The 55706-nt window shown below is 71.0% G+C and carries 53 protein-coding genes and 2 tRNA genes (1 of these 55 cut by a window edge); 23 read left to right on the top strand and 32 right to left on the bottom strand.

What is annotated here, in order from left to right; all coding sequences use genetic code 11:
• The 4 genes in view from ACGFYQ_RS01370 to ACGFYQ_RS01355 are tightly spaced (at most 47 nt apart) and all read left to right on the top strand, a layout consistent with a single transcriptional unit that may run on beyond the window.
• Positions 1-13, top strand: the end of a protein-coding gene (locus ACGFYQ_RS01370) for a tetratricopeptide repeat protein (RefSeq protein ID WP_393738704.1). 2861 nt of this gene lie to the left of the window's left edge; 13 of the gene's 2874 nt are visible here — the last part of the coding sequence; the start codon falls outside the window, past its left edge; the stop codon is at positions 11-13.
• A 3-nt stretch (positions 14-16) separates the two neighbouring features.
• Positions 17-1474 carry a protein phosphatase 2C domain-containing protein gene (locus tag ACGFYQ_RS01365; RefSeq protein ID WP_393738702.1) on the top strand — a complete coding sequence of 486 codons (1458 nt, stop codon included), beginning with the start codon at positions 17-19 and terminating at the stop codon, positions 1472-1474.
• A gap of 36 nt (positions 1475-1510) precedes the next feature.
• Positions 1511-2836, top strand: coding sequence for a VWA domain-containing protein (locus ACGFYQ_RS01360; protein WP_393738700.1), 1326 nt, complete (start codon positions 1511-1513; stop codon positions 2834-2836).
• A 47-nt stretch (positions 2837-2883) separates the two neighbouring features.
• Positions 2884-3936, top strand: coding sequence for an FHA domain-containing protein (locus ACGFYQ_RS01355; RefSeq protein ID WP_393739682.1), 1053 nt, complete (start codon positions 2884-2886; stop codon positions 3934-3936).
• A gap of 1 nt (position 3937) precedes the next feature.
• Here the strand turns inward: ACGFYQ_RS01355 and ACGFYQ_RS01350 are convergent, their stop codons facing one another.
• Positions 3938-4927 (bottom strand): methyltransferase domain-containing protein, encoded by a 990-nt coding sequence (locus ACGFYQ_RS01350; RefSeq protein WP_393738698.1) that lies wholly within the window; start codon positions 4925-4927, stop codon positions 3938-3940.
• Between the two features lie 114 nt (positions 4928-5041).
• Here ACGFYQ_RS01350 and ACGFYQ_RS01345 point away from each other — a divergent pair, with 114 nt between their 5' ends.
• The gene (locus ACGFYQ_RS01345; RefSeq protein ID WP_362391801.1) at positions 5042-5446 is read left to right on the top strand and encodes a globin; all 405 of its coding nucleotides are present in this window, start codon (positions 5042-5044) and stop codon (positions 5444-5446) included.
• Between the two features lie 13 nt (positions 5447-5459).
• Here the strand turns inward: ACGFYQ_RS01345 and ACGFYQ_RS01340 are convergent, their stop codons facing one another.
• The 5 genes from ACGFYQ_RS01340 to ACGFYQ_RS01320 all read right to left on the bottom strand — a co-directional run bounded on the left by ACGFYQ_RS01340 (position 5460) and on the right by ACGFYQ_RS01320 (position 10187).
• The gene (locus tag ACGFYQ_RS01340) at positions 5460-6188 is read right to left on the bottom strand and encodes a hypothetical protein (protein WP_393738696.1); all 729 of its coding nucleotides are present in this window, start codon (positions 6186-6188) and stop codon (positions 5460-5462) included.
• Complete coding sequence (locus tag ACGFYQ_RS01335; protein ID WP_393738694.1) at positions 6185-6640, bottom strand: acyl-CoA thioesterase; 456 nt, start codon at positions 6638-6640, stop codon at positions 6185-6187. Before ACGFYQ_RS01335 ends, ACGFYQ_RS01340 begins: the two co-directional genes overlap by 4 nt.
• 10 nt (positions 6641-6650) lie before the next feature.
• A complete protein-coding gene (ettA, locus tag ACGFYQ_RS01330; protein WP_393738692.1) occupies positions 6651-8315 on the bottom strand; it encodes an energy-dependent translational throttle protein EttA in 1665 nt (554 codons plus the stop codon).
• Positions 8316-8712: 397 nt separating this feature from the next.
• The gene (locus ACGFYQ_RS01325) at positions 8713-9474 is read right to left on the bottom strand and encodes an HU family DNA-binding protein (protein WP_393739680.1); all 762 of its coding nucleotides are present in this window, start codon (positions 9472-9474) and stop codon (positions 8713-8715) included.
• 209 nt (positions 9475-9683) lie between these two features.
• A complete protein-coding gene (locus ACGFYQ_RS01320; protein WP_393738690.1) occupies positions 9684-10187 on the bottom strand; it encodes a hypothetical protein in 504 nt (167 codons plus the stop codon).
• Between the two features lie 362 nt (positions 10188-10549).
• Here ACGFYQ_RS01320 and ACGFYQ_RS01315 point away from each other — a divergent pair, with 362 nt between their 5' ends.
• A complete protein-coding gene (locus ACGFYQ_RS01315) occupies positions 10550-11122 on the top strand; it encodes a hypothetical protein (RefSeq protein WP_393738688.1) in 573 nt (190 codons plus the stop codon).
• 251 nt (positions 11123-11373) lie between these two features.
• Here ACGFYQ_RS01315 and ACGFYQ_RS01310 read toward each other — a convergent pair whose 3' ends face one another.
• From ACGFYQ_RS01310 to ACGFYQ_RS01290, 5 genes are all read right to left on the bottom strand, one after another.
• Positions 11374-12852: a bifunctional phosphatase PAP2/diacylglycerol kinase family protein gene (locus tag ACGFYQ_RS01310; protein WP_393738686.1), complete on the bottom strand. Its 1479-nt coding sequence runs from the start codon at positions 12850-12852 to the stop codon at positions 11374-11376.
• 33 nt (positions 12853-12885) lie between these two features.
• Complete coding sequence (locus ACGFYQ_RS01305; RefSeq protein ID WP_393739678.1) at positions 12886-14040, bottom strand: thioester domain-containing protein; 1155 nt, start codon at positions 14038-14040, stop codon at positions 12886-12888.
• A 266-nt stretch (positions 14041-14306) separates the two neighbouring features.
• Complete coding sequence (locus ACGFYQ_RS01300; RefSeq protein ID WP_393738684.1) at positions 14307-14714, bottom strand: single-stranded DNA-binding protein; 408 nt, start codon at positions 14712-14714, stop codon at positions 14307-14309.
• A gap of 98 nt (positions 14715-14812) precedes the next feature.
• Entirely contained in the window at positions 14813-16645 is a 1833-nt protein-coding gene (locus ACGFYQ_RS01295) for a GTPase (protein ID WP_393738682.1), read from the bottom strand.
• Positions 16646-16649: 4 nt separating this feature from the next.
• Entirely contained in the window at positions 16650-18302 is a 1653-nt protein-coding gene (locus ACGFYQ_RS01290; protein ID WP_393738680.1) for a dynamin family protein, read from the bottom strand.
• A gap of 332 nt (positions 18303-18634) precedes the next feature.
• On the opposite strand from ACGFYQ_RS01290, the gene ACGFYQ_RS01285 reads away from it, so the two are divergent.
• Positions 18635-18707 (top strand) — tRNA-Arg (locus ACGFYQ_RS01285).
• Between the two features lie 187 nt (positions 18708-18894).
• Here the strand turns inward: ACGFYQ_RS01285 and ACGFYQ_RS01280 are convergent.
• The 5 genes from ACGFYQ_RS01280 to ACGFYQ_RS01260 all read right to left on the bottom strand — a co-directional run bounded on the left by ACGFYQ_RS01280 (position 18895) and on the right by ACGFYQ_RS01260 (position 24554).
• Positions 18895-19242 (bottom strand): hypothetical protein, encoded by a 348-nt coding sequence (locus tag ACGFYQ_RS01280; protein ID WP_393738678.1) that lies wholly within the window; start codon positions 19240-19242, stop codon positions 18895-18897.
• Positions 19239-19454, bottom strand: a complete 216-nt coding sequence (locus tag ACGFYQ_RS01275; RefSeq protein ID WP_393738676.1) for a hypothetical protein — start codon at positions 19452-19454, stop codon at positions 19239-19241. Before ACGFYQ_RS01275 ends, ACGFYQ_RS01280 begins: the two co-directional genes overlap by 4 nt.
• Positions 19455-19957: 503 nt before the next feature.
• Positions 19958-20590: an SLATT domain-containing protein gene (locus ACGFYQ_RS01270; protein WP_393739676.1), complete on the bottom strand. Its 633-nt coding sequence runs from the start codon at positions 20588-20590 to the stop codon at positions 19958-19960.
• Positions 20577-23675: an ATP-binding protein gene (locus ACGFYQ_RS01265; RefSeq protein ID WP_393738674.1), complete on the bottom strand. Its 3099-nt coding sequence runs from the start codon at positions 23673-23675 to the stop codon at positions 20577-20579. Before ACGFYQ_RS01265 ends, ACGFYQ_RS01270 begins: the two co-directional genes overlap by 14 nt.
• Before the next feature lie 426 nt (positions 23676-24101).
• A complete protein-coding gene (locus tag ACGFYQ_RS01260) occupies positions 24102-24554 on the bottom strand; it encodes a phospholipase (protein WP_393738672.1) in 453 nt (150 codons plus the stop codon).
• Positions 24555-24785: 231 nt separating this feature from the next.
• Between ACGFYQ_RS01260 and ACGFYQ_RS01255 the strand changes: the two genes are divergently transcribed.
• Positions 24786-26330, top strand: coding sequence for a protein kinase (locus tag ACGFYQ_RS01255; protein WP_393738670.1), 1545 nt, complete (start codon positions 24786-24788; stop codon positions 26328-26330).
• A complete protein-coding gene (locus ACGFYQ_RS01250) occupies positions 26305-26514 on the top strand; it encodes a hypothetical protein (protein ID WP_393738668.1) in 210 nt (69 codons plus the stop codon). The genes ACGFYQ_RS01255 and ACGFYQ_RS01250 overlap by 26 nt, the downstream gene beginning before the upstream one ends.
• 9 nt (positions 26515-26523) lie before the next feature.
• Here ACGFYQ_RS01250 and ACGFYQ_RS01245 read toward each other — a convergent pair whose 3' ends face one another.
• Complete coding sequence (locus tag ACGFYQ_RS01245) at positions 26524-27330, bottom strand: alpha/beta fold hydrolase (RefSeq protein WP_393738666.1); 807 nt, start codon at positions 27328-27330, stop codon at positions 26524-26526.
• A gap of 115 nt (positions 27331-27445) precedes the next feature.
• Here ACGFYQ_RS01245 and ACGFYQ_RS01240 point away from each other — a divergent pair, with 115 nt between their 5' ends.
• From ACGFYQ_RS01240 to ACGFYQ_RS01215, 6 genes are all read left to right on the top strand, one after another.
• Positions 27446-28144, top strand: a complete 699-nt coding sequence (locus ACGFYQ_RS01240; RefSeq protein WP_393738664.1) for a 4'-phosphopantetheinyl transferase family protein — start codon at positions 27446-27448, stop codon at positions 28142-28144.
• 153 nt (positions 28145-28297) lie between these two features.
• Positions 28298-28714: a GNAT family N-acetyltransferase gene (locus ACGFYQ_RS01235; RefSeq protein ID WP_393738662.1), complete on the top strand. Its 417-nt coding sequence runs from the start codon at positions 28298-28300 to the stop codon at positions 28712-28714.
• A 78-nt stretch (positions 28715-28792) separates the two neighbouring features.
• Positions 28793-29992, top strand: a complete 1200-nt coding sequence (locus ACGFYQ_RS01230) for a S8 family peptidase (RefSeq protein WP_393738660.1) — start codon at positions 28793-28795, stop codon at positions 29990-29992.
• A 199-nt stretch (positions 29993-30191) separates the two neighbouring features.
• A complete protein-coding gene (locus ACGFYQ_RS01225) occupies positions 30192-31487 on the top strand; it encodes a hypothetical protein (RefSeq protein ID WP_393738658.1) in 1296 nt (431 codons plus the stop codon).
• Between the two features lie 113 nt (positions 31488-31600).
• The gene (locus tag ACGFYQ_RS01220) at positions 31601-32734 is read left to right on the top strand and encodes a chaplin family protein (RefSeq protein WP_393738656.1); all 1134 of its coding nucleotides are present in this window, start codon (positions 31601-31603) and stop codon (positions 32732-32734) included.
• A 175-nt stretch (positions 32735-32909) separates the two neighbouring features.
• Entirely contained in the window at positions 32910-33254 is a 345-nt protein-coding gene (locus tag ACGFYQ_RS01215) for a hypothetical protein (RefSeq protein WP_393738654.1), read from the top strand.
• Positions 33255-33325: 71 nt separating this feature from the next.
• Here the strand turns inward: ACGFYQ_RS01215 and ACGFYQ_RS01210 are convergent, their stop codons facing one another.
• Both ACGFYQ_RS01210 and ACGFYQ_RS01205 read right to left on the bottom strand, forming a co-directional pair.
• The gene (locus ACGFYQ_RS01210; protein ID WP_393738652.1) at positions 33326-33565 is read right to left on the bottom strand and encodes a chaplin; all 240 of its coding nucleotides are present in this window, start codon (positions 33563-33565) and stop codon (positions 33326-33328) included.
• 144 nt (positions 33566-33709) lie between these two features.
• On the bottom strand, positions 33710-34147 hold the full coding sequence (locus ACGFYQ_RS01205) for a hypothetical protein (protein ID WP_393738650.1): 438 nt from the start codon (positions 34145-34147) through the stop codon (positions 33710-33712).
• A 272-nt stretch (positions 34148-34419) separates the two neighbouring features.
• On the opposite strand from ACGFYQ_RS01205, the gene ACGFYQ_RS01200 reads away from it, so the two are divergent.
• Positions 34420-34830: a rodlin gene (locus tag ACGFYQ_RS01200; protein ID WP_393738648.1), complete on the top strand. Its 411-nt coding sequence runs from the start codon at positions 34420-34422 to the stop codon at positions 34828-34830.
• Between the two features lie 87 nt (positions 34831-34917).
• Here ACGFYQ_RS01200 and ACGFYQ_RS01195 read toward each other — a convergent pair whose 3' ends face one another.
• Positions 34918-35559 carry a vitamin K epoxide reductase family protein gene (locus tag ACGFYQ_RS01195; RefSeq protein ID WP_393738646.1) on the bottom strand — a complete coding sequence of 214 codons (642 nt, stop codon included), beginning with the start codon at positions 35557-35559 and terminating at the stop codon, positions 34918-34920.
• 192 nt (positions 35560-35751) lie between these two features.
• On the opposite strand from ACGFYQ_RS01195, the gene ACGFYQ_RS01190 reads away from it, so the two are divergent.
• Complete coding sequence (locus ACGFYQ_RS01190; RefSeq protein WP_393738644.1) at positions 35752-36522, top strand: DUF6227 family protein; 771 nt, start codon at positions 35752-35754, stop codon at positions 36520-36522.
• Between the two features lie 13 nt (positions 36523-36535).
• On the opposite strand, the gene pfkB is transcribed toward ACGFYQ_RS01190, so the two are convergent.
• The 3 genes from pfkB to ACGFYQ_RS01175 all read right to left on the bottom strand — a co-directional run bounded on the left by pfkB (position 36536) and on the right by ACGFYQ_RS01175 (position 40006).
• Positions 36536-37489: a 1-phosphofructokinase gene (gene pfkB / locus ACGFYQ_RS01185; protein WP_393738642.1), complete on the bottom strand. Its 954-nt coding sequence runs from the start codon at positions 37487-37489 to the stop codon at positions 36536-36538.
• Complete coding sequence (locus ACGFYQ_RS01180; protein ID WP_393738640.1) at positions 37486-38247, bottom strand: DeoR/GlpR family DNA-binding transcription regulator; 762 nt, start codon at positions 38245-38247, stop codon at positions 37486-37488. The genes pfkB and ACGFYQ_RS01180 overlap by 4 nt, the downstream gene beginning before the upstream one ends.
• 136 nt (positions 38248-38383) lie before the next feature.
• Positions 38384-40006 (bottom strand): MFS transporter, encoded by a 1623-nt coding sequence (locus tag ACGFYQ_RS01175; RefSeq protein WP_393738638.1) that lies wholly within the window; start codon positions 40004-40006, stop codon positions 38384-38386.
• Positions 40007-40069: 63 nt separating this feature from the next.
• On the opposite strand from ACGFYQ_RS01175, the gene ACGFYQ_RS01170 reads away from it, so the two are divergent.
• Positions 40070-41158, top strand: coding sequence for a helix-turn-helix transcriptional regulator (locus tag ACGFYQ_RS01170; protein WP_393738636.1), 1089 nt, complete (start codon positions 40070-40072; stop codon positions 41156-41158).
• Positions 41159-41482: 324 nt separating this feature from the next.
• Here ACGFYQ_RS01170 and ACGFYQ_RS01165 read toward each other — a convergent pair whose 3' ends face one another.
• Complete coding sequence (locus ACGFYQ_RS01165) at positions 41483-42460, bottom strand: RNA polymerase sigma factor RpoD/SigA (RefSeq protein ID WP_393738634.1); 978 nt, start codon at positions 42458-42460, stop codon at positions 41483-41485.
• 216 nt (positions 42461-42676) lie between these two features.
• On the opposite strand from ACGFYQ_RS01165, the gene ACGFYQ_RS01160 reads away from it, so the two are divergent.
• Entirely contained in the window at positions 42677-43186 is a 510-nt protein-coding gene (locus tag ACGFYQ_RS01160) for a GNAT family N-acetyltransferase (RefSeq protein ID WP_393738632.1), read from the top strand.
• Between the two features lie 40 nt (positions 43187-43226).
• On the opposite strand, the gene ACGFYQ_RS01155 is transcribed toward ACGFYQ_RS01160, so the two are convergent.
• The 3 genes from ACGFYQ_RS01155 to ACGFYQ_RS01145 all read right to left on the bottom strand — a co-directional run bounded on the left by ACGFYQ_RS01155 (position 43227) and on the right by ACGFYQ_RS01145 (position 46528).
• Complete coding sequence (locus tag ACGFYQ_RS01155) at positions 43227-43994, bottom strand: dioxygenase (RefSeq protein WP_393739674.1); 768 nt, start codon at positions 43992-43994, stop codon at positions 43227-43229.
• Positions 43995-44123: 129 nt separating this feature from the next.
• A complete protein-coding gene (locus ACGFYQ_RS01150; RefSeq protein WP_393738630.1) occupies positions 44124-45668 on the bottom strand; it encodes an MFS transporter in 1545 nt (514 codons plus the stop codon).
• 80 nt (positions 45669-45748) lie between these two features.
• Entirely contained in the window at positions 45749-46528 is a 780-nt protein-coding gene (locus tag ACGFYQ_RS01145; protein WP_393738628.1) for a TetR family transcriptional regulator, read from the bottom strand.
• Positions 46529-46775: 247 nt separating this feature from the next.
• On the opposite strand from ACGFYQ_RS01145, the gene ACGFYQ_RS01140 reads away from it, so the two are divergent.
• The 4 genes from ACGFYQ_RS01140 (at position 46776) to ACGFYQ_RS01125 (ending at position 49143) form a co-directional block, all read left to right on the top strand.
• Positions 46776-48053: a M6 family metalloprotease domain-containing protein gene (locus ACGFYQ_RS01140; RefSeq protein ID WP_393738626.1), complete on the top strand. Its 1278-nt coding sequence runs from the start codon at positions 46776-46778 to the stop codon at positions 48051-48053.
• A 31-nt stretch (positions 48054-48084) separates the two neighbouring features.
• The gene (locus ACGFYQ_RS01135; RefSeq protein WP_393738624.1) at positions 48085-48477 is read left to right on the top strand and encodes a molybdopterin-binding protein; all 393 of its coding nucleotides are present in this window, start codon (positions 48085-48087) and stop codon (positions 48475-48477) included.
• Between the two features lie 128 nt (positions 48478-48605).
• Entirely contained in the window at positions 48606-48884 is a 279-nt protein-coding gene (locus ACGFYQ_RS01130; RefSeq protein ID WP_393738622.1) for a hypothetical protein, read from the top strand.
• A 186-nt stretch (positions 48885-49070) separates the two neighbouring features.
• A tRNA-Arg gene (locus ACGFYQ_RS01125) sits at positions 49071-49143 on the top strand.
• 76 nt (positions 49144-49219) lie between these two features.
• On the opposite strand, the gene ACGFYQ_RS01120 is transcribed toward ACGFYQ_RS01125, so the two are convergent.
• The 5 genes from ACGFYQ_RS01120 to ACGFYQ_RS01100 all read right to left on the bottom strand — a co-directional run.
• Entirely contained in the window at positions 49220-50488 is a 1269-nt protein-coding gene (locus ACGFYQ_RS01120; protein WP_393738620.1) for an ATP-binding protein, read from the bottom strand.
• 178 nt (positions 50489-50666) lie between these two features.
• Positions 50667-51311 carry a sortase domain-bontaining protein gene (locus ACGFYQ_RS01115; RefSeq protein ID WP_393738618.1) on the bottom strand — a complete coding sequence of 215 codons (645 nt, stop codon included), beginning with the start codon at positions 51309-51311 and terminating at the stop codon, positions 50667-50669.
• Between the two features lie 228 nt (positions 51312-51539).
• Positions 51540-51740, bottom strand: coding sequence for a hypothetical protein (locus tag ACGFYQ_RS01110; RefSeq protein ID WP_393738616.1), 201 nt, complete (start codon positions 51738-51740; stop codon positions 51540-51542).
• Between the two features lie 99 nt (positions 51741-51839).
• Positions 51840-53714 (bottom strand): MFS transporter, encoded by a 1875-nt coding sequence (locus ACGFYQ_RS01105; protein ID WP_393738614.1) that lies wholly within the window; start codon positions 53712-53714, stop codon positions 51840-51842.
• A 142-nt stretch (positions 53715-53856) separates the two neighbouring features.
• On the bottom strand, positions 53857-55706 hold a 1850-nt coding region (locus ACGFYQ_RS01100), incomplete at its 5' end, for a D-alanyl-D-alanine carboxypeptidase family protein (RefSeq protein WP_393738612.1).

Below are 55706 nucleotides of genomic sequence, written 5' to 3'. Positions count from 1 at the left end.
GACGTGGGTGTGATTGATGTCGATGCATCGGCTGTCGGGCTGCCCCAGCTGCGCGGAACCGCTGGAGGAGGGTGACCGCTTCTGCGGTGTCTGCGGCTACGCGGTCACCGCCCCTCCCCCGGCCGCGTCCGTGGACCATCCGACGATCCCCCTGCCGACGGCGCCACCGGCCGCCGCCGTGCCCGCGCCCGCGCCGGCGCCCGGGTGGGGCAGCGTGGCCGCGGCCGCGCCGACCCTGGTCGACGGTCCGGCCGACTGGACCACGCCCGCACCGGAACCGCAGCCGGAGCCGCGCCCGGCCGAAGCCTCGTACGGCATCGGCACCCCGCCGGAGGGCACCCCGTGGGGCTCGCCGGAGCACGCGCACGGCGGCGGGCCGGACGGCCCGCAGGCCCGGTACGACCTGCCCGGCGGCGCCGCCACGCCCCCGGAGGGGACCCCGCGAGGCGGCGCCGCCCCCGAGCACGAGGCCCCGTACGGAGCCCCGCAGGGACAGGCGGAGGGCGGCAAGACCTGCGTCGCCTGCCGGTCGGGTTACGTGGACACCGACGGGTACTGCGAGCACTGCGGGCACGCCCAGCCCCGGGAGCGGGACCACCTCGAAGAGGAGCTCGGGAGCGTCGCGGCCGTCAGCGACCGCGGGCTGCGCCACCACCGCAACGAGGACTCGTTCGCGGTCGCGGCCACGGCCCTGCCCGACGGCTCCGCCGCCACCGTGGCCATCGTCTGCGACGGCGTCTCCTCCGCGAGCCGCCCCGACGAGGCATCGGCGGCCGCGGCCGCCGCCGCCAACGAGGCCCTGCTGGACGCGCTCCCGCGCGGCGCCCACCCCCAGGAGGCCATGCACGAGGCGATCCTGGCCGCGGCGGCCGCGGTCAACGCCCTGGCCCCGGAGACCCCCGGCGCGCAGAACGCCCCCGCCTGCACCCTGGTCGGCGCCGTCGTCAGCGGCGGGCTGCTGACCATCGGCTGGGTGGGCGACAGCCGTGCCTACTGGGTCCCCGACGACCGTGCCGCCCTGCCCCGCCGGCTCACCGAGGACGACTCCTGGGCCGCCCAGATGGTCGCGGCCGGGCTGATGGGCGAGGCCGAGGCCTACGCCGACGTCCGCGCCCATGCCATCACCGGCTGGCTCGGGGCCGATGCGTACGACCTCGAACCGCACACCGCCATCTTCAAGCCGGACCACCCCGGTGTGGTCGTCGTCTGCACCGACGGCCTGTGGAACTACGCGGAGTCCGCCCGGGAGATGGCGCAGGTGCTGCCCGCGGACGCCGCCGTCAGACCCCTGCACAGCGCGCAGGTCCTGGTGGGGCACGCCCTCGACGGCGGCGGACACGACAACGTCACCGTGGCCGTCGTGCCGTTCGCCGCCGCGCCCGACACGGAGACCGCACCGGAACCGGAACCGGGCACGGAACCGGAACCGGGCCCGGGGAGACAAACGGAACCGGAAGCGCGCCCTCAGGCCTGACCCGCCTGCCCGAGCCAGCCCCTAGGAGTCCAACCGATGGCGAACTTCGCCAAGCCCAGCGCCCCGCGCTTCAGCGTGGAGGTGTACCAGAACGAGTTCCTCCCGCAGGGCGGGCGGGACGTCCACGCCATCGTCACGGTCACCTCCACCGGCGGTGCCACCGCCACCCGCGCGACGGCCGCCCAGGGCACGGCGGCTGTCGTGATCATGGTCGACTGCTCCGGCTCCATGGAGTACCCGCCGGAGAAGATGCGCGGCGCCCGCGAGGCCACGGCCGCGGCCGTCGACACCCTGCGCGACGGCACCTCCTTCGCCGTGATCGCCGGTACGCACGTGGCCAAGGAGGTCTACCCGGGCCAGGGCCGCCTCGCCGTCGCCGACCCGGTCACCCGCGCCCAGGCCAAGGAGGCGCTGCGCGGCCTCAGCTCCGGCGGCGGCACCGCCATCGGCACCTGGCTGCGCCTCGCCGACGGACTGCTGCGCCAGTCCCCCGCCGCCATACGGCACGGGATCCTGCTCACCGACGGCCGCAACGAGCACGAGGAGCCGGCCGTGCTCCGCGCCACCCTCGACGCGTGCGCGGGCCGCTTCACCTGCGACGCCCGCGGGGTGGGCACCGACTGGGAGGTCAAGGAGGTCACCGGCATCGCGAGCGCGCTGCTCGGCTCCGCCGACATCGTGGCCGATCCGGCCCACCTCACCGAGGACTTCACGCGCATGATGGAGAACGTCATGGGCAAGGAGGTCGCGGACGTCGCGCTGCGCCTGTGGACCCCGGTCGGGGTGGAGATCCAGTACGTCAAGCAGGTCGCGCCCGCCGTCCATGACCTGACCGACCGCCGCACCGAGGCGGGCCCGCGAGCCGGGGACTACCCGACCGGCTCCTGGGGCGACGAGTCCCGTGAGTACCACGTGTGCGTCCGCGTCCCGAGTGCGTCCGTGGGCCAGGAGATGCTCGCCGCCCGCGCCACGCTCGTCCTGCCGGGGACGGCTGGCGAGCCGCCCGCCGTGCTCGCACAGGGATTGGTGCGCGCGGTGTGGACGGACGATCTGGCCGCCTCCACCGCCATCAACCCGCAGGTCGCCCACTACACCGGACAGGCGGAGCTCGCGCAGGCCATCCAGCAGGGACTGGAAGCCCGCAAACTGGGCGATGTGGACGGCGCCACGGCCAAACTCGGCCGCGCCGTGCAGCTGGCGAGTGCCTCCGGAAACGCCGACACCGCGAAACTCCTGGCGAAGGTGGTGGATGTCGTGGATGCGGCGGCGGGTACTGTGCGGCTGAAGGCGAAGGTCGCGGATGCCGACGAGATGACCCTCGAAACGCGTTCGACGCAGACCGTCCGAGTGAAGAAGACCTGAGAAGACCTGACGCGATGACGCAGGGAGAAGAAGGGGGAAGCGCCGCCATGCCGACCTGCCCGAACGGGCACCAGTCCGCCTCCGACGACTGGTGCGAGGTCTGCGGCCACCGCATGGCTGCCTCGGAGGGTCCCCCTCCGGCTCCCTCCTACGGCTACGGCTTCCCCCCGACCGCCGGTGAGCCGACGGCCCAGGCGGAGCTCTGCCCGCAGTGCCGGACCCCGCGCGAGGCCATGGCGCCGTTCTGCGAGGAGTGCCGGTACAACTTCCTGACGCGTACGGCGACCTCGTACACCCCGCTCGCCCCGGATTCCGGACCCCAGGGGACCGGCGCCACGCCGCCGTCGATGGCCCCGTCCATGCCCCCGTCCACGCCTCCGTCCACGCCTCCGCCGCCGCCCGTGCAGGCGCCCGGGGCGTACTCCCAGGACCACTTCGAGTACCAGGGCTCGCGGCCGTCCCGGGTCAACCGGCCGGCCGAGCCGCTCCAGCGCGAGGACGACTGGCTGCTGCCGCCTCCCGCGCACGAGCCGCAGCAGGAGTACCAGCAGCCTGCTCAGCCCCAGTACCAGCAGCAGCCCCCGCAGCCGCCTCAGCAGCGGGAGTACCAGCAGGAGTACCAGCAGCACCAGCCGCCGCAGTATCAGCAGCAGCCTCCGGCACAGCAGCAGCACCAGTCCTACCCGCCCCAGAGCGCCTCCTGGACCGCGACGATCGGCCCCGACCGCTCGTACTTCATGGCGATGATGCAGCGCAGCGGCCCCGAGGCGGCCTCGCTCAACCTGCCCGCGTACTCCCCGGAGCAGCATCTGCCGCTCTCCGGCGGCCAGATCACCATCGGCCGCCGCCGTGCCTCCACGGGCGAGTCCCCCGACATCGACCTGTCGGTGCCCCCGGAGGACCCGGGCGTCTCCCACCAGCACGCGGTCCTCGTCCAGCAGCCCGACCTCAGCTGGGCGGTGGTGGACCAGAACTCCACCAACGGCACCACCATCAACGGCGGCGAGGAGCCGATCCAGCCCTACGTCCCGGTCCCGCTCACCGACGGCGACCGCGTCCACGTCGGCGCCTGGACCACGATCACCATCCGCCGCGGCTGATTCACCCCTCTCCCAGGGGCCATGTGTAGGGCCCCTGGGGATCGTCGAGCCACGCCCACTGGCCCTCGTCGGTCACCGTGACCCCGAAGCGCTCGCGGGCCGGACGGTCCTCACTGCGCCACAGGTCCAGGGCCTCGCGGGGGTGCAGGACGCCCGCGGTCAGCACGTGCATGAACTGGAAGCGCTCGTTCTCCACCAGCTCGTACGGGAGCCCGTACGGCACCCCGGCCGGCGGCTGCGGCGCCGCCGTGGCCCCGCGCAGCGGGACGAAGTACGCCGGGTTGTGCAGGAAACGGCCCTCGGCGAAGTCGGCGTCCCGGACGGTGAGCGCGATCAGCCCGGTCGACAGCGGGGCCAGGATCCGCGCCCCGGGCCGGCACTGGGCCGGCCAGGCGTGCGGGACCAGCGGCAACGTGCAGGTCACCATGATCCGGTCGAACGGGGCCCGGGAGGGGCAGCCGCGCGCCCCGTCGCCCGTGACCACCGTCGGGTGGTAGCCGAGCTCGGCCAGGTGTGTCCGCGCGGACTCGGTGATCTCCTCGTCGAGGTCCACGGTGGTGACGAGGTCGTCGCCGAGCCGGTGGCAGAGCAGGGCGGCGTTGTAGCCGGTGCCCGCGCCGATCTCCAGCACGTTGTCGCCGTCGCGCACGTCCAGCGCCCGGAGCATCTTCGCCATCAGCGAGGGCTGGCTGCTGGAGGAGACCAGCTCGCCGTCGCGCAGCCGGGTCGCGAGCGGGGTGTCCTCGTAGACCCCGCGCAGCCAGCGGGCCCGCTGCTCGGGGTCGGGGTCCTCGGCCCACAGCCGTTCGTGGCCGGCGCCGCGGCCGGTCCAGAAATAGGGGACGAACACGTGCCGGGGCACGGCGGCGAACGCCGCCCGCCAGGCCGGGTCGTCCAGCACCCCGGCCGCCGTCAGCTCCCGCACCTGGGCGGCGTGCGCGGTCTCGCGCAGATCCCGTACGCCGGTGGTACGTGAGGTGTGTGCGCCCATGACTCAACTGTCCTGCGGGCGGACCTCGGGTGCGACCTCGCGGAGTCCACACAGCGGAGTCCGCGGGGTCCTAGGACCCCGGTCCTCCGTCCGGGCGTCTGAGACGATGGTCGGGTGAACGAGATTCCGCGGGGCACGCTTCAGGAGCAGACCTTTTACGAGCAGGTGGGCGGCGAGGAGACCTTCCGCCGCCTCGTCCGGCGCTTCTACCAGGGGGTCGCGGAGGACCCGCTGCTGCGCCCGATGTACCCGGAGGAGGACCTGGGCCCGGCCGAGGAGCGGTTCACGCTGTTCCTGATGCAGTACTGGGGCGGCCCGACCACCTACAGCGAGCACCGCGGCCATCCGCGCCTGCGGATGCGGCACGCCCCGTTCCAGGTGGACGCGGCGGCGCACGACGCCTGGCTGAGCCACATGCGGGTCGCGGTGGACGAGCTGGGCCTGGCGCCCGAGCACGAGGCCCAGCTGTGGAAGTACCTCACGTACGCCGCCGCGTCGATGATCAACACGGCGGGTTAGCCGGGCCTGCGGTTCAGCCCGAGGTCCGGACCGGGCGGACCTGGAGGGCGCCCAGGCCGCCGCCCACGCCGGGGCGGCGCATGGCGACGGAGCCGTACGGGGTACGCAGCCGCAGCCAGCTCCCGGCGGCGAGCAGCGCCACCGGGTCGGGCGCGGTCGCCGTACGCGGGGTGGCGGCGGGCACGGTGGACCGTACCGGCCGCAGGAAGCCCAGGGACTGCGCGGCGTGCACGGCGCGCAGCGGGAGTTCGGTGTCGCCCAGCGTCCGGGACCAGATCTCGCGGCCGATGCGGTCGCGTTCGGACCGGGTCCGGTGCTGTGCGGGCAGGGCCTCGTCGCGGGCGCGGAACTCGGCGACGGCGTCCGCGACGGCGGCCCCCATCTCCTCGGGCCCGGGCAGCCCGGGCAGCTGCCGCCAGCCGCCGCGCGGCGGGAGCACCCCGGTCCACGGCGGCCCGGTGACCGGCCCGGGCACCGTGGCCGCGGCCGAGGCCTCGTCCACGGATTCCAGGAGCTCACCGGCGGAGACCGTCAGGTCGAGCGGCGTTTCGACGGGTGCGGCGAGCCGCACCGTACGGATGGCCAGGACCTCGAAGGACGGCGGCCGCCCGAAAACGGCGAGCGCGCCGCCACCCCCCTGGAGGCGGACGGCGGCGGCGCGGTCGTAGTGCACCAGCCGGCCCAGGAAGGCGGCGAGGTCCGCCGCCTCCCCGGAGTCGGCGAAGTGCAGCCGTTCGTTCATGCCGCGAGGCGTCCTTCCGAGCCGACCGGCTCGTCGAGGTACTTCTCCAGGAAGTGCTTCTCCTCGGCCGTGATGCGGCGGGGCCGCCCCTCGGCGAGGTTGTAGGGCACGACCACGGTCGAGGCGCGCACGTAGACCTTCTCGGGCGAGTCCCCGGTCGCCTCGTCCTTGACCTCGTAGCCGATGGTCAGGGACGCGGCGCCTATCCGGGTCACCCAGGACTCGATGAGCACCGGCTCGTGACGGTGCACGAGGGGCAGCTTGTAGTCGATCTCGTGCCGGGCCACGACGGACCCGCCCGTGAAGGACTCGCTGCCCTCCCCCGGCGCCAGCCGGAACATGAAGTCGATCCTCGCCTCCTCCAGGTAACGGAGGAAGACCACGTTGTTCACGTGTCCGAAGGAGTCCATGTCCGACCAGCGCAGGGGGCACCGGTAGTGGTGTCTGGCCATGGTGCGGACCTCAGCCTCGGGTGAGCTTCTTGTACGTGGCGCGGTGCGGACGGGTCGCGTCCGCGCCGAGACGCTCGATCTTGTTCTTCTCGTACGACTCGAAGTTGCCCTCGAACCAGTACCACTTGGACTCGCCCTCGTACGCCAGGATGTGCGTGGCGACCCGGTCCAGGAACCAGCGGTCGTGGGAGATGACCACGGCCGCACCGGGGAATTCGAGGAGCGCGTTCTCGAGCGAGGACAGGGTCTCGACGTCGAGGTCGTTGGTGGGCTCGTCGAGGAGCAGCAGGTTGCCGCCCTCCTTGAGCGTCAGCGCCAGGTTGAGGCGGTTGCGCTCACCACCGGACAGGACGCCGGCCGGCTTCTGCTGGTCCGGGCCCTTGAAGCCGAAGGCGCTGACGTACGCGCGGGACGGCATCTCGACCTGGCCCACGTTGATGTAGTCCAGCTCGTCCGACACGACCGCCCAGAGGGTCTTCTTGGGGTCGATGTTGGCGCGGGACTGGTCGACGTACGAGATCTTGACGGTCTCGCCGATCTTGACGGAGCCGGAGTCCGGCGCCTCCAGGCCCTGGATCATCTTGAAGAGCGTGGTCTTGCCGGCGCCGTTGGGGCCGATGATGCCCACGATGCCGTTGCGCGGCAGGGTGAAGGACAGGTCGTCGATGAGGACCTTGTCGCCGAAGGCCTTCGAGAGGTTGTTGACCTCGACGACGATGGAACCGAGACGCGGGCCCGGCGGGATCTGGATCTCCTCGAAGTCCAGCTTCCGCATCTTGTCCGCCTCGGCCGCCATCTCCTCGTAGCGGGCCAGACGGGCCTTGGACTTGGTCTGGCGGCCCTTGGCGTTGGAGCGGACCCACTCCAGCTCTTCCTTGAGGCGCTTCTGGCGCTTCTCGTCCTTGCGGCCCTCGACCTTGAGACGGGTGGCCTTCTTCTCCAGGTAGGTGGAGTAGTTGCCCTCGTAGGGGTGGGCGCGGCCGCGGTCGAGCTCGAGGATCCACTCGGCGACGTTGTTGAGGAAGTACCGGTCGTGGGTGACGGCCACCACGGCGCCCTTGTACTGCGACAGGTGCTGCTCGAGCCAGTTCACCGACTCGGCGTCGAGGTGGTTGGTGGGCTCGTCGAGGAGGAGCAGGTCCGGGGCCTCGATCAGCAGCTTGCAGAGCGCGACACGGCGCTTCTCGCCACCGGAGAGGTTGGTGACGGGCCAGTCGCCGGGCGGGCAGCCCAGGGCGTCCATGGCCTGCTCCAGCTGGGCGTCGAGGTCCCAGGCGTTGGCGTGGTCCAGGACTTCCTGGAGCTTGCCCATCTCGTCCATGAGCGCGTCGGTGTAGTCGGTCGCCATCTCCTCGGCGACCTCGTTGAAGCGCTTGAGCTTGCCCATGATCTCGGCGGCGCCGTCCTGGACGTTCTCCAGGACGGTCTTCGACTCGTCGAGCTTGGGCTCCTGCATGAGGATGCCGACGGTGAAGCCGGGCGACAGGAAGGCGTCGCCGTTGGACGGCTGCTCCAGGCCCGCCATGATCTTCAGAACGGTGGACTTACCGGCGCCGTTCGGGCCGACCACACCGATCTTCGCGCCGGGCAGGAAGTTCAAGGTGACGTCATCAAGGATCACCTTGTCGCCGTGCGCCTTGCGCGTCTTGCGCATGGTGTAGATGAACTCAGCCAAGAGAAACCGTCCGGCAGATCGAGTGTGGGCAGATACACCCCATCTTGCCTGACGTCCACCCCACGGGGGAAACGCGTATGGTCCCGGAGCCCTGACCTGGGCACTGGCCACAGGTGGCCTGCCGGTCATGGCCGTCATCGGTCGCCGTTGGCCGTCCCCGGGCCCCCTCTGACGGCCCAGGGACGGCCCAGGGACGGCCTCGCTTCAGCCGATCTATCCAGGTCAAGGAGCTACGAGGCCCTTCCCTGATCATGTCGGATCGGCCATGCAGGCGGGGGCAGCGCCGGCCGCCGGCGGCCTTCCGCGCCACCAGGATCTCGTCGTAGGCATCACTGAAGAAGGTACGGCCCGCCCCGAGCGGGCGGGCCGCAAAGATCACGCATCGGGAGGCCAATCGCTACCGCGTGTCTCCCCTGCCGTTGGCCTGCTTCGCCAGCGCCTTCTTGGCCGTGCCCCTCGGCGACGTGGCCTTCTTGGCAGCGGCCGTCTCCCCGGCGACCTTCTTCGCCACGGCCTTCTGTACGGCGGTCTTCTTCGCTGTGGCCTTCTTGGCGGGCGCGGCCTTCTTCACCACCGCCTTCTTGGCGGGCGCGGCCTTCTTCGCCACCGCCTTCTTGGCGGGCGCGGCCTTCTTCGCCACCGCCTTCTTGGCCGGCGTGGCCTTCTTCGCCGGCGCGGCCTTCTTCGCCACCGCCTTCTTGGCCGGCGTGGCCTTCTTCGCCACCGCCTTCTTGGCGGGCGTGGCCTTCTTCGCCACCGCCTTCTTGGCGGGCGTGGTCTTCTTCGCAGGCTCGCCTGCGGCTGTCAGACTGCCCTTCGGAGCCTTCCGCACCGCTACCTCGCCGCGCTTCGGCATCCGTTTCGCGCCGCTGACCAGGTCCTTGAATCCCTGGCCCGGGCGGAAGCGGGGTACCGATGTCTTCCTGACGCGGACGGGCTCGCCGGTTTGCGGGTTACGGGCGTAGCGGGACGGTCGTTCAGCCTTCTCGAACGAGCCGAATCCTGTGATCGATACCCGGTCGCCCGCCACAACCGCGCGAACGATCGCATCCAGGACAGCTTCGACCGCGTCGACCGCAGCCTGGCGGCTGCCAAGCCTTTCTGTAATCACGGCGGCGAGGTCCGCCTTGTTGACTCCCTTGCGGGGCTTTCCATGCACAGGTTCCTTTACCGTGCGGCTTGGCCCTTTGCGTGGATTGCCCGGCTTCGGTGCTGCCGCCCTGAAACTCGTACCCGTACGGGGACTGCCCGGCTCGGGATCCCAGAGGTTCGTTCCCGTAGAGGGCCGCCCGGGCTTGGGCGACTGATCGCCTGGCTGCGCTGCATCATCAGGCATCGGAGGCTGCTCCATGGGGTTTCGCTTTCTCGTTACCTGGAGACCAGGGAGACGATCACCGTATACACGGCTTCGAGGCCAAGCAGGACAACCGCCACACTGTACGCTTTAGCCCTCCGATTAATTTCCTTGTCGTTGTCGGCAACGGAATCGTGCATCCCGAGCGCCTGTGACCACAACAGCTCACTTCCTCCATATTCACTATCGAGGATATCCTTTGCGTCGGGGCCGAACGCCCAATCTTTTTTGGGCATAAGGACGTACATGACGGCCGCGACGATCAGCACGATAAAAATGACCAAACCCACTGCATATTCGGCTGGCAGAGGTTTATCCTTTGTCCCCACGCCGAAGAAGCCCGCGAAGGAAGCGATCACTGTTGCGATCGTGACGAGTCCCGTTGCACGGTTCCGCAGGTTTCCCAGAGTGCCGTCCTGCTGGGACAGCGAATGCATGGCAGCTTCGTAGGCAAGTTTGTACCGATCCGAACCGTCCGGCGCCGACTCGACCTTCCCGGCGTCACCGTTGCTTACCATCCATTGACCCCGTTCAGATTTCCCGACCACCCCGGTACGGACGTATTTGGATGTACCCCGTCGCTCTCGTCATTCGGCCACCGACTTGCCCGCTCACCCTGATGCATGAGCTGAGTAGATGCATGTGGTCCACCTACATCACGCCCACAAGTGAGGCGTCCGATCGCCGGGAGTGGCGAACCAGGAGGGCAGTCGACAGCGTGTTCACAAGGTCAGGCGCCACGACGCCCGGGAGGGACACCGACCTCGCTGCCTGAGAACCGTCCGGAGGCGGTGCCGATGTGCCCGAAAGGCGCCCGCCACCGCCTCACCACGGGGCAGGATGCCGCTGACATGACGGCAGCGGTCAGCCAGGGGGTTCAGTGGGAAGCGCGCTCATCGGGTTAGCAGCCGCGGTAGTGGGAGTCACAGGCACGCTCATAGCATCTGTCCTGTCGCAACGCCTGACGGCTCGCGTGCAGTCGGAACAGTTCACGCGTCAGCAACAGGTAGCCGAAACGCAATGGCTCCGCGAGCAACAGGTGGTCGGGCTGACTCGCCGACGCGAGGGCTACACGAACGTCAACGCGGCTTTCCGCCGCTATCGAACTCACCTGCTGAACTTTCTGTGGATCGTGCACAAGGGAGCAGTGACCGCCGAAGCGAGGGAAGCGGTCGAAGAGGCCCGACGCGATCACCACTCAGTCTTGGCTGAAGCTCAGATGGTGGCGTCCGGACAGGTGTTGGTCGAGCTGAATGACATGACGAAGTCACTGTCGGAGACCTATCGCCGGATCATGTGCCTGGAAGAAGGAGATCCCGATCCGGACGGATCGTTCGACGAGATTCGGGCGGACTTCGCTCGGATCTGGGAGCAGTGGGAGAAGATGCTCAGCGCAATGCGGGCTGATCTTGGTGTGGAAAACAATCCGACCGAGCTAAGGGCTGTCCCGTAATCCCCGGTGGATCAGCGCACGGCGTCAGATGCGGTGCATCGCAAGGCGGAGGGGCGCCCACATACTGGGCGTATTCGGGCGTTCCGACAACGCAGCGAGGTGCCGTAGCTGGCGTCGTGCGCCCGCCGGGGATTACGGGACAGCCCTTAGCTGCGTCCGGCTCCTGAGAGCTGTCCCTCCGCTCCTCACGGCCCACAGACGGCCCAGGCGGACGGTAGCTGTCCGGCCCGGGGTGCCGTCCGCCGGAACGGTCATGTCCGTGGCCGGTAGACGGTGAGGGCGTCGGGGAGTTCGTCGAGGACGAGGGACGTGGGGGCCTCGGCGTACTCGCCGTCGTAGGCGAGGGGGGTGCCCGCCGGGATGTCCCCGATCCGCAGGCTGCGCAGCCGGGTCGCGGTGTGGACCGGGGAACGGGTCAGGGGGCCCGCGAAGGCGGCGGCCAGCAGGCGGGGGCCGGGGCGGCCGCCGCCGTAGACGAGCCGGACGTCGAGCAGGCCTTCGCCGAGGCTGTCGCGGCGCCGGGGGGTGGGGCCGGTCCCGTGGTAGGTGCCGTTGCCCGCGAAGAGCAGCCATACGCTCCGGGGCCGCCCGGCCAGCCGCAGCCGCACGGGCCGCTGGGCGCGCAGCACCTGCCAGGCCGCCAGCAGCGCGGCGGGGCCGCCGCCGATGCGCGGGCCCCAGCGCAGTCGGTGGCGCAGCAGCTCCGGGTAGGCGCCGATGCTGAAGTTGTTCAGGAAATAGCCGGGCCGGCCCTCCGGTCCGGGGGTGAAGCGGCCCACGCCGATGTGGACGGCGTCGCCGGAGGCCAGGGCGCGGCAGGTGTCCTCGGGGCCGCCGAGGCCGAGGTCCATCGCGAAGTGGTTGAGGGTGCCGCCGGGGAACACCGCCAGCGGCAGCCCGGCGCGCAGTGCTGCGGTGGCGGCCGCGTTGACGGTGCCGTCGCCGCCGCAGACCCCGAGGACGGTTGCGCGGGAGGCCGCCTCGTCCAGCCGAGCGGCCAGGTCCGGGCTCCCGCACTCGATCACCTCGGCCTTGGGGAGGCGGGTGCGCAGTACGTCGAGTCCGGCGGTCGTGGCCGTCCCCGATCCGGTGTTGACCACCACGGTGAGCCCCGCCCCGTCGGGCAGCGCGGGCGCGCCGGAGGCGGTCCGCTCGTCGCCCGGCACGATCCTGGCCTCCTGGGCGTCCCGCGCGAGCCGGTCCACGACGAAGCCCGCCGCCACGCCCAGCGCGGCCCCCGCAAGCACGTCGGAGGGGTAGTGCACGCCGGTGTACACCCGGGAGAAGGCCACGGACGCGGCCACCGGAGCCAGCGCGGCGCCCCAGCCCGGGGACTCCAGCGCCAGCCCGGCGGTGAAGGCGAAGGCCGACGCCGAGTGCCCGGACGGGAAGGAGGTGGTCTGCGGCTGCGTCGCCAGCTGCCGCACCGCGGGTACGCCGTCCAGCAGCGGCCGCGGGCGGCGTACGGACCACTTGCCGACGGTGTTGATGGTCGCGGAGGCCAGCGCCAGCGAGGCGGCCCCGCGCACGGCGGCCTTACGGGCCCGGGCCGATCCGAAGGCGGCGAGAGCCGCGGCGGCACCGCCCCACAGCACCCCGTGGTTCGCGGCCCGTCCCAGCCGCGGCAGCACCCGGTCGGCGCCGGGCCAGTGCCGCCGGGCCACCATGTCGAACAGTTGACGGTCCCACCGCACGACCGCGCCCTGCCAGGTCAGTTCTTGATCCGCCATTGCCTGCCCCTACCCCGGGGCAGGGATCCGAAATCAGGCCTGGCCGTCCTCCTCGTCCAGGGGGCGCTTGCGGAGCAGCAGGACCACCAGGCCGCCCAGGACCACCAGGCCGACCGCCAGGGAGGCGATGACCGGGGTGGCCGCCGAGCTGCCGCTGGTGGCCAGCCGCTCCTCGTCCGGGGAGTCCGGCGTGGTCTGGGCGGCGGCGGACTGGATGCCCGGCTGCCCGGCAGGCGTGACCGCATTCCCGCCCTCGGTGGCGGCCGTCCGGACCACCGGGGGCTCCGGCCAGACCGCCGTGGCCGTGGCGGCGGCCGAGGACTCGCTGGAGCCCGCCACGATCTGCGCCTGGGCCGGCACCCCGCTGCTGAACACCCGCCCGACCGGCACCTTGGTCGCGCCCTGGACGGTGACCGAAGCCGTCCCGTCGGATGTGCCCGCGGGTACCTCGAAGTACAGCCGGCTGCCGTTGCCGGCGGACTCCAGCGGCCGCCCCTCGGCGTCCACCACCCGTACCCCCATCGCGACGGCCGCCGCGTCCGGGATGACCGACACGCTCCGGGCCCCGGTCCGCACGGTCACCGGGCCGAGCCGGGTGCCCACCGCCCCGGTCACACCGCCCGGGTCCAGCCCGAGCGAGGCGGGCGGCTCCGGCAGCTGCCCGGCCTGCCGCTGCAGATAGTCGGCCAGCTTCTCCGCCGCCGGGTCCGCAGCCTCGACCTGCACCCCGTCCGCCAGCCGCCAGATCGCCACCTGGGTCCCGGCCGCCGCGCTCTCCGCGGTGAGCGCCCCGGCCCCGGCCGCCTTGGCGAGCCCGGCCAGGTCGTTCAGCTGGGGATAGGAGTGCTCCAGGACCCAGCGGATCCGGCCCGCCTCCCTGTTCCCGGCCAGCGGGCTGCCGGCCCAGCCGCTCTCGGTGTACCGGGCCTGGGGCTGCGCGTTGCCCGCGACGCCGACCCCGTACGTCTGGAGCATCCCCCCGCCGTCGACCCGCATCTCGTAGAGGCCGGCCGGGATCTGCCGGACCGACCCGTCCCCGGAGTGGAGGACCGCCTGCCCGTAGGTCTTCAGCCCGTCCAGCACGGCGCTCGCGCCCTCCGGCGCCCGGGAGACCGCCGGGTCGGAGTCGGCGGCCGCCTGCGCGCCGGGCGCGGCGGCGAGGGCCGCGGCCAGCAGGGCCACCGCCAGCGGTCGGCGCGCGGAGCCCCGTACCGGACCGGAATCGGGAACCGGCTCAGGAACGGAGGAAGGAGAGGGAGAAGCAGAAGAAGGAGCGGAAGAAGGAGCGGAGGAGCCACCGGAGGAGCACCCGGCGGAGCGAGCGGCGGAGCCGGCGGAAACTGGAACGGAAGCAGGAACGGAGGATGCGGGAACGGCAATCGACACAGTCTTCCCCTTCGGGCCAAAGACCCAGGTGCCCGTGAGTACCGGCGAATCCTATCGGGCTCGAACACTCAGACCACCGCCGCCTTCTGAGTGCCCATCAGCGGCGTATCCGTCTTGACGACGCGGCGGAACGCGGCCGTCCCGCGGTTCAGGTCGTGCCCGACGGCCGTCGCGTCGATCTCCACCGAGACCCACCGGTGGCCCGCCCCGTCGGGCGGGTCCTCCCGCACCCGCAGCCGGCCGTGCACCACCAGCGGTTCGCCGACCGACACGGAACCGGCCAGGTTCACCGCGAGGGTGCGCCGCGCCCACACCGTGTAGAAGCTGGTGGACCCGTCCGTCCAGGCCTCCTTGCGCCGGTCGAAGTACCTCGGCGTCACGGCGAACCGGAACCTCGCCGAAGGACCGCCTACCGTCTCCTTGTAGTCGATCTGCGTCGCCACGTACCCCACCAGCGTCACCTGGGTGTCGTTCATCCCGGCCGCCCTCCCCCGTGATTCGCACCCGTACGGACCATCCGCACGAGGTACGACCATGCTGGGGCCGCCCGCCGATCCCCGCTCCGGCCTGTGGACTACTGGCGGGTTGTGGACAACCTCGTCCCCCCTGCGGCAACGGCGGCGTACTGCTCCCGGACCTCCCGGTAGCGCAGCAGCTCCGCCGCCACCGGCTCCAGCACCCGGGCCCGTCCACACCCGGCCGCCGCCTGCCGCAGCCTCCGCTCCGCGTCCTGCCCGTACCTGCGCGCCGGGCCGCGGGCCGCGATCGAGCAGGCCCATTCCACCAGCGGCCCGCCGACGATGCCCGCCACCATCAGCAGCACCGGCGGCATCAGCCGCGGCTCCAGGACCCCGATGATCTGCCCGGCCAGCCACAGCCCGCCGTAGATCTGCAGCAGCGTCATCGCCGCCTGCCCCAGTACCGCCGCCGGCCACCACGTGGGCCGCGGCGGCTTGACGCTCGGCACCGCGACCGCCGCCCCGAGGGTCACCGCCAGCTCGTCCAGCGCCTCCGGGAGCCGATCGGCGCCGCGCACCGCCGTCTCCCGTACCGCCTGCGCCCACGGTTCGGGCAGGCCGGTGACCGCCTCGTCGGCGACCGCCCGTACGGCCTGCTCCACCTTCTGACGTGCGGTCACCTCCTCCTCGACGGGCGGCGCGGCGACCGCCGTGCCCCGCCCGCCGATCGCCGCGAGGGCGGCCAGGCCCGCCAGGGTGCGCGGCGCGCGGCGGCTCTCGTACCACCGCCACAGCCGCAGCCACGGCGTCCCGCACGCCTTTCCGGCGTTGCGCCGCCAGGCCCGCTCGGCCGCGAGCCCGGCCGCGTACGCCCCGACGGCCTCGGCGAGCCGGTCCTCGAACTCGGCGCGCGCTGCCTCCCCGATCTCCGGCCCGGAATGCCCGTCGGCCACGTACAGCGGCCGCAGGCGCACGGCCGCGCGGTCGACGTCCGCGGAGATCCGCCGGGTCGCGGCGCCCTTCTCCTGGGTGAACTGTCCGAGCAGCTCGCGCAGTTCCCCGACGCCCTCCCCGGTCAGCGCGGACAGGCCCAGCACGGTGGCGCCGGGCTCGCCGTGCTCACCGAGCGCGATGCCGTCCTCGTCGAGGAGCCGGCGCAGGTCGTCCAGTACGAGGTCGGCGGATTCCCCGGGCAGCCGGTCCACCTGGTTGAGCACGACGAAGGTCACCTCCGCGTGCCCGGCCAGCGGCCGCAGGTACCGCTCGTGCAGCACCGCGTCCGCGTACTTCTCCGGGTCCACCACCCACACCACCGCGTCGACCAGCGCCAGTACGCGGTCCACGTGGTCGCGGTGCGCGCCGACCGCCGAGTCCAGGTCGGGCAGGTCAACGAGGACCATCCCGCGCAGCGCGCCCGCCTCCGAGGTCTCGCGGGGCCGGCGCCGCAGCCGGCCCGGGATCTCCAGCCGGTCCAGCAGGCCGGCCGCTCCGTCCGACCAGCTGCACGCGATGGGGGCGGCGGTGGTCGGGCGGCGCAGCCCGGTCTCGGAGATCTGCACCCCCGCGAGTGAATTGAAGAGTGTGGACTTGCCGCTTCCGGTGGCTCCGGCGATCGCGACGACCGTGTGCTGCGGTGACAGCCCGCGCCGTGCGGCCGCCTCGTCCAGTACCCGGCCCGCTTCGGCGAGGGTCTTGCCGTCGAGCCGGGTCCGGGACAGCCCGACCAGCTGGCGCAGCGCGTCGAGGCGAGCCCGCAGGGCCCGTCCTTCAGGGCTGAGCGGGGGCGCGGCCGCCTTGCCGCCGTCGCTGCCGGCGCCGGAGACGGCCCGGACGAGTGCCTCGTCGCCCTCGTTGCCGTCGTCGCCGTCGCCCTCGACGGCCTGGGGGCGCGAGCGCGCGATGAGTCCGTCGTCCCAGCGGTCGTCGGTGCGGTCGGTCAGGGCGGTCACCGTGTCACCTCTCCTTCTGCAGTACGGACAGCGCGGCGATCAGCTCGGCCTGTGGTTCCGGGGTCACTTCTAGCGCCTCCAGCGGGGCGAGCCGGCGGTCGCGTTCGGCGCGCAGCACCTGGTCGAGGTGGTCGCCGACCAGCTCCGCGCCCCGGTCGCGCAGCCGCAGGGCGGCCTGGGCGCCGATCCGTTCGGCGAGTTTCTCCCCCGCGGGCCGGGCCCGCTTGCCGCCGAGGAGGGCGGCGACGAGCAGGGCCGCGACGGCGTCGGGGTCGGGAGCGGGCTGCCGGTCGAGCTGCGCGACCTCCTCCTCGGCGAGTTCCTCCAGCACGCGCCGCCAGCGCCGTACGGCCATCCCGATGCGTTCCCCCGCCTCCCTGTCGGGCGTGGGCAGGGGTACGGCGCCGGCGGCGGGCTCGCGCCGCCAGGACTGGGCGATGCGCTCGTCGGCGGCGGCGACGGCGCACTGGAGCAGCGCGGCGAGGGATTCGGCGAGCGAGTCGAGGAGTTCGTCGGCGCTCGTGTCGAGGGGGTAGCCGCGCCACCGCGTCAACGCGTCGCCGGCCAGCACGGCGCCCTGGTCGAGGCGGTTGCGGACGCGCTTGCCCTCCCTCTTGTACGCGTCCTCCACGGCCGAGGTGAGCCGTACGGCGGCGGCGTACTGGGCGGCGACGGCGGAGGCGAGTTCGGGCATCCGGCGGCCGAGGGAGTCGAGCGCGCCGAGCGCGGTCCGCCCGACGGCGTGCTGCCGGGCGGCGGGGTCCTGCGCGTGGTGGGCGAGCCAGGCGGCCAGCGGCGCGACGGCGCTCGCCGGGAGCAGCCCGCCGCCGCCGGCCGACTCAGGGAGCTCGGGCACGGTGAAGCGCGGTACGTCGCCCAGCCCGGCCCGGGTGAGCAGGGCCCCGTACTGCCGGGAGACCTCGGCGAGCACCTGGTGCGGGACCCGGTCGAGGACGGTGATGAGGGTGGCCTTGTACTGCTTGGCGGTGCGCAGCAGGTGCCAGGGGACGGCGTCGGCGTACCGCGAGGCGGTGGTGACCATCACCCAGACGTCGGCGGCGCAGATGAGTTCGGCGGCGAGTGTCCGGTTCTCGACCACGAGGGAGTCGATGTCGGGGGCGTCGAGGATGGCGAGTCCGCGCGGGAGCGTGGAGACGGTCTCGATCCGCATCTCGCGGGTGGCGTGGCTGTGGCTGTGGCCGCCTCCGTTGGGGTGACCGTGGCCGCCCGGGTGGCCGCGTTCGCGGGGCCGGGTCCTGGCGGCGGGGGGCGACTCCTCCTCGCCGTGCGGCACCCAGACCCGCATGAGGTCGGGCAGTACCCGCATCCCGGCGAACCAGTGATGATCATCCGGATGGCAGACGAGCACCGGCGTACGCGTGGTGGGACGCAGCACCCCGGCTTCGCTGACCTGCCGTCCGACGAGTGAGTTGACGAGGGTGGACTTGCCGGCGCCGGTGGACCCGCCGACGACGGCGAGCATCGGCGCCTCGGGCGCCTTCAGCCGGGGTACGAGGTAGTCATCGAGCTGTGCGAGCAGCTCGGCTCTGGTCTGGCGGGCGCGCGGAGCGCCGGGCAGGGGCAGCGGCAGACGCACGGACGCGACCCGGTCGCGCAGGGCGGACAGGGCATCGAGCAGCTGAGGCCGAACATCCAAGGTCACCACATGCGAAGAATGCCCAATTTAGGACCATTTTTGAAGCTTATACGTCCTCTGCGCGCCGAGCGCTACTCCAGTGGGACATCTTGGACACGACGGACGAGTGGGGCGCAGGCATAACGAGTGCACAACACCCAGAGCGCCGCGGCGCAAAAGCGATGCGAGAATCGCACCTGCCTGCGATTATCGGGACCGCTTCACCGAACCTCCACATCGTGGCCCGCGAGTGAAGCAACCGGGACAAGGCGGCCGGAGCCCTATCCTTGACCCGGCACGGACCACAGTCCCACCCCCACCAGGGGCTCCAGGCCCACCACGGCCACCTTCCGGCCCCCGTAGCTCAGTGGATAGAGCAGGTGCCTTCTAAGCACTTGGCCGCAGGTTCGAGTCCTGCCGGGGGCACTCTTTCCACACCACCGTCAGCCCTCCCTCCGGGAGGGCTTTCGTGCAGGTCAGAGGGACCCTAGCGTGACTGGCGTAGCGCCGCCGTAAGCCCCGGAGTCTCCTGCGGTGAGTCCGGGGCTGTCCGGCTGTCACCGGGTTCCTGCGGGTGGCCACGGAGAATACGCGGCGAAATTCTCCGTGGTGTTCAGCCGGTCTCCAGGGCCTCGGGCAGGTCGCCGCCGTCCTCAATCCGCCGCTTGAGATCGCTGTTGCCTGCCCAGTCGGCCACCTGCCCCGACGGCACGCCGTCGTTCAGCCAATTCGTCAGACAGGTATGGCGCAAGTCGTACACCCGCTTCCCGAGGGGCGACGCCACCTCCTCCAGTGTCAGCATGTGTCTGCGCGCCGTCGTCCACGCCCGGCGGATGACCGAGCCGGCGAGGGTGCCCCCGTTCTCGCCCTGGAAGAGCAGGTCGCCCGACTTCAGCTCCTCCGCCTCGATGTCCTCGCGGAGGATCCTCGTCAGCGCGGGCCCACACGGGACAACCCTCATGTGTCTTTGGCTCGTCCCTTGAGGCCCAGCTCTTCGTCGATCTCGCCGGTGTCGGTCCAGTGCTTACCGACCTCGGACCGTGCCATGTGGATGTGGAGTTCACCCCATTGGTCGTCGTCCGCTTCATCAGGCAGACGGACGTCCATCACCCGCATGGCGACGACCTCCTCCAGCCGGGGCGCCGCGTAGTACATGGTGGCCGAAGAAGGCATGCAGCGGAGGCCCGCCCCGTGACCGCCGGCGGACACGCGCGAGCAACCGGGCTGCTTGACCCTTCCCGACGAGAGACCGCTTGTCGACGGCGGCCGGTGTCTTCGGGCTGTCCCTCGGCCCTTCGGCAGAGGGTTGCTCTTCAGTACATCCTGCTTGGCGGCGCACTCCATGGCCACGTTCAGGATCCGGCCGCTTGACGGAACTCGCTGCGGTCGCAGAGCCAGGGCGCTGAGCACACGCCCCACCGTCCGGGGATCCTCACAGGCCGCCATGGTGGGCTAATGGCGGTCGGCTCCACGCTTTTTTGTACAACCACTTTGGCGCGAGCCTCAAAGACCACGGCCCAAACGTCGTGCTTTACCGGGCAGGTCCGCAGACTCCCGGCGCTCCGAAAATTTTGGGGCCGTGATCACTCACGCCAGAGCAGCCAAATCCCAAAGCCGGTCCGCCGAGCTCCCTCGCCCTGCCTTCAGCGGAGTCAACAGACGCATCCTGCCATCCCTCATTGGGAACGAGACGGCAACGCCGGCGTCGTGCCTGTTTCCAGCTGTAAGACATGGTTCTGGAACTCTGACACCCATGCGAGGGTTTCTGTTTCCATAAGCATGGCGAAGCCGTCCACGAAATCAACCAGCTCCTGTACTGCATCGGAGAACTCATCGGCATGAGGGTTTCTGGCGACTCGGGCCTCTATCCTCGGCCACGATGCTTGGAAAGTGAGCAGTCGACGATTAAGAGAGATGGCCGTCGAGACGTATCTCATCCACGAGGAGGAAAAACCACACACTCTGTCAATCGCGAGGCAGCACGCACCGAGACCTATGAGCCCATATCCCCAGATCGACTCTTTAGACCATCCCATCCCGACGGCTACCACCGGCGTTACTGTCCCTAGGGTAAAACACGACACAGCCGCCAACCGAAGGAATCGTGACCACCGCGCCTTCGAAACCTTTTCCCGGGTGTACCAGTTAATGGATTCGGTAGCGAAGGACTCTACCCACGCAAAGAGGTCCTTGAGGACTTTTTCGGGGGCATCGTGCGCTGACACGCCCTGGAAACCTATAGCCCGCAAGTCGCCAGCAGAGTAGCGGCCGCTGTGAGACCCACCACCCTCCTCCCTAGAAGCCCCCATAGTAGCCACCACCCCACCTTTGCCATTTCCGCGTATCAAAAAATTCGATGGAACTGTCGTCAGATCGAGCAATCTTGGCGAATTCTGGCCAGTCGACCAGATCCAGGAGGCCTCGGCGTTGCAACGTTTCTTGGGTTTCCGCAACCGAGAAAGGCCTCCTCCCCGTAGGGAAGTGGCGTTCATTGGAGAGAACGCGCAGTGAAATGAGCCAGCAGAGGAGCGGCAAACGGAATTCCGCTACTTCCGCATCTGACCCAAGAGTGAGCGCGTCAACCATTTCCTGCCAAGGGTGCCCAGGCAACAGATAACGAGTATCCCCCACGATGAATCCCCGCATGCTGTCATTGAATCCGGCAACTTCAATCCCACTGACTGGCAGCCGGACAAGCCCCATGGGCTGGCCAGAGTAGCTCTCGCGCTCTCCGTCGAGCCCCTCGAGAGCAGTGCCAACTAGGAATCGGGTTGTCCACCGCGGAGCATCGCCCCTTTTGACCCAGGTGACGTTGCAGCTACGGTTCCCGATATCCCCCCTAATCTTGCCGATCTCCCAACTCGTTAGAAACTGGTCATCCATCTCGTCATTTCGCCCGAGCCGGGAGCACAGCACGGGAAGTTTAGGGCCCGTGGTCTCTCGCTGTCGGACGCTGAGGAGATTAACTACCGACTCTCGTGTGCCGCCAGGTAGCTCTCGAAGCAGGTACTCCACATGCTCGGTTACAGCACTTTCCGTGGTTTCGATTTGATCGAATTTATGCAACTCACGGGCCGTTACACGATTCCTCACACCTTCCTCCTCGATGAGGAAGAACGGAATGCGCTGGATTTCCTCTTTCAACGCTAGCGGCGAAACCGGGTTAGTTCCTGCCCGACCTCTTAGGGGTCCGGAAATGAACACAGCTTCCTCTGTCGCCCATGTAATCGAGTGCTGACGTTCGCTCTGTAACAGCTGAACCTCCTCGATCACATGCTCACAGTAGGCTTTATAGCATTTCCGAACAAACTCCTCCAGCTCGGGAGTGGGCTCCAATGCGGACCTTGCTACGGTTGTGCGTGGCGCAGTGGGCCCGTACGTATTGGCCAGCGCCGCGATCGGGCCGTTACCACGAAATCCTGGCGTAGATTGCTCCACGCGCATACCGCTCACACACACGCCCGTGGTAGGCAGCCACTCAGGCGTACCCCTCCTTTGCGGGGGCGTAGCTGCCGGCAAGAAAGTCCATTCCCTGAAGTGCTCGTTCCACTTGAGGGCATACGCGATCGTCACGTTCTCACTTCGTCGTTCAACGACCCGGATGATTTTCTGTTCCAACGCCAGCGCGCTAGCAGAGCCGGATCGTGCAATCGACGACCTTAGAGCTTCACTTACTGAGGTATACCCGACTTGCTGCGGATCTTCTTCATCCTCCTGGACTGATACATTGCATTCCGGCAGAACTACCCAGCGCTGCGCAGTCTTGGTGACATTTTTCAGTTCTGCACTCGGCCTGAGTGTCAATTTTACGATCGTTCCGTGGTGGCGGATGCGTTCGGGTAGTTCTTGATTCTTATCAAGAGTCCGAACAAGGTATTGACCGTGAACCGAACGCAGCGATAGTTGTCGAGCCTTCTCTTCATCGGGGTGACATGTGATGATCTCTACCTGATCGGCCACCATGAACGTGGAGAGAACGCCAATCCCAAAGCGACTGATGGGATTAAAGGCTGGGTTTCTCTTGCGGAATTCAGGATCCTGATAAAGGCTCGACCCGGCCCGGAGGAGGTTATTTTCAATAACCTCTTGCGTCATGCCCGTACCGTTGTCACAGACCTCCAATGTGCGAGCTTTGCCGTCCCAGCGGACATCGACCATTCCATCGGCGAGGGATCGGCTGCCATGCTTCAAGCGAACGGCATCGATCGAGTTTTGCAATAGTTCACGAAGGACGACATTCGTGTCGTTGTAGAGGGTGTGACCGGTCAAGAGATCCAGCACTTTCTCTTGATCGATAGTGAACTGAAATGGCTCTGTAAGGAATCCCCTTGCTTCAATGCGTGTAGTATCGATAGCTCTCCAGGGAAAGAAGTATCTCGTTCCCTGGTTGGAATTTGAGCGCTGGGCCCACTCGTAGCTCTTGCGCAATTGGTCCGCAGCGTACTTCAGGTACGAAGTTAGGCCAAAGAATCCGTTCTCGTCGGTGAAAGTGGCGTGGACAGAGATGGTGTCGCGCGGCGCTGCTTCTGACGGAACGCCATCCTTGTCAACGCCCATCATCGGGACAACGGCCCGCACGGCTGCCTGCTTGGCCCACTCATTTTGACTGATCGGATCGGCGGGGTTAAAAATGCGAAATGCTACCGAAGGCGTGCGGTCCCTTGTGATGTGAAGCAGGTCCACTGTTCGGAGGAGAATAGCCGCGAACTGCACATTGGCCCGGTCGCTGCTGGTGGCTCCGTAGTACTGCTCAACAGGATACTTCTTGACGTCGAATAGGTCGTCAAGATGGTGGCTTTCACATACTTTGGCAAGGTCTTCTCTGAAAACAGGGTCGAGCTGCGAAAGAACGCGCTGAATTTCCTCAACGACCCGTTCATTCGCGCCCAGGTTGGGCGAGGCATCTCCCTCAATCCACTTCCGCACCCTTGTGGCGTGGTTGTAACGAACGAACTCTTGGTATAAAAACCTTTCCCTCTCATCTTCGGACAGACCGCTTAGGCGCGCGAAATAATCACGGCCATCAGCATCTGGCGTGTTGAGCGTACTTCCGCAGAATTTGATAAACTCCGACTCGCCGCGTCTCGCGTATTCATCTTTCGTGACCAGCATTCCCAAGTCGTGAAAGTAGACCGCGAGAACGATCAGCAGCCAGTCCGCAGGCGTCATTGCTTCGCGCGTGCGAGGCGTGACAAGCCATTCCAGTTTCCCCAGCATCGCATCAATGTGCGTAATGTCATGCTTGGTGTACTCGTCGAAAAAGCCGTAATTTCCGATCCTGCCTAGAATCTCCTCCATTTCGCGCCTTGTTTGAGTGAGGCTAAATCCGCCGAATGCGGGCAGGCTGCACGCCGCATTTGCGCATTCTTCAGCGTGCGAAGGAAGGGAATTCATTTAGCCCCCAGAGATGTCGTTAGTTAAGGTTAGCGTCAACTGGGCAGTCGTGTAGGGGACTTGGTCAGATCGGCCCTTACTCTGCTCGGGTCTGTTCACCGGGATGTCCTTATGGCCCGCGACCACCGCGTCCTGGTAGAGGAGCGGTTGGTGGAGTCGGCATCGGTGGCCTTAGCTCCAGTTGGTACTGCTTCGAGTGCGCACCGCGGGCCAGGACTGGCGTAGCGCCGCCGTAAGCCCCGGAGGCTCCCCGGCCGGAGTCCGGGGTCGTCCGGGGAACGACCGGTGCTCGTGTCCACCAGGATTCACCCGTGCAGGTCTGCCGATTCACCCGATTTATGGATGATCCGCATTTCTCGACGTGGTTTGACGGCCGTTCAGTCGGGCGCCGGGCGGGCTCGCCCTCGGTGGGAAGTCCCCGGGTCGCTAGGAGATGCCGAAGAGCCTTGCCGCCTGGTAGTACGTCCACGCCGTGCTGTCGCAGGAGCCCTTGCGGGTACCCGAGTAGTGCGCGCAGACCCGCTTGAGGTCCGCGTGGAAGGCGTCGTCGAGCCGGGGCTTGGCGGCCGGAAACAGCCCTGCCGCCCGGTGGTTGCGGTAGCCGAAGTCGTGGCGAGCGCAGGCCGTGCGGAAGGGAAAGCCGAACGGGTTGTCAGGGGAGCTGGTGCAGTAGTCGGTCGACCAGTCGAAGCCGTACGCGGACCAGCCGGCCTGGTTCTCGCGCGCCGCCACCCAGGCGTTGTAGCTCGCCGCGCTGGTCTGCGTCCAGCCGCTGAGCACCTGGGGCTTGTCCGCGGGGGCGGCCGCCGCCGGGGTGGCGACGGCGAGGACGGTGGCCATGGCGGCAGCGGCGAAGGCGGGGGTGAGGCGGCGACGCATGACATTCCTCCTGGAGCGGGCGGCGGACCGGCGCCCGGACTCCCGTGCGGCCATGGACCGTCCGTCTCAACGAGGGAGGGCGGCGCCGCGTATCGCCTGCCGCCACCGCGCCTCGGCGGTTTGCGCCATGTGGAGGAGGCACGGACCGGGGCGGCAACTCGTCGGCACCGTGGGGCACTCCGCCCGTTCGCCAGGATTTCGATCTTGAACGGGAACGAGGGGGCGGCTGTCATGGACGGGTCGAATCGCGGTACGGAGAGCGGCGCGCTGCGCCCGCCGGCGGACGGCGAACCGCGTGAGATCGCCGGGTACCGGCTGCTCGCGCGCATCGGCGAGGGCGGCATGGGATCCGTCTATCTCTCCCGTACGCGCGGCGGCCAGCCCGTGGCGCTGAAGATGATCCGCCGCGAGTACGCCGGCGACCCCGACTTCCGGCGCCGCTTCGAGCAGGAGGTGCGGGCGGCTCGGCAGGTGCGCGGGTACCACTTCGTACCGGTGCTGGACCACGACACGCAGGGCGAGCAGCCCTGGCCGGCCACCGCCTACGTGCCGGGGCTGCCGCTGGACGAGGCACTGGACACCTTCGGGCCGCTGCCGCTGCCCGCGGCCCTGCAGCTGGTGGCGTGCGTGGCGCGGGCGCTGGAGTCCGTACACGCCGCGGGGATCGTCCACCGCGATCTCAAGCCGGGGAACATCATGCTGGCCGCGGACGGCCCGTGGGTGATCGACTTCGGGATCGCGCGCGCCGCCGAGGCCACCCGCCTCACGCGCAGCGGGGGCTTCATCGGCACACCGCAGTTCATTTCCCCCGAGCAGGGCACGGGCGGGGAACTCACCGCCGCCGGCGACGTGTTCTCGCTCGGGCTGATCGCCGCCGTGGCCGCGACCGGCCACCACCCGTACGGTGCGGGCGGCGCGCTGACGGTGGCGACCCAGATCGCCAACACCGCCGTACGGCCGCCCGACCTGTCGGGGTACCCGGACTGGCTGCGGCCGCTGCTGGAGGGCGCGTCGGCGGCGGATCCGGCCGCGCGTCCCGCCCCGGGCGAACTGGTGCGGATGTGCGAGCAGTCCGCGGGACGTGCGGCGGCCGATCTCGCGGGCTGGCTGCCGCAGCCCTGGGCCGCCGCGGTCGCCGTACGGGAGGCCGAGCTCGACGGGCTCGCGGCGGCGGGTCCCGCGTCCGCGCCGCCGGCGTATGCGCCCACGTACGCTCCGACGCAGGCGGGCGCCGGCGCCGCTGGGTCCGGCGGGTCCGGCGGTGCACAGCGCGCCGACGCAGGCCCCGCCCGTGCCACCCGCCCCGCCCACCGTCCCTCCCGCCGCTTCCGCTCCTGCGGCCGGCTCGCGCGGGAAGCGGACCCGGCTCCTCGCCGGGGCAGCCGTGGCCGGGGGCGCCGCGTGGGCGATGTCCGGCGGTGGGGACGCGAAGGACGGCGGCGGTCGGCAGGAGTCGAAGCAGCAGCCCAAGCAGGAAACGGAGCAGCAGCCCGCGCAGCAGACCCAGCCGTCGCAGCAGAAGCCGTCGCAGCCGCCGTCGTACGAAGTGGTCTTCAAGGACAGGCCGCTGGTCATCGCGCCGCCGGTCACGGGCGCGATCATCACCGTCGACATGGACACCCCCAAGGTGACCCCGAACGGCGATGTCAGCGACAAGAAGGCCGAGTTCTCCTACCTCCTGCAGTGGATGACCTTCCGCACGGCCTTCGCCAAGTCGCCCGGCACCACGCCCGAAGTGTGCCGCCAGGCGGTGGACACGGCGCCGCTTCCGCATGAGCTCTCGAATTCGCTCCTCATCAAGGGCGAGGCGATCGCCAAGGACGGCGTGCTGTGCACGGTGACCTCCGAGGGCAATCTGGCGATGCTCCAGATCACCGAGGTCAAGCCGACGGGCCTGCCGTACGACCCGCCCGGCTACTCCGGCAACCTCACCCTCTGGAAGCAGCCCGCCAAGAGCTGAGACCCCCGGTCACGCGGCCCCGGCCCCGGCCGCCGCGTGACCGTCCCCGTCCAGCGCCAGAACCCGGGCGGCGGCCCGGGCGAAGCCGTCCGGGTTGTCCAGCATGATGTTGTGCCCGCAGTCGGGGACGGGCAGCACGGCGACACCCGCCTCCCGAAGGGCGTCGGCTCCCGGGAGCGGGCCGTCCGCCTCGGGCAGCAGGAAGCCCCGCGGAATCGTCAGCTCCAGCAGGAGTTCGCGCATGGTGGGCTCGGTGCCCGCGACCAGCTGGACGGCGCTGCGGTGCAGGGCGGTCCGGCCGGCCAGCCGCATCGTGGACCACCAGTGCGCCCCGACCCGGTCGCGCACCTCGGCCCAGCCGCCCGCCAGGAACTCCTCCTCGGTGTAGGAGGCGATCCCACTGCTCCCGGACGTGCCGGGTACGCGGGGCAGCGGATCCAGGTTGGCGTCGACGAGCACCAGCCGGGAGACCAGGTGGGGGTGCCGGGCGGCGAGCACGATGGCGACGGATCCGCCCATGCTGTGCGCGATCAGCTCGGCGCCCTCAGCCCCGGCCTCGGTGAGGGCGGCCGCCAGCGCGTCGGCGTGCGCCTCCAGGGTGTAGGAGAAGTCCTCGGGCCGGTCGCTGTGCCCGTGGCCCAGCAGGTCGACCAGCAGCGAACGGCGCCCCGCCAGCAGCGGATGGACCGCGCTCGCCGTGAAATAGGCGGGCGAGGCGGCCCCGAGCCCGTGGACGTAAACGCGGGCCGGTTCCTCCCCCGGCAGCTCCACCCAGCGGATCCGGTCGCCGTTCGCGGTGACGGCAGCGCTTCGCACGATGTGCTCCCCCGTTGTACGTGCTCGTAGATGCTCGTACGTCCTCGTAGTTCCCGTGGGCCCGAGGATAGCCAGCCCCCGACGGCCGCAGCCCGGCTCGTCTACCCTCGGTCAGGTGATCGAGTACGTGAACCAGGTCGGCGGCGACGCACCGCGGACCGGCCCGGCCCCCGAGGGCGCCGCCGTGGCGGTGTGGTCCCTGGACACCTCGCTGGAGTCGGTCGCCGGGCACCCGGTCGCCGAGGCCGTGGCGCTGTTGGACGCGGGAGAACAGGAGCGGGCCGGGAGGCTGTTGCGGCCCGCGGACCGGCAGCGGTACCTCGCCTCGCACCTGGCCCTGCGCGTGCTGCTCGGCGGCTACCTGGGGCTGGCTCCCGAGCGGGTCTGCCTGGTCCGGGAGGAGTGCCCGTGCTGCGGCGGCCCGCACGGCCGGCCCGCCGTGGCCGGCGGCGCGGTCCACTTCTCCCTCTCGCACAGCGGTGACGTGGCCTACCTGGCCTTCGCCGGGGTGCCGGTCGGCGTCGACGTGGAGGAGACACCGGGTGTGGACGCCGTGGCCGACGTGCTGCCGCTGCTGCACCCGGCGGAGGTCGCCGAGCTGAGCGCCCTCCCGGAGCCGGCCCGCCGGGACGCCCTCGCCCGTGTCTGGAGCCGCAAGGAGGCCTGCCTCAAGGCCGAAGGCACGGGCCTCGCCCGCGGCCTGACCGAACCGTACGTCGGCTCCGCCCCCGCCCCGGCACCCGTACCGGGCTGGACGCTGCGCGACCTCCCGGCACCCGCCGGCTACGCGGCGGCCCTGGCCGTGCGGGCCTGAGGCTCCAGAGGCGGCCTTCGCGGGCCGTGGCCCTGGCCGTCACCGTCAGGGGCCGGCCGGAGCCCGGACCGCCGCACCGCCTCGGACGCCGCACCGCCACGCCGTGTCGCAATCCCCGTCACCTTGAGTCATCGCCGCATTATCGTGACCGCCATGGACATCCTCCGGGCCCGTACCGCCGCCGAGCTCACCGCCGCCGAGTCCCTCTTCGACGGGCCCGCCCGTGCGGACTGGGCCGAGCGCTTCCTCGCCGCCCCGGGGCATCTGATGCTCATCGCGTACGTGGACGGCGTGCCCGCCGGGATGGTCTCCGGCGTCGAGATGAGCCACCCCGACAAGGGCACCGAGATGTGCCTGTACGAGCTCTCCGTGGACGAGGGCTACCGGCGCCGCGGGATCGGCCGGACCCTGGCCCTGGCGCTCGCCGACGAGGCTCGGGCGCGCGGCTGTTACGGCATGTGGGCGGGGGTCGACACGGACAACGAGGCGGCCCTGGCCACCTACGCCTCCGCCGGAGCCCGCGACGAGGGCGTCTTCGCGATGCGCGGCTGGCCCCTGGACCAGAAGTAGCTCCCGCGGCGGCGTGTCGTGCGTCCAGTCGGCGCACCCTCCGCGCGGCCCCGCCGCCCGTCGCCGAGCATCGGCCCCATGACCGCATTCGCCGCCCTCCTCCCGGCCGCCGCCCTCCTCGCGGCGGCCACCACGGCCACCGCCCTGCCGCCGCCCTCCGACTCCGCCTCCGCCGCGTCCACCTCCGCCGCGTCCACCTCCGCCGCGTCCACCTCCCCCTACGTCGTCGTCCTGAAGGACAGCGCCTCCCGCGCCCCGGCCCGCGCCCTGGCCGACGAGGCGGCGGAGGCCGGAGACGAGGTCGCGGCCGTCTACGACACCGCCCTGAACGGCTTCGCCGTCCGCACCACCGCCGCCCGGGCGGCGGCCCTGGCAGCCGATCCCCGGGTGGCGTCCGTGGAGCCGGACGCGGTGTTCCACACCACCGACACCCAGCCGCAGGCGCCTTGGCCGCTGGACCGGATCGACCAGCGCGAACTCCCCCTCGACGGCTCGTACTCGTACCCGACCAGGGCCGAGGGCGTCACCGTCTACGTCCTGGACACCGGGATCAACGCCGCCCACCAGGAGTTCGGCGGCCGCGCCCGGACCGGCTACAACGGGGTGTTCCTCGGAACCTCCCGGGACTGCAACGGCCATGGCACGCACGTCGCGGCGACCGTGGGCGGGCGGACGTACGGCGTCGCGAAGGGCGTTTCCCTCGTCGCGGTGAAGGTGGCCGACTGCCGGGGTGACGGACGCCTGTCGGCGATGGTCGGCGGGATCGAGTGGATGGTGAAGAACGCCGCCAGGTCCCCCGCCACCCCGGCGGTGGCGAACCTGAGCATGGGCGGCAACCCCAGCTACGCCCTCGACGCGGCGATCACCCGGGCCGTCGCCGCCGGGATCACCTTCACCGTGGCCGCCGGCAACGACGGCGAGGACGCCTGCACCGCATCCCCGGCCCGTGTCCCGCAGGCCGTCACGGTCGGCGCGACCGACGCCGTGGACCGGCGCGCGCGGTTCTCCAACCACGGCCGCTGCGTGGACCTCTCGGCGCCCGGCGTGTCCGTCACCTCGGCGTGGAAGGGCTCCGCCACCGCCACCGCGCGGTCCTCCGGCACCTCGATGGCGGCCCCGCACGTGGCCGGAATGGCGGCGCTCGTCCTCGCCGACGGCACGGCGAAGACCCCGGCGCAGGTGTCCGAGGCGCTGGTACGGAGCGCCGTGCGCGACCGGATCACCGCGCTCCCTGCCGGGACGCCGAACCTCCTGCTGCACACGCCTACCTACCGCTAGGACGGCCACCGACCGGTCGGTATCGGATGTGCCATCAGACCCGCCCTGATGGCACATCAATTTCTGTGTGCTTCGGGCGAAAACAAGTCATTGACTTCTCATCACGGCGACGCGTCAATGTCGGCCACCGCACCGGCTCGGCCTCCCCCACACAGCGGGTGGGGGGAGGGGTTCGTCATGACGAAGGAGTCGCGACCCAGTGAGTACGCAAACGCTCAGACGAAGAGTGCTGGCCGGGGCGGGAGCCCTTTCCCTGGCCCTTACGGGCGGTGTGGTGGGCCTGGCGGGCTCCGCCCAGGCCGCGACCAAGACCACCGCGGTGTTCGAGAACTGCGACGCCCCGGCGCCGCAGCCGGACGGTTCGGGCAACCAGAACTACACGGTCACGCTGCCCGACGGCGCGAAGGCCGGCGACGTCGTCCCGATCACGATCGACCCGGGTGCGAGCCCGCTGGTCCCCGGCTTCTCCGTCACGACGGTGAACACCTCCAAGATCACCCTCAAGGTCGGGACGACCACCCAGGTGGTCACCAGCCCGCCCGAGACCGTCACCGTCGTGGCCGGGCAGCCGCTCGACCCCAAGGCGTTCTCCGGAACCATCAAGATCCCCGACGGCACCGAGGGCACCACGGTCGACGTCGCCCTCGACCTGGCGGTGACCGACGCGGACCTCTCCGGTTCCGTCTTCACCACCACCTGCACCCCGGCGCCGCGCCCCAGCGCCTCCCTCGGCTCGGTCGCCGTGGAAGCGCTGCCCAAGGACCCGGTCACCACCAAGCTGACGCCCAACAGCGGTCCGGCGGGCACCGCCGTCGTCGTCACCGGCGCCAACTTCCCGGCCGGCCCCGTCACCTGCTCCGCCCTGCTCGGGGGCGTGGCGACCGGTGACACCGGTACGGGCACGGCGGCCGCGTCGGGCGCCGCCACCTGCGACATCACGGTCACCAAGAAGGCCGACACGATCAAGATCGACGGCTCGGTCACCCCGTACAAGGCCTTCGTGTTCCTGGAGGAGCAGGCGGGCGTCAAGAATCCGGTCGACGTCGAGGTCCTGCCCGGACCGCTCGCCCTCGGCCCGAAGGACGGCCAGCCCGCCGTCAGCTTCGGCGCGGTGACCATCAACGGCAAGGCCCAGTCGGTGGTCGGCGTCTTCAACGCCGCGACCGTCCAGGACTTCCGCGGCGGCTCGCTCGGCTGGGACGTGACGGCGACCCGTACGCCGTTCCTGAACCAGGCCACCGGCCACTCGATGGCGAAGGCGCAGATCGGCATCCAGCCGTCCTGCACCGTGACCAACCCGGACAGCCCGAGCACCTGCACCGCGGGCACCCCCGGCGCGATCTCCGAGACCCCGATGAAGGTGGCCTCCCAGGCGGCCGGCGGGGAGGAGCTGACCGGTGGTGAGTTCGCCGTCGGCGGCGCCGGGATGATCCAGCTCCCGCCGTTCATGTTCGCCGACACCTATCAGACGGTCGTGACCTTCTCGATCGCCTGACCCGGCCCCCGGTCCCCGGGGGGGGGGGGGGGGGGGGGGGGGGGGGGGCGCCCCCCCCCCCCCCCACCGCCGATTCAGCACCGGCACCAGCGCCGGTAGACAGGGAAGGACCCATGCGACAGGTACTGAGCCGACAGGTACTGGGCAAGGGGATGCTCACGGCGGCGGCCGCGTCGAGTCTGCTGTCGATCGCGACCGGCGCGGCCTACGCACATTCCGGAGCGACGGCCGAGGCCTCGCATTCACCGGGCGTGCTCGCGGGCAACAGCGTCTCGGTACCGATCACCTTCGCACCCAACGTGTGCGGCAACAGCGTGGACGGGGGTGCCGCGCTGAACCCCGCGATGGGGAACACCTGCGCCACCACGACCGGCTCGCACACCGACGACGGCCACGACTACGGGCGCTACCTCAGCCCGGAGAACGCCGAGGCCTTCGACCGCTACCTCCACGAACGGGAGGGGCGGCACAGGGTGCCGGAGCAGCGCCAGGAGACACCGCGTCACGACGCACCGGCGCCGCGCCACGCGGCTCCCCGCCACGCGGCCCCCCGCCATGAGGAGCCGCGCGACGAGGGCGGCTACGGCGGCCCGGGTGAGGAGCAGCGCGAGGAGCGGTGCGACGACCACCCCGAGTCCGCGCCGCCCCCGCCCGCACACCACGCGCCCCCGGCGGCGCCCGCGCCCCCCGAGCCGGACCGGCCGCACCCGATGCCCGAGCCGGTCGAGGAGCACCCCGCTCCCGCCCCGGCCCCGGTGGAGGAGGCTCCCGCGCCGAGTTCCGAGGCGCCCCAGCCGCTCCCCGCTCCGGTCGAGGAGGCCCCCCAGCCGCTCCCCGCCCCGGCGCCCGCGCCCGAGCCCGTCCCGGAGGCGCCCGCACCGCTTCCGGCTCCGGTCGAGGAGGCGCCCGTAACGCTTCCTGCCCCGGCCCCGGAGGCCCCCGCCCCCGCTGCGGAAGAGGCGCCCGCGCCCCGGCCGCCGCACAGGAGCCAGCCCGTGGAGCGGCCGGCGGACCAGCCGCCGGCCGCCCCCGCCGGTGACCTCCCCGTCCACCTGCCCCCGGCGGCTCCGGCGCCCGCTCCGGTTGCCGCGCCCGCCCCGGCGCAGGTACCGGCCCCGGCCCCGGCTCACGTCAGCGCACCCATGCTGGCCGAGACCGGCGCTGGTCAGCCCGCGGCCGCGGCGGCCCTCGCCACGGCACTGATCCTGGGCGGCGCCATTCTGTACCGGCGGTCGCGTATCGCCTGACCGGCATTACCGGTAATCAGAAGAAATATCGGCCGGAGAATCCCTTGTCGGATTCTCCGGCCGCTGTCATGCCCCCGCTTCTAACCGCGTGCGCGACGGCGTTTCCGTACCGGCCGGGAATCGTTACCCAGGGCGAAAGCGGCGCGACGGTCGCCGCTGGAAAAGGATTTCGATAATGAAGCTCACGAAGATCGCCGCTGTCGTCGTCGGCTCCGTCGCCGCCGTCGGCTCCTCAGCCACCGCCTTCGCGGCCGAGGCCCCGGCCGCGATGCCCATGAGCCTGACGAGCGGGGTGACCGCGGTGACGGAAGCCGTGAACCCCGTCTCCGAGTCGCTGCCGCAGACCCTGGGCAACGGACTGGCGGAGCAGGGCGACAACGTCAACAAGGTCTTTGGCACCGTCCAGCGGGTCAACAAGGTCCGCAACAACGCACCCGGTGAGGTCCTCGGCCTCGCGAACGGCGCCACCCAGGCGTCCCCGCTCCTCGGCGGCGTGAAGCTCAACGGCGGCGCCAACTGAGCGACACCGACACGGCTGTGGGCGCCACCGGCGAAGCCGGGGCGCCCACAGTCGTTTTCGTGCAGCCGACGTCAGTCGTTGATGCAGACGTTGCCGAATGCCGGGTTCAGCGCACCGATGATGCTGACGGAGTTACCGCAGACGTTGATCGGGACGTGGACCGGGACCTGGAGCAGGTTGCCCGAGAGGACACCGGGGGAACCCACGGCCGCGCCCTCGGCCGACGCGTCGGCCATAGCGGAGCCGGCGGCACCAGCCGCAGCGAGACCAGCGGTGGCCAGGACCAGGGCGGCCTTCTTGGCAGAGTTCATGGGAAGTGCACCTTCTGTTCGATGTTCTGCCCCGATGCCGGGGCTCACACCGAGCGAAACGGTCCATCTTCCCGGACGACACGGTTCCGTCCGCGATCAGACCTGTTCGGCTCAATAGTCGTAACCGCAGTGCCGTCCCGACCGTTACGGGAGGTTGCCCAGCGGGTCGGGGATCTCCGGGATCTCGACATCGGGGATCTCCGGCACGATCTCGACCGGCGCCGCCGGATCCGGCAGCGTGGGCGGTACGAGCCCCGGGATCTCGGGGATCTCCACGCCCGGGATCACCGGCAGCTCGATGCCCGGGATCACCGGCAGCTTGATCTCGGGGATGTTGATCTCCGGGATCTTGATGTCCGGCAGGGTGATACCCGGCGGCAGCAGGCCCTTGATGGCGTCGAGGATGCCCTTCACCAGGTCGTCGATGGGGCCGGCCGCCGCTACCCGCTGGGTGTGGGCGGCGCCGTGGTCACTCTCCACGGCGCCCGCGGGGGCCGCCGCGCCGGAGAGTATGACGACGGCGAGGGCCGACGGGACAAGGAAGCGGGCGCGGCGGGCGCGGGACGGCTTCGTGGAGCGCATGGATGGGTTCCTCACTGGTGGTCGCGCGGATACGGACCTGAGCGATCCGCTTCCTCACCCACCGTGCGAACACCTCGCACGGAGCGCAACCGGAGATCCGGCGACTGCGGGCTTCGTACGGGCTTCGCGCAGGCGTCCGGGGGCCTCTCACCCGGGGCGGGGAAAACCTCGCCGTCCGCAGGCCGTTTGAGTGAAGGGGCGGAACCAACCCCCTGCAGGGCAGTTGACCAGGGCGCTCCATCAGCGGGCACTCGTGCGACAGAAGGAACAAGATGTTCAAGAAGTTCATGACCGCCGCCGCGGTCTCCGCCGTTGCGATCGGCGCGGGCGCTGCCGCCGCGGCCCCGGCCATGGCCATCGGCAACGACAACGGGATCAACACCGTCAACGGCAACGGTTCCCAGCAGATCTACGGCAACCAGAAGACCCACGGCGACCTGAGCCCGCAGCTCGGCCTGGTCCAGGGCACCCTGAACAAGCCCTGCATCGGCCTGCCCGCGAAGCTCAACCTCCAGTCCATCGCCGCCGCCCTCAACATCGGTGTCCAGGACATCAACGTCCTGTCGAACCCGCAGAACCAGCAGTGCACCGAGAACTCCACCCAGGCCAAGGGCGACGAGCCGCTCTCGCACATCCTGGACAACATCCCGGTCCTGTCGGGCAACATCTCCCAGGGCAGCTGACCTCCGGGCCACGTGCCCGTCGAGCGGTGAACAGGAGGGCCCCGGCAGCGTCCAGCCGCCGGGGCCCTCGTTCACGCCCTCCGCCCGTCAGCCGGTCCAGAAGTCCCACCACCGGGTGAGGATCAGCATGCCGATCACTCCGATGTGCAGGGCCGGCGGTGCCCAGCCGAACTCGGTGAAGAAGCCCCGCACCGGGCCGGGGGCGGGAAGGAGGCCCGTGCGCGCGGTGTGCGCGGTGACCGCCCAGAACATCAGCAGTGTGGACACCCAGGCCAGGCAGCACCACAGGCAGAGCGCGTTGATCTCGTAGAGCGACTGGACCATCAGCCAGGAGCAGAAGCCGACGCCGAAGAGCGTCCCCGCGTTCAGACCCAGCCAGAACCAGCCACGGTAGCGGGCGCCCGCCAGCAGACCCGCGCCGACGCACACGACGACGGCGTAACCGACCAGCCCCAGCATGGGGTTGGGGAAGCCGAAGGCCGCCGCCTGGTCGCTCTGCATCACGCTGCCGCAGGAGACCACCGGGTTGAGACTGCAGGCGGGCTTGAAGTCCGGGTCCTCCAGCAGGAGGAACTTGTCGAGGGTGATCACCCAGGAGGCCAGCAGCCCGGCCGCTCCGGTGAGCGCCAGCAACCAGGCCAATCCTCTTGGTGCGGCTTCCTGTTCGCTCTCGCGCCGGGTGCGGGGCTGCCCCTGCTGGCGGGGAACGCCCACTGTATTCGTTGCCATGTGGCCCATAGTCCCGCGCTCCCTCACAGAGCGGGCCTAACCGTGCCCATCCGTACGCAAGTTGACCTGAAGGGGTGGCGGGAACCCCTGATGCTTCCCGGACGTTTTACCGAACCCCGGACGTGATGTCAGAGCCAGGGGTTACGTTGAGCTTCCGCGAAGTGACAAGCTGCGACGGCCTGGAGACCCACCTTGAGCGATCCGTACGAGACAACCGAGGCGCACCTCGACCGACTCCTCGGCCGCGCCCTGAACTCCTTCGACCTGCCCGACAGGTTGGTCGAGCGCCTCGGTACGGCGCTCGCGCACAGCTCTTCGCTGTACACCACCCACCACAGCCCGGCGACGGGCGTCTGGCGGGAGACCCGCCGGCACACCTACCTGCTGGCCGACGGAGGTTCGGCTGCGCTGTGGGAGCTGGCGTACCGGCAGGAGGGCGACCGGACGGTCCGGCACGAGGTCTTCGTGAGCAAGGCGGAGACCTGCCTGGCCGTGACCCGGCTGTTCGGCGAGGTCCCGGCCGAGGCCGCCCTGGACCCGGCGCTGCTCCCCGGCGACGAGGAGCCCGACGACGACGTGGCGGCGCTGACCGCGCTGTTCGCCGCCGGGGCTCCGGCGCACCGGCACCGGGAGTACGCGGTGGAGCAGTCCGCCGACCACGCCCGGCGGGTGCTGCGCCGCGCGGAGAACACGGACCGGCCCGGCGTACCGGTGGCGGAGCGGCTGCGGTCGGCGTACGCGCACCAGATCACGCAGTCGTTCGGCGGGGGCCCGTGCCTGTCGGGCGAGCGGGACGTCGCGTTCAGCCTGTACGAGCACGCCTTCGTCCTGCTGGACGGGAGCGAGGTCAGCCTGTGGGAGGTCGAGCACACGGCGACGCCGGACGGTCGGCACATGTGCGAGGTGTACGAGAGCGAGGCCGCCGCGCGCGGAGCCATGGAGCTTCGCGCGCGGGTACGGTGACGCGGCCTCTGCTTCAGGCCTGGTCCGCGGGATCGGACAGGGCCAGGTCCAGGGGCAGGTCCCGGGTGACGTGGACCGCGCCGGGGCGCAGGTCCGCGGGGGTCGGCATGGTGCTGCCCGGGAGCTGGACCGCGGCCGCGCCGTGGGCGAGGGCCGACGCGAGGGCGTCGGGGCCGGTGCCTCCGGCGATCAGGAAGCCCGCCAGGGAGGCGTCGCCGGCTCCGACGTCGCTGCGGACCGTACCGACCGGCGCGGTGCCGTAGTAGGCGCCCTCGGCGGAGACCAGCAGCTGGCCGTCGGCCCCGAGGGAGGCCAGGACCGCGCCCGCGCCCAGTGAGCGGATCTCCTCCGCGGCCTTGACCACGTCGGCCAGGGTGAACAGGGGACGGCCCACGGCTTCCGCGAGCTCCGCCGCGTTCGGCTTGATCACATCGGGGCGGGCGGGCAGTGCCGCCGGCAGGGCCGGGCCCGAGGTGTCCAGGGCGGTCCGGGCGCCCGCCTCGTGGGCGCGGGCGACCAGGTCGGCGTACCACCCGGGGCCCGTGCCGCGCGGGAGGCTGCCGCAGCAGGCGATCCAGGCGGGGCCGGCGGAGCAGGTCCGGACCGTGTCCAGGAGCAGCGCGGATTCCTCGGGGGTGAGCTCCGGGCCGGGCGCGTTGATCTTGGTGAGGGTGCCGTCCGGTTCGGCGATCGAGACGTTCGAGCGGGTCCGGCCGGCGATCGAGACGGCCGTGACGTCCACGCCCCGTGCCACGAGGAGTTCGGCGAGCAGGGTGCCCGAGGCGCCGCCCAGCGGGAGGACCGCCGTCGTACGGAAGCCCGCGGCGGCCACCGCGCGGGAGACGTTGACGCCCTTGCCGCCCGGGTCGACCCGGGCGCCGGTGGCGCGCAGCACCTCTCCGCGGTCCAGCGAGCGGACCTCGTAGGTCCGGTCCAGGGAGGGGTTGGGCGTGACGGTGAGGATCATACGAGCACAACTTCCGTACCGGCGGCCTCGATCGCCGCCTTGTCGGCGGGGTCGAGCCCCGTGTCCGTGATGAGCAGGTCGACGTCCGCGAACGAGCCGAAGCACGCGAGGTGCTCCTGCCCGGCCTTCGCCGAGTCGGCGAGGAGGACGACGCGGCGGGCTGCGGCGACCGCGGCGCGTTTGACGGCCGCTTCGGCGAGGTCGGGCGTGGTCAGGCCGCCCCGCGCCGAGAAGCCGTTGGTCGCGAGGAAGAGGACGTCGGCGCGGATCTCGGCATACGCGCGCAGCGCCCACGCGTCGACGGCGGCGCGGGTGCGGTGGCGGACGCGGCCGCCGACGAGGTGGAGGTCGATGCCGGCGTGGCCGGCGAGGCGCGCGGCGACGGGCAGCGCGTGGGTGACCACGGTGAGCGCGGTGTCGAACGGGATCGCGGCCGCGAGGCGGGCGACGGTGCTGCCGGCGTCCAGGACGACGCTGCCGCCGTCGGGAAGTTCGGCGAGCGCGGCGGCCGCGATGCGGTCCTTCTCGTCGGCGGCGGTGGCCTCGCGCGCGGTGAGGTCCGGCTCGAAGTCGAGACGGCCGGCCGGTATGGCCCCGCCGTGCACCCGGCGGACCAGGCCGGCCCGGTCGAGGGCCTTCAGGTCACGGCGCACGGTCTCGGCCGTGACCTGGAACCGGTCGGCGAGGGAGAGCACGTCGACCCGGCCCGCCTCGCGGGCGAGGCGGAGGATCTCCTGCTGGCGCTCCGGTCCGTACATGTGGTTTTACGTCCGTTCGATGCCTATTTCTGTGGATTGATCCCCTACCGTACGCCCAAGCTGGGGACAAAACAAAGAGAAACGGACATGCCCGCCGGTGAGGGCGGGCATGTCCGTGAGCGGGAGTCGGCCTGTCTCAGACGGCCGGGACCTTGTCCGGGGCCGGAGCCGCGGCCGGGTCCGGGACGAGGGCCTGGCCCTCGTCCGGGGCCTGGTACTCGGAGCCGCCCTCGCGCTGCTCCATCGGGAGCGAGGTGCGCGGCAGCATGAACATCACCGCCCAGATCACGACGAGGACGGCGACGATCCACCACAGCGCGCTGCGGAACGCCTCGACGTACGGGGCGCCGAAGACCATCTCGTTCTCGATCACGCCGAAGTACACGACGGAGGTGAGACCGAGGCCGAGGGCGTTGCCCATCTGCATCGTCGAGTTGATCAGGCCCGAGGCGGAGCCGGCGTGCTCGCGCGGCACCTCGGACAGCACGGCGTCGGTGAGCGGGGCCACGATCAGGCCCATGCCGAGGCCCATGACGATCAGCGGCGCGGCCATCTGCCAGGAGGCGATCTCCATGCCGTAGTGCGCGGACTCCCAGATGTACAGGAGCAGACCCGCGGCCATGGTGAGCGCGCCCGCCTGGAGCACCTTGCGGCCGAAGCGCGGTACGAGCTTCTGTACGGACAGGCCGGCGGCGACCGAGACGGCGATGGAGAACGGGATGCCGGTGGTGCCGGCCCGCAGGGCGCTCCAGCCGAGGCCCATCTGCATCATGAGCGTCCAGACCAGGAAGAAGATGCCGGTCGCGATGCCGAAGGTGAGCTGGACGGCGATACCGCCGGCGAAGCTCCTGACCTTGAAGAGGGAGAGCTCGACGAGCGGCGAGCCGTCCTTCTTGATCTTGTGCTTCTCGTAGGCGATGAAGGCGGCGATCACGAGGGGCACCGCCCCCATGCAGACGAAGCCCCACAGCGGCCAGTCGTTCTCCCGGCCCTGGGTGAGCGGGTAGATCAGCATGACCATGGCGGCGGTGGCGAGGACCACACCGACCAGGTCCAGGCGCAGCGCGTTCGGGGCCTTGGACTCGGTGATGAACTTGCGGCCCAGGATCACGCCCGCGATGCCGACGGGCAGGTTGATCAGGAAGATCGGGCGCCATTCGAGGCCGAACAGGTTCCACTGGGTGAGCAGCGCGCCGAGCATCGGGCCCGAGACGGCGCCGAGGCCCACGATCGCGCCGAACATGCCGAAGACCTTGCCGCGCTCGTGCGGCGGGAAGGTGACGTGGATGATCGACAGCACCTGCGGGACCATCATGGCGGCCATGCCGCCCTGGAGGATGCGGGAGGCGACGAGGATGCCCGGATTGGCGGCGATGCCGCAGAGCAGCGAGGCGGCGGTGAAGCCCGCGATGCCGATGAGGAAGAGCCGCTTGCGGCCGTAGATGTCACCGAGGCGGCCGCCGGTGATCAGGCCCGCGGCGAAGGCGAGGGCGTAGCCGGCGGTGATCCACTGGATCGCGCTGGTGGAGGCGCTCAGGTCCTGGCGCATGCTGGGGATGGCTATGTTGACGATGGTGACGTCGACCAGGTCCATGAAGGCCGCGGTCATCACGATGGCGAGCGCCAGCCAGCGGCGGCGGTCGGCGGGCGAGCCGGTCGTGGGTGAGCCGTTCGTGGGTGCGGGGGCTGTCTCGGTCCGCTCTTCTTGTACGGGCCCGTTCTCTCTTTCGGGCGATGTCTTGGACGTCTCGGTGCTCATGGAGAGAAACCTAGACGGGATGTAGGTCAGTCGGTGTCCTATTTCGGTGGCAACCTGGATTCCATGACCGACACCCCGGCACGGCTGCTCTCCCTGCTGTCCCTCCTCCAGACCCCCCGCGAATGGCCGGGGAGCGAGCTGGCGCAGCGGCTGCGGGTGAGCCCCCGGACGATCCGCCGCGACATCGAGCGCCTGCGGGACCTCGGGTACCCGGTGGAGGCCACGCTGGGGGCGGAAGGCGGCTACCGGCTGGTCGCGGGGGCGGCGATGCCGCCGCTGCTCCTCGACGACGAGGAGGCGGTGGCGATCGCGGTGGGGCTCCGCGCGGGCGCCGGGCATGCGATCGAGGGGGTCGAGGAGGCCTCCGTACGGGCCCTGGCCAAGCTGGAGCAGGTGCTTCCGTCACGGCTGCGGCACCGGGTCAGCGTGCTGCAGTCGGCCACGACCGCGCTGACCCGGGGGGACGGAGCGAGTGTCGACCCGGGGACGCTGACGACGATGGCGTCGGCGGTGGCGGGGCCGGAGCGGCTGCGGTTCGCGTACCGGGCCGGGGACGGGGCCCGGTCGCGGCGGCTGGTGGAGCCGTACCGGCTGGTGAGCACCGGGAGCCGGTGGTACCTGGTCGCCTACGACCTGGAGCGCGAGGACTGGCGGACCTTCCGGGTGGACCGGGTGGGCGAGGCGTTCGCGACGGGGGCCCGGTTCGTGGCGCGGCCCCTGCCGATGGACGCGGAGGAGTTCGTGCGCAGGGGGCTGCGGGGCGGGGAGACGACGACTTACACGGTCGAGGTCACCTTCGACGCGGGGGCCGCGGAGTTGCCGGGGTGGTTGCGGGAGTCGGCGGTTCCGTGTGCCGGGGCCGATGCCGGGGCGGGTGGGGGTGCCGGGGCGGGGGCCGATGCCGGGGCGGGTGCGGGTGCCGGGGCGGGGGCCGGTGCCGATACCGATGCCGGTGCGGGTGCCGGGGCCGGGGCGGGTGCGGGTGCGGGGGATGACGGGCGGACGCGGGTCCGGTTCGAGAGCGGGGACGCCGCGGAGTGGCTGGTCGCGCGGCTGGCGCTGACGGGTCTGTCCTTCACGGTGCAGTCCCCGGCCGCGCTGGCGGCGGCGGCCCGGGCGCTGGGCGCGCGGCTTGCGGGGGCGGGGGCGTAGGGGGCCTGGCCGGGGCCCGTGCAGTCCCCGGCCGCGCTGGCGGCGGCGGCCCGGGCGCTGGGCGCGCGGCTTGCGGGGGCGGGAGCGTAGGGGGCCTGGGCCTGGCCGGGGCCGGGGCCGCGCCGGGGCCCTGCGGGGCTTTCCCCCACCCCGCCCCTTCCCGAAACCGGGCTCTGCCCGGACCCGGCCCTCAAACGCCGGGCAGGCTGGATGCCGCCCTGCGGCACTCGTCAGCCCGGCGCGGAGTCCCAGGGTTTGGGGCAGGGGGGAGCCCCGGCACCTGGGGGGGATAGGTACCGGGGCTCGTCTGGGGGGCAGGCCGCTCTAGGCCACGGCGTCGAAGCCGGTGTCGCGGGCCATGCGCTTCAGTTCCAGCAAGGCGTGCTTCTCGATCTGGCGGATCCGCTCGCGGGTCAGGCCGTGCTGCTTGCCGACCTCCGTCAGCGTCCGCTCGCGGCCGTCGACGATGCCGTACCGCATCTTGATGATCGACGCGGTGCGCTGGTCGAGCTTGCCGAGCAGGTCCTCCAGCTCCTCGCTGCGCAGCAGCGAGAGCACGGACTGCTCCGGGGAGATCGCAGAGGTGTCCTCCAGGAGGTCACCGAACTGCGTCTCACCCTGGTCGTCCACCGACATGTTCAGGCTGACCGGGTCGCGCGCCCAGTCCAGTACGTCGCCGACGCGCTTCTCCGTCGAGTCGAGCTCGGTGGCGATCTCGGCGTGCTCCGGGTCCCGGCCGTTCTCGCGGTTGAACTCGCGCTGGATGCGGCGGATCCGGCCGAGCTCCTCGACCAGGTGGACGGGGAGACGGATGGTGCGGGACTGGTCCGCGATGGAGCGGGTGATGGCCTGGCGGATCCACCACGTCGCGTACGTGGAGAACTTGAAGCCCTTGGCGTAGTCGAACTTCTCGACCGCGCGGACCAGGCCGGCATTGCCCTCCTGGATGAGGTCGAGGAGGGGCAGACCACTGCGCGGGTAGCGGCGGGCGACGGCCACCACGAGGCGCAGGTTGGAGCGGATGAAGACTTCCTTGGCCCGCTCGCCTTCGGCGGCCAGCGCCTCCAGCTCCTCGCGCGCGGGCGTCTCGCCCTCGCGCTCTATGACACCGTCGAGGATCTGCTGGGCGTACACGCCCGCCTCGATGATCTGGGACAGCTCCACTTCCTTGGCGGCGTCGAGCAGCGGGGTGCGCGCGATCTCGTCCAGGTACATGCCGACCAGGTCGCGGTCTGCGATCTCCCCGCCCACAGCGCGTGCGCTGCTCGTGGACTGACGACGGGCGACGGCGCGGGTTGCCATGCGTGCTCCCTTGCGATGAGTTCGGTCGCGGTGCGGCTGCCGGACGGCACCGGTGGTGCGGTGGTGCGTCCCCGGACACTCTCCCGAGTGCCCGCTTCCGAAGGAAACAACGACTGGAATCGGGACAGAATTCCCACGTCGTCCCCTCTTTTTCGAGATCTTGCAGTATCCTGCGCCGCCACGAGAGGGGGCAGAGTGCCGCAAGGACACGAAGAGGTGCAGGTCAGGCCCGGAACGGAAGCCGACCTGGCAGCTCTCACGGATGTGTACAACCACTACGTCCGCGAGACCGCCGTCACCTTCGACACGGCCGTCTTCACTCCGGAACAGCGCCGCCCATGGCTGCACTCCCACCCTGAAGACGGCCCCCACCGCCTTCTGGTTGCCTGGACCGACCATCGAATCGCTGGATACGCGACAAGCAGCCCATTCCGCCCGAAACCGGCCTACGCGACATCGGTGGAGGCCAGCGTCTACCTCGCCCCGCACGCGGTGGGCCGGGGCGTGGGAACCGTGCTCTACGACGCCCTCTTCGCGGCGCTGGCCGAGGAGCCGGTCCACCGCGTGTTCGCCGGCATCGCCCTCCCGAACGAGGCCTCGGTCCGCCTCCACGAGCGCTTCGGCTTCCGCCGCGTCGGGGAGTTCACGGAGGCGGGCTGGAAGTTCGGCCGCTACTGGGACGTGCGGTGGTACGAGAAGACCTTGGGCCACCACCCGTCCGGGTGAGGCTCGGGCACACCGGGCACACGTGGCCCGGCCGGGCGGCCTAGCCGAACTGGAGGGAGCGCTTCGAGAGGCCCATCCAGAAGCCGTCCACCGTGTCACGGCGGGCCGTGAGGTCGCCCGCCGCGTCCGCCGCGCCGAGGGTGACGAAGAGCGGGGCGAAGTGTTCCGTACGGGGATGGGCCAGGCGGCCCGACGGGGACTTGGCCTCGAAGTCGAGCAGGGAGTCCAGGTCGCCCGCGGCCAGCGCCTCGTGGCCCCACGCGTCGAACTCGGCCGACCAGGCGGGGACGCCCGCGCCCGCGTGGCGCAGCGCGGCCAGGTTGTGGGTGAAGAAGCCGCTGCCGACGATCAGGACCCCCTCGTCGCGCAGGGGCGCCAGCTTGCGGCCGACGTCCATCAGGCGGCGCGGGTCCAGCGTCGGCATGGAGATCTGCAGGACCGGTATGTCGGCCTCCGGGAACATCTCCACCAGCGGGACGTACGCGCCGTGGTCCAGGCCGCGGTCCGGTATGTCCTGGACCGGGGCGCCGGGGGCCCGGAGGAGGCTCCGTACCGAGGCGGCGAGCCGCGGAGCGCCCGGGGCGTCGTACCGGACCCGGTAGTAGTGCTCGGGGAAGCCCCAGAAGTCGTAGACGAGCGGGACCGGTTCGGTGGCGCCGAGGGCGAGCGGGGCCTCCTCCCAGTGGGCCGAGACCATCAGGATCGCCGTGGGGCGGGGCAGCTCCGCGGACCAGGCGGCCAGCTCGCCCGGCCATACGGGGTCGTCCGCGAGCGGCGGCGCCCCGTGGCTGAGGTAGAGCGCCGGCATACGGGTCTGGGCGGGGGTCACGGGTGCGCTCCTCGGTCGTCGGTACGGGGTCGCCCGAAAAGACTAACCCCGCTTGGTTCAAATTTGAACCAAGCGGGGTGGTCAGTCATTCCCGGGCGGGCGCCCCCGTCAGTGGGCGATCACCGGAACCTTGAGCTCCGCCTCCTCGGAGGAGCCGGAGCCCGAGCCCGAGGCGACCGGGCCGCCCGCGCCGGGACGGCCGGTGTTGATCAGGGTCAGCGCGATCGCCGAGCTGGCGGCCAGGATGCCGACCGCCCACCAGATGGCGGAGGAGTAGCCCTCGACCATGGCCTGCGCCTGGACGAGCTTGGCCGCGGCGCCGCCCGCCGCGGCCTCGGCCGCGTGGTCGGTCAGGTACGCGGTGGTCGCCGAGGCGGCGATGGTGTTCAGCAGTGCGGTGCCGATCGCGCCGCCGACCTGCTGCGAGGTGTTGACCATGGCGGAGGCGACACCGGCGTCGGCCGGGTTCACCCCGTGCGTGGCCAGGGACATGGCCGGCATGAACGCCGTACCCATGCCGAGGCCGAGCAGCAGCTGCGCCGGGAGGATCAGCGCCGGGTACGAGGACCCGACCTCGAGCTGGGTCAGCAGGAGCATGCCGGTGGCGGCGAGCAGGAAGCCCGGGCCCATCAGCAGGCGCGGCGCGACCCGGGTCATCAGGCGGGCGCCGATCTGCGTGGAGCCCGTGATCATGCCCACGATCATCGGCAGGAAGGCGAAGCCGGTCTGGACGGGCGAGAAGCCCTTCACGATCTGGAGGTAGTAGGTGAGGAAGAGGAACAGGCCGAACATGGCGATGACGGCCAGGCCGAGCGAGAGGTAGACACCGCCGCGGTTGCGCTCCAGCAGGACGCGCAGCGGCAGCAGCGGGGACTTCACCTTGGACTCGGTGTACACGAAGGCCGCCAGCAGGACCGCCGAGGCGATGAACATGCCCACGGTCGTACCGTCCGACCAGCCGGCCGACTCGGCGCGGGTGAAGCCGTACACCAGGGCGACGAGACCGAGCGTGGACAGGACCACGCCGGGGATGTCGAGCGGCGCGCGGTTGCGGCTGCCGGCGGGCTCGCGGATGACCAGCCAGGCACCCACGGCCGCGACGATCGCGAACGGGATGTTGACGAAGAAGGTCCAGCGCCAGTTGAGGTACTCGGTGAGGAAGCCGCCGAGGATCAGGCCGACGGCGCCGCCGCCGCCCGCGATCGCACCGTAGATGCCGAAGGCCTTGGCCCGCTCCTTGGCGTCGGTGAACATCACCGCGAGCAGGGAGAGGGCGGCCGGGGCGAGCAGTGCGCCGAAGGCGCCCTGGAGGGCGCGGGCGCCCAGCATCATGGCCTCGCCGTTCGCGGCGCCGCCGAGCGCGGAGGCCAGGGCGAAGCCGATGAGGCCGACGACGAAGGCGTTCTTACGGCCCCACTTGTCGGCGATGCGGCCGCCGAAGAGGAGCAGTCCGCCGAAGGCCAGCGCGTACGCGGTGATGACCCACTGGCGGTTGCCGTCGGAGATGCCGAGGTCGGTCTGGGCGGAGGGGAGGGCGATGTTCACGATGGTCGCGTCGAGGACGACCATCAGCTGGGCCAGGGCTATGAAGACGAGTGCCTTCCAGCGGCTGGGGTCGGCAGCCAGCGGCGGTGTCGCGGCTGTTTTTGGCATGGGGGTACCCACTTCACTGTGCGGAATGACTGAAAAAGACTATTTCGAGAAGCTTGTATGCGTCACAGGGCCTGTATGCGTCACACGGTTTTCTGCCTCAGGTCTTCCAGCGTGGCGGCAGAACCCGGCAGCACGGAGCGGGCCGGAGTGCGCAACCCGTCGAGGAACAGCTGGAGATGACGGTGGACGAAGCCGTCCACGTCGAGGCAGGCGGTGCCGGGGAGGGGGCGGCTGAGCTGGGAGAGGGCGACCATCAGGTCGCCGACGCCGATGTCCGTGCGGACGAGTCCGGCGGCCTGGCCGGTCGCCAGCAGGGTCTCCACGGCGGCCTCCAAGGCGCCGCGCGCGGCCAGGAGTTCGGGGTGGTCGCGGTCGAAGTCCTCGGCGAGCATGGGGCACAGGGCGCCGATCCGCTCGTCGGCGGCGGCGTGCGTGAACCGGCACAGCGCGGCGAAGGCGTCGGGCTCCTCGGCGAGGGCGGCCTCGGCCGAGGCGGTGACCTGGTCCATGACGAAGAGCACGACGTGGTGGACGAGGGTCGGGCGGTCGGGGAAGTGCCGGTAGAGGGTGGCGTTGCCGATGCCGGCCCGGCGGGCGACCTCGTCGAAGGGGGCGCCGGAGCCGAACTCGACGAGCACCTCGCGGGCCGCCACCAGGATCCGCTCGCGGTTGCGGACGGCGTCGGCGCGCGGGCGCGGGACACGGGTCGCGCGGGGCGTGGCCGTACGGGGCGTGGCCGTACGGGACGCGCTGGGCGTAGGAGGCGTACGCGTGCCGGAGTCGGCGGGCGCCGGCGCCAGGTCCACGGCCGCGTCCGGGACGGGCAGGGCCGCCGGGGCGGTGGTGGTGGGGCGCTTCATTCCGGGGCCTCCCTGACTCGGTGACACGTACGGGCCCTCCAAACGGGGAACCGCTCCCCACTTAGTGGGACTCACGTACAAACGGGGATCCGGTCCCCGGTTATTTCACTCCTCCGTGTGACCCGAGTCACAACCTCCTTCACGTTCGGCCTCTCCCGACGCGCGGGCGCGCCGCAGCCGTCGGAGGGTGAGCGAACAGAGCGCAGACCGGGCAGGGCCGGCTGCCGCGGACCCGAAGGCGATCTCCATGCCGCAGACCCGCCACCGGATACGCAGACCACGCCGCACCAGCGCGTTCGTCGCGCTGACCGCGCTGGCGCTCGGCGTCACGGCGACGGCGAGCACGGGGATATCCAGTCGCACCCACTCGGCTGCCGGTCCCGTGGCCACGACCGCCGAATCGGCTCTCGCGCCGTGCCGGATCGCCGGCACGATGGGCGTGCAGATGTCCGAGGGGATGCCGACCCCGCCCGGGTACTCGCGCTCGACCGGCGAGGTCAGGGCACTGAACCTGATGATCGACTTCCCGGACGCCAAAGGCGAGGGCTCGGCGCTGGACCGGCTGGCGGAGTTCTTCCCCCAGACCTCCGACTGGTACCGCACCAGCTCCTACGGGCGGCTCGACTACCGGGCCGAGGCCCCGATAAGGGCCTGGCTGCGGATGCCGATGCCCTTCGCGGCGTACGGGATCGAGCGCGGGTCCGCGTACGAACCGGGCTACCGGCAGCTCGTCGAGCACATCGCGAAGGCCGCCGACTCCGAGGTGGACTTCAGCCGGTACGACCTGATCAACATCCTGGTCACCCCGAACGCCGGGCCCTCCGCCCTGGACACCGTCCTGTCGGTGACCTTCTCGGGCAACGGGGAGGCGCCGACCGCCGACGGGGTGCCGCTGGCCAACACGTCCTTCGTCTACAGCCGGCAGGACGACGGCTCCGGCACCTACCGGGAGACCGGCTACCGGGTGCTCCCGCACGAGAACGGGCACGTCTTCGGCCTGCCCGACCTCTACACCTCCGACGGCGGGGGGACGGTCGGGCACTGGGACATCATGAGCGAGGACTGGGGCGCCAACAACGACCTGCTGGGCTGGCACAAGTGGAAGCTGGGCTGGCTGGACGGCACGCAGATCAGCTGCGCGTCGAAGTCGGGCACCAGCGACCACGTCCTGTCGCCGCTGGCGGTCGAGGGCGGGACGAAGCTGGCCTTCATCCCGTTGTCGGAGAGCGCCGGGTACGCGGTGGAGGTGCGGACGCGGGCCGGGAACGACGAGGCGGTCTGCAAGCCCGGCGTCCTCGTCTACAAGGTGGACTCGGACGTGGACACGGGGCACGGCCCGGTGACGGTCTCGGACAGCGTGAGCGCGAGCGGCGGCTGCACCCGGCGGCCCAATGTGCACGCGGAGCTGTCGGACGCGCCGTTCCGGCCGGGCGAGACGTTCACCGACGAGAAGGCGGGCATCAGCGTCTCGGTGGTGGGCGAACTGCGCAACGGCAGCTACCAGGTACGGATCATCCGGCCGTAACCGCGGCCGCCCGTCGGCTTAGGGTGTGCGCATGGAGTCCTACACCATCGGACAGGCGGCGCGGCTGCTGGGCGTGAGCGTCGACACCGCTCGGCGGTGGGCGGACGCCGACCGCTTCCCGACCCGCCGGGACGGCAAGCGCCGCATCGTCGACGGGCCCGACCTGGCGGCCTTCTGCGTGGAAGCCGCCCAGGAGGGCACGGAGGAGGCGGACGCCCCGTACACCTCGGCCCGCAACGCCTTCCCCGGCATCGTGACCGGGATCAAGCACGGCGACGTCGCGGCGCAGGTCGAGATCCAGGCGGGACCGCACCGCGTGGTGTCGCTGCTGACCCGCGAGGCCGTCGAGGAACTGGGGCTGGAGGTCGGCATGCGGGCCACCGCCCGCGTGAAGTCGACCAGCGTCCACATCGACCGCGACTGAGGGCCCCTTCCTGCGGCTGGGTGGGCCATCCCGGGCGCGTGCTGCGGGCGGCATGCCGCATGGGGAGCTCGTGGATACGCTTGAGGTCCGGAACCCGACAGTAAATGATCAGTGGGAGGCGCACCCCGATGAGACGACGCCATCACTTCCACGTTGATCATGCCGGGCATTCGGTCAGTGCCACCATCCAGACGGGCCACAAGGTAGAGGTGGAAGTGCTCGTCGACGGCAAGGAGACCGGCCACGCGACGACGCACGACGACCACCCCGTGACCGTGCCCGTGGAACTGCCCACCGATCCGCCGAGCACGGTGTCGGTGCGTGCCACGCCCGGTCCGGGCGTACCGCGCTGCTTCCTCGAGGTCGTCGGAGCCGACCCCCAGGTCATGTCCCCGCGCCCGTACTGACCGACACGGCTGCCTCGGCACGTCGTCCTTCGCGCGCTGACCGTGCCGCAGCCCCTGACACACCGGGGTTGAGGCCGTCAGGGAGGAACCCGCCCTGCCTTCGCCGCCGCAAGATCACATCACGCTATCCGCCAGCAGCCCGCACTCCCCACCCGCTACACTGACGCCGGTGCACAGCACCATCACGCCTTCGTAGCTCAGGGGATAGAGCACGGCTCTCCTAAAGCCGGTGTCGCAGGTTCGAATCCTGCCGAGGGCACAGACCGGGGACCCCCAGCCGATTTCGGCCGGGGGTCCTCGTCGTTGTGCGGCAACAGGTGGGCCCGGTGCGGGAATTACTCTGCGGCGTCGGTGGACGGCGGGGCGGGGAGCGTGACGCGGGCCTCGGCGCCCGCCGGTTCGCGGTTGCGGAAGGCGAGGGTGGCGCCGAGGGCGCGGGCCTGGCCCGCGGCGATGGTCAGGCCCAGGCCGTGGCCCTTGTTCATGCCCTCCGTACGGAAGCGCTGCGGGCCGGCGGTCAGGAGGTACTCCGGATAGCCGGGGCCCGCGTCCGTCACGGTCAGCGTCCGGCCGTCCACCCTGACCGCGACCGGGGCCGCGCCGTGTTTGTGGGCGTTGGCGATGAGGTTGCCCAGGATCCGCTCCAGGCGGCGCCGGTCCGTCTCCACCCTGAGGGACGAGACCACCTCCAGGGCCGTGTCCGTGCCCGAGGCGCGGATCGCACGGGCCGCCAGGTCGGCCAGGTCGTACGAGTCCAGGTCCACGCGCTCGGTGCCCGTGTCCAGCCGGGAGATCTCCAGCAGGTCCTCGGTCAGCGCGCGCATCGCCCGTACGCGGTCCCTTACGAGCTCGGCCGGGCGGCCCGGCGGCAGGAGCTCGGCGGCCGCGTTCAGGCCGGTCAGCGGGGTGCGGAGCTCGTGGGCGACGTCCGCCGTGAACCGCTGCTCGGCTTGCAGCTTGCGCTGGAGCGAGGAGGCCATCGTGTCCAGGGCCCGGGAGACCGCCGCCACCTCGTCCTTGTTCCGAGGGCTGTCGCCGACCCGCGCGTCCAGGTCGCCCGCGCTGATCCGGCGGGCCACCTGCGCGGTCAGGTGGAGCCGGCGGGTGATCCGGGTGACGCCGAGCGCGCCGATGAGGAGGGTGCCGCCGATGGCGAGCACCGAGGAGCCGAGGATGGCCCGGTCCAGCTCGGCGATGGTCCGCTCGGCGTTGGTGAAGTCGACGGAGACGGCTATCGCGGTGTCGTGGTCGGCGGGCCCCGCCGCCCACATGGCGGAGCGGCCGCGGTGCTCGCCGATGGCGGTGCCGCGCTTGCCGCTGAGGGCCAGCGCGCGCAGTTCCGCGGGCAGGCCGACGGGGTCTATGCCCTCGCCTCGCACCATGCGCGCGCCGGCCTCGTACGCCGAGACGGTCCGCTCCAGCTTGGTGAGCGCCTTCTCGCGCGCCGTGCCGACGGTCTGGTGCGTCATGGCGTTGTGCACGAGGCCGCCGAGCAGGGCCGCGAGCCCGCAGCACATGAAGGTGATGAAGAGGGCGGCCTTCCAGGTCAGGGTGGAGGTCCAGGCGGGCAGCCGCAGGCTGATCGTGCGCTGGGTCTCGTTCATGATCCTGCGGACCCGTCCGTCCTGACTTGTCTGTCGCCCTTGTCCGTAGCAGGGCTCCCCGGTGAGATCACCGTAATGCGCCTGCCTGAGCGGGCATCAGGCGGCCTCCGGTCGAGATCACGCCGGATCAGGCCAGAACGGGACCGGATCGCGCCGGATCACACCCGATCACACCGGATCACGCCACCAGGTCCGCATAGAAGATGACGTTGTTGGTGCGGTGACCGTCCTTCAGCCCGCCGCCGCAGGTCAGCAGGCGCAGCTCGGGGCGGGTGGTGTCTCCGTAGACCTTGTCGGTCGGGAAGTCCTTCTTGTTCACGTCCTCGATCTCGCGGATCTTGAACTTGGCCGTCTTCCCGTCCTCGCGCGGGACCTCGACCAGATCGCCGAGCTTGATCTTCTTGACGTCCTTCATCAACGCCGGGCCGTACTTGGTGTCGAAGTGCGCGACGAGGACGGAGACGCCCTTCTCTCCCGGGGTGACCCCCTCGGTCCACCAGCCCGGGGTGTCCGCGTCGGTGTCGGCATCGGGCACGCCGAGCTCGCCGGTGGCGGGGTCCACGCTGAGGTCGACCATCTTCTTCGCGTCCACGCCCGCCGCGTCGATCTTCATGCCGGTCGGCTTCGACGGGGGCAGCGCCGGGGCGCCGGTGTCGGCGGCCGGGGCAGCGGCCGCGGCGGTGCTGCCGACCTTGGGGTCGGGGGGCAGCTCGGGGCCGGAGGCGCCGCAGGCTGCGAGGGCGCCGGTGACGGCGACCGCGAGGGCGGCCACGGCCACGGCGCGGCGGGCGGTGGCGAGGGTGCGGGTGCGGGTGCGGGTCATGGCGTACTCCGGGCGGGGCGGGCGCAGGCAGGCGGGGAGCCGGGCCGACCGCCCATTTCAGCCGGTTGCCCTGACGGCAGCCACGACGTTACGAGGGCCGTGTGTGCGCCACCCATCGAAAATGTAACGATTGCCCGGATACTCCCCCGCGAAGCCGTGAAGACGCACGAAGCGCACGAAGCCCTTCCGGCCGTAGCCGGAAGGGCTGTGCGAGTCAGTACGAAAAGGTCAGCTCAGGCCTCTGCTGCGTTCCCCGATGCGGTCGCCCTGCGGCGTCCCGGACCGCTTCAGGGCCGCCTTCGTGTGCGCCCCGCCCTTCACCTTGGTCCGCACCAGACCGTCGAAGCCGTGGCTTGCCGGACGCGGCGGCCGATCCGGTTCCTGGGCCTGGAAGGCCGCTCGGAAGTCCCGCTTCTGCTCTTTGCTCATCCCGTCGTCAACTCCCTCGGGAAGCACCCAATCGGACTACTGGGATGGTATGCAGATATACGGGACAACGCACCTGGACCGGACGTAACGATTTCTGGATCAAGGCCGGGGCGGAGCCGGCCGGTCCGGCGGCCCCAGCGTGCCGTAGACCAGCCCCTCCGGGCAGGGCGTGCCCCGCGGCAGCTGGTACTTCGCCGCCACCCGGTACTCCCCCGGCGCCGGCGCCAGCAGCTCCGTCCATACGTCGCCGGACTCGTCCGGAGTGGCTTTGAACAGGCATCCGGCCGTATTCGCGTACTCCTTCGGTTCGGCCGCCTTCGCCTTCGACGCGAAGGTCTCCTCCGGCGGCGCCACCGGCTTGCCCGCCCCGTCCACCAGCCCCAGCCACGGCGAGTGCGGGATGCGCACCAGCACCCGCCCGGGCTGCTTCACGTCGATGACGAGCCGGTCGGCGCCCGCCCGCACCACCGTCGCGGGCCCGGACACCAGATTCGTCGGCTGCTGCACCTTGAACAGCTGCCAGTTCGCGTCGCCCCACACCTGCTGGAGGTACGGGAGCCCCTCGCGCACCAGCTTCGCCTCGTCCTCGCCGCCCGAATCGGGTTTGTCGGCGGGCAGCACCACGTAGTGCACGGCCCAGCGCTCCAGCCAGGCCCGGTAGCTGTCGGCGGTAAGGGTGTCGTCGTAGAAGAGCGGGTTCCGCTCCAGGTCGGCCTGCCGGTTCCAGCCGCGCGCGAGGTTCACGTACGAGGGGAAGGCGGACGACTCGCGGTGGCTGCTGGCCGGGACCACCTCGACCCGGCCGCGGTCGGCGCCCGCCTTCTGCAGCTGATCGACGAGCGGGGCCAGCTCGCGGTTCCAGGCTGCCACCGGGGTGGTGCGGACGATGTCCGTGATGCTGTTGGTGGTGATCCAGATGTTCATCCCGGCGAAGGCCAGCAGGACCGCGTACCAGTGACGCGTGCCCCGGACCGAGTACGGGAGCGCCGCGAGCAGCACCGCCCCGCCGAACAGCATGACCAGCCGGGTCACGTTCGAGCCGACCTGGGAATCGATCTGCCAGGTCAGGTAGACGCCGAAGGTGTAGACGGCCGAGCCGATCCGGACCGTCTTCCACCGCCTCGGTACGAGGAACAGGATCGCCAGGGCGAACACGAACGGCGGCGCGGCCGAGCCCAGCTTCATCGGCTGCGTCCCGGAGAAGGGGAACAGCCAGGCCGACAGCCCGACCACGGCCACCGGGGCCAGCCCCAGCGCGTACGCACCCGGGCGCCGCCCGCTCAGGAACAGCGCGGCCGCGATCACCCCGAGGAAGAGCCCGGCGACCGGACTGGCGGCGGTCGCGAGCCCGGCCAGCGGAGCCGCGGCGGCCGCCTTGGCCCAGCGCCGCTCCGCCCATTTGCGCGGCCAGCAGAAGACGACGGCGACCGCGCCGAGCGCGAACATCACGCCGAGGCCGAAGGTGACGCGGCCCGACAGGGCGTTGCAGAGCAGCCCGTACACCCCGGCCAGGGCGGGCCACAGCGGCTCGCGCACGGCCCCGCGGCAGCGGGTCAGGACCAGGGCGAGCAGCCCGGCCGAGACGGTGCCCGCGACCATCATCGTGGTCCGGACGCCGAGCATGTGCATGAGGTACGGCGAGACCACGCTGTACGAGACGGGGTGCATGCCGCCGTACCAGGCGAGGTTGTACGCCGAGTCGGGGTGGCGGCCGACGAACTCGGCCCAGGCGTCCTGCGCGGCGAGATCGCCGCCGCTGTTGGCGAAGCTGAAGAACCAGACGACGTGCAGCACCCCGGCGAGCAGCGTCGATACGGCGACCGGGTGGCGGCGGACCCGGTGCAGAGCCCGGCGGGGTATGCCGCCGGGCGCGGCGGGAGCGGATACCGCGGTGTCGCCGTCGCCGTCGCCGCCCCCGCCGGCGGCCGGTAGAACGGCTGCCCGGGGGCGTCCCTGCTGCTCAGCGGTGGTCACAGCCCACTCCCCAACACATGAATCAACACATGGATCAACACGTGAGTCCACACCCGCGGACACGTCCCGGGTCCCGGGACCCAAGACGCGCTCCGGCGCCCCGGGGTTGCCCGGGACGCCGGATCCACGCTCTCACCCGCTGTCAGCCGACGCGCGTCAGCTTGCTGCCGATGCCCGGCGCGGCGAGGTCGCTCTTCAGGGCCACCGGCACCTTCACCTGGCTCGCGCCTTCGCCGACGGTCAGCAAGCCGATCTCGGTGCCGGCCGTGGCGGTCTGCGGGATCTTGCCACCGCCGTCGGCGAGCTTCACGTTCACGGTGAGGCCGGCCCAGCCGACCGCCTGGACATCGGCGGTGGCGACGACCGGGGTCCTGCCGCCGAGTCCGTCGTCCACGTAGCCGACGACGTCGCCCTTCTTCACGACGGGCGCGCCTTCGAGGGCCTTCTGGGTGGCGATCATCAGCTGCTTGCTCGCGGCGAGCACGCTGTCGATGATCGGCGGCTTGTGCTGGCCGAGGACGGCTCCGACGATCAGCTGGTTGGTGTTGCCGACCTTCTTCTGGGCGGCGAAGAGGAGGTTTCCGCCGGCCTTGGTCGTCGTACCGGTCTTGATGCCGAGCGAGTCGTTGTACGGGACCAGGCCGTTCCAGTTCCGCCACTCCTTGCCCGACGGGTCGATCCACTTGGGCTTCTTGGTGATGTCGAGCAGCGTCTCGATCTCGACGAGCTTGAGGCCCAGCTTCACCTGGTCCTCGGCGGTGCTGACCGTGGTCGCGTCCAGGCCCGAGGGGTCGGTGTAGGTGGTGTTGGTCATGCCGAGTTCCTTGGCGGTGTCGTTCATCTTCTTGACGAACGCCTCCTGGGAACCGGCGTCCCAGCGCGCGAGCAGCCGCGCGATGTTGTTGGCCGACGGGATCATGAGGGCGGCGATCGCGTCGTACTCCGAGATCTTGTCGCCCTCCTTGACCGTGTCGAGGGTGGACTCGTTGTTGACCGAGTCGTTCTTCTTGCCCTCGGTCTCGGCCGTCTTGTCGACGTCGATCATCTGGCCCTGCTCACCCTTCTTGACCGGGTGGTCGCGCAGGATGATGTACGCCGTCATCGACTTGGTGACGCTCGCGATCGGCACCGGCTTCTGCTCGCCGGACTGGCCGAGCGTGCCGAGGCCGGCGGCGGCCATGTAGGCCTGGCCCTCGCTGGGCCAGGGCAGCGCGGGCTTGGAGCCGCCGAAGGTGTACGAGGACTTCGCGGTCATCACGAGCTTCGGCTGGGGCAGGGGGCGCACCAGCTGCACGACGGCGAGGATGATCGCGAGGAGCACGACGAGCGGGAAGTAGATCTTGAACCGCCGGATCGCCGTGCGGAGCGGGCTCGGCGGCGGGGGCGGGTTGTTCGTGAGGTCCGCCAGCATGTCGAGCGGCGGCTTGGGCGGCAGGGGCTGCTGCGTGGTCCGCTCGGTCCGGTCCGTCGCGGCGGCGGACGCGGGCTTCGGAGCCGGGGCCTTCGGAGCCGGGGCCTCGGCCGTCTTCGGCTTCGGCTTCGGCTGCTGCCCGGCCTCGTCGCTCCGCAACGGCACGAAGGTGCTGGTCGCGGGGGTCGCGGGGGTCGCGGGGGTCGCGGGGGTCGCGGGGGGCGCGGGGGTCGCCTTCGGCTCGGCCGGACCGGAGTCGGCAGCCGGCTTCGGCTTCACCGCGCGGAAGACGGCGGTGCGCTCGCTGTCGGCGGACTCCGCATCGGAATCCGCCTTCGGAATCCGGAACACCCCGGTCCGCTCCCGCGGCGCAGGCTCCTTGACGGACTCCTCCCCGGAACGGGAACCGGAATCACCCTCCGGCTTCACGGCCCGGAACACGGCGGTCCGCTCACTGTCGGCCGCCTCGTCAACCGGAGCACCCTTCGGCTCCGCCGAACCGGAATCGCCGGCCCGCCCTGCCGCCGGGGCCGTCTTCGGCTCCGCCGAACCGGAATCCGCACGCCGCTCGACGGCAGTCG

Source organism: Streptomyces sp. NPDC048258 (assembly GCF_043201995.1).
In the GTDB taxonomy this organism is placed as follows: domain Bacteria; phylum Actinomycetota; class Actinomycetes; order Streptomycetales; family Streptomycetaceae; genus Streptomyces.
Note: the sequence above shows the minus strand (reverse complement) of the source record. Positions and strands in the feature narration are given on the sequence as shown.

What these genes read in the sequence shown, in the direction of transcription:
- ACGFYQ_RS01115 (WP_393738618.1), bottom strand. Translation starts at nt 51,311, where the DNA reads ATGACCCGCACCCGCACCCGCACCCTCGCCACCGCCCGCCGCGCCGTG.
- ACGFYQ_RS01340 (WP_393738696.1), bottom strand. Translation starts at nt 6,188, where the DNA reads ATGAACGAACGGCTGCACTTCGCCGACTCCGGGGAGGCGGCGGACCTC.
- pfkB (WP_393738642.1), bottom strand. Translation starts at nt 37,489, where the DNA reads ATGATCCTCACCGTCACGCCCAACCCCTCCCTGGACCGGACCTACGAG.
- ACGFYQ_RS01300 (WP_393738684.1), bottom strand. Translation starts at nt 14,714, where the DNA reads ATGAACGACACCCAGGTGACGCTGGTGGGGTACGTGGCGACGCAGATC.
- ACGFYQ_RS01165 (WP_393738634.1), bottom strand. Translation starts at nt 42,460, where the DNA reads ATGGCAACCCGCGCCGTCGCCCGTCGTCAGTCCACGAGCAGCGCACGC.
- ACGFYQ_RS01360 (WP_393738700.1), top strand. Translation starts at nt 1,511, where the DNA reads ATGGCGAACTTCGCCAAGCCCAGCGCCCCGCGCTTCAGCGTGGAGGTG.
- ACGFYQ_RS01260 (WP_393738672.1), bottom strand. Translation starts at nt 24,554, where the DNA reads ATGCGTCGCCGCCTCACCCCCGCCTTCGCCGCTGCCGCCATGGCCACC.
- ACGFYQ_RS01145 (WP_393738628.1), bottom strand. Translation starts at nt 46,528, where the DNA reads ATGAAGCGCCCCACCACCACCGCCCCGGCGGCCCTGCCCGTCCCGGAC.
- ACGFYQ_RS01355 (WP_393739682.1), top strand. Translation starts at nt 2,884, where the DNA reads ATGCCGACCTGCCCGAACGGGCACCAGTCCGCCTCCGACGACTGGTGC.
- ACGFYQ_RS01280 (WP_393738678.1), bottom strand. Translation starts at nt 19,242, where the DNA reads ATGAGGGTTGTCCCGTGTGGGCCCGCGCTGACGAGGATCCTCCGCGAG.
- ACGFYQ_RS01170 (WP_393738636.1), top strand. Translation starts at nt 40,070, where the DNA reads ATGACCGACACCCCGGCACGGCTGCTCTCCCTGCTGTCCCTCCTCCAG.
- ACGFYQ_RS01175 (WP_393738638.1), bottom strand. Translation starts at nt 40,006, where the DNA reads ATGAGCACCGAGACGTCCAAGACATCGCCCGAAAGAGAGAACGGGCCC.
- ACGFYQ_RS01120 (WP_393738620.1), bottom strand. Translation starts at nt 50,488, where the DNA reads ATGAACGAGACCCAGCGCACGATCAGCCTGCGGCTGCCCGCCTGGACC.
- ACGFYQ_RS01200 (WP_393738648.1), top strand. Translation starts at nt 34,420, where the DNA reads ATGTTCAAGAAGTTCATGACCGCCGCCGCGGTCTCCGCCGTTGCGATC.
- ACGFYQ_RS01140 (WP_393738626.1), top strand. Translation starts at nt 46,776, where the DNA reads ATGCCGCAGACCCGCCACCGGATACGCAGACCACGCCGCACCAGCGCG.
- ACGFYQ_RS01155 (WP_393739674.1), bottom strand. Translation starts at nt 43,994, where the DNA reads ATGCCGGCGCTCTACCTCAGCCACGGGGCGCCGCCGCTCGCGGACGAC.
- ACGFYQ_RS01365 (WP_393738702.1), top strand. Translation starts at nt 17, where the DNA reads ATGTCGATGCATCGGCTGTCGGGCTGCCCCAGCTGCGCGGAACCGCTG.
- ACGFYQ_RS01350 (WP_393738698.1), bottom strand. Translation starts at nt 4,927, where the DNA reads ATGGGCGCACACACCTCACGTACCACCGGCGTACGGGATCTGCGCGAG.
- ACGFYQ_RS01210 (WP_393738652.1), bottom strand. Translation starts at nt 33,565, where the DNA reads ATGAACTCTGCCAAGAAGGCCGCCCTGGTCCTGGCCACCGCTGGTCTC.
- ACGFYQ_RS01320 (WP_393738690.1), bottom strand. Translation starts at nt 10,187, where the DNA reads ATGGTAAGCAACGGTGACGCCGGGAAGGTCGAGTCGGCGCCGGACGGT.
- ACGFYQ_RS01335 (WP_393738694.1), bottom strand. Translation starts at nt 6,640, where the DNA reads ATGGCCAGACACCACTACCGGTGCCCCCTGCGCTGGTCGGACATGGAC.
- ACGFYQ_RS01180 (WP_393738640.1), bottom strand. Translation starts at nt 38,247, where the DNA reads ATGTACGGACCGGAGCGCCAGCAGGAGATCCTCCGCCTCGCCCGCGAG.
- ACGFYQ_RS01230 (WP_393738660.1), top strand. Translation starts at nt 28,793, where the DNA reads ATGACCGCATTCGCCGCCCTCCTCCCGGCCGCCGCCCTCCTCGCGGCG.
- ACGFYQ_RS01220 (WP_393738656.1), top strand. Translation starts at nt 31,601, where the DNA reads ATGCGACAGGTACTGAGCCGACAGGTACTGGGCAAGGGGATGCTCACG.
- ACGFYQ_RS01205 (WP_393738650.1), bottom strand. Translation starts at nt 34,147, where the DNA reads ATGCGCTCCACGAAGCCGTCCCGCGCCCGCCGCGCCCGCTTCCTTGTC.
- ACGFYQ_RS01110 (WP_393738616.1), bottom strand. Translation starts at nt 51,740, where the DNA reads ATGAGCAAAGAGCAGAAGCGGGACTTCCGAGCGGCCTTCCAGGCCCAG.
- ACGFYQ_RS01130 (WP_393738622.1), top strand. Translation starts at nt 48,606, where the DNA reads ATGAGACGACGCCATCACTTCCACGTTGATCATGCCGGGCATTCGGTC.
- ACGFYQ_RS01275 (WP_393738676.1), bottom strand. Translation starts at nt 19,454, where the DNA reads ATGCCTTCTTCGGCCACCATGTACTACGCGGCGCCCCGGCTGGAGGAG.
- ACGFYQ_RS01255 (WP_393738670.1), top strand. Translation starts at nt 24,786, where the DNA reads ATGGACGGGTCGAATCGCGGTACGGAGAGCGGCGCGCTGCGCCCGCCG.
- ACGFYQ_RS01235 (WP_393738662.1), top strand. Translation starts at nt 28,298, where the DNA reads ATGGACATCCTCCGGGCCCGTACCGCCGCCGAGCTCACCGCCGCCGAG.
- ACGFYQ_RS01150 (WP_393738630.1), bottom strand. Translation starts at nt 45,668, where the DNA reads ATGCCAAAAACAGCCGCGACACCGCCGCTGGCTGCCGACCCCAGCCGC.
- ACGFYQ_RS01195 (WP_393738646.1), bottom strand. Translation starts at nt 35,559, where the DNA reads ATGGCAACGAATACAGTGGGCGTTCCCCGCCAGCAGGGGCAGCCCCGC.
- ACGFYQ_RS01265 (WP_393738674.1), bottom strand. Translation starts at nt 23,675, where the DNA reads ATGAATTCCCTTCCTTCGCACGCTGAAGAATGCGCAAATGCGGCGTGC.
- ACGFYQ_RS01310 (WP_393738686.1), bottom strand. Translation starts at nt 12,852, where the DNA reads ATGGCGGATCAAGAACTGACCTGGCAGGGCGCGGTCGTGCGGTGGGAC.
- ACGFYQ_RS01135 (WP_393738624.1), top strand. Translation starts at nt 48,085, where the DNA reads ATGGAGTCCTACACCATCGGACAGGCGGCGCGGCTGCTGGGCGTGAGC.
- ACGFYQ_RS01270 (WP_393739676.1), bottom strand. Translation starts at nt 20,590, where the DNA reads ATGGGGGCTTCTAGGGAGGAGGGTGGTGGGTCTCACAGCGGCCGCTAC.
- ACGFYQ_RS01215 (WP_393738654.1), top strand. Translation starts at nt 32,910, where the DNA reads ATGAAGCTCACGAAGATCGCCGCTGTCGTCGTCGGCTCCGTCGCCGCC.